Consider the following 57,671-nt stretch of genomic DNA (forward strand, 5'->3'; position numbering starts at 1 on the left):
CACCGGAATCCCGAATGTAACGCCAGCAACCGGGAATCACTTAGTAGTAAAAGTGTCCTCGACTATGATTGAAACGCCGAATACCGGCGATGCGGCACCAACAGGAGCCGGAATCATTGATCCATATACAGCGGGCAGCGATATCCCAGGAGTGGATGCGAGAGTTAACCGCTACGTAGGTATCTATGAAGTCGACAGCGAAGGTAAAGTTGTAAAGTTCAGCCTGATCGTGCTGGAATCCAAAGATATTAACAATGGAGCAGCCGTGCCGGAGTTTGAACCAACGCCAGTGCCACGTCCAGGTACTGAGCCGGGAACCACCGGAATCCCGAATGTAACGCCAGCAACCGGGAATCACTTAGTAGTAAAAGTGTCCTCGACTATGATTGAAACGCCGAATACCGGCGATGCGGTACCAACAGGAACCGGAATCATCGATCCATACACGGCGGGAAGCGATATCCCGGGAGTGGATGCGAAGGTCAACCGCTACGTTGGTATCTATGAAGTGGACAGCGAAGGCAAAGTCGTGAAGTTCAGCCTAATTGTGATCACAGACAAAGATGTGAAGTCAGGGTCTGGAGATCTGAACAATGATAAGAATAACTTGAGCATTGGTTATCAAGAGGGGGACAACGCAGAGCATGTGACCAAAACGCTGTACTTGCCTGCTAAAGGCGAGTCCGGGCACACAACGGTTACATGGACTTCCAGCCATCCTGAAGTGGTCAAACCGAACGGGCGTGTAAACCGGGCAGGAGCATACGATACGGATGTATACGTCACCTTGACCGCAACGATTACGGATGATCTCACAGGAGCTCAAACCACAAGAACCTTTATCGTTAAAGTCATTCGAATGTCGGATGAAGATGCTGTCCGTGAGGCGGCAAAAGACTTGAGTGCGGAGAAGGCATTTGCGTTCACAGAGGGAGATACGTGGGAATCCGTTACCAGTCAGTTTACGCTGCTGGGTCAAGGACTTTACGGCACCAACATCACCTGGACCTCGCTAGACACTGGAACGATCGGGGTCTCTCTTGAGAACGGGAAAGCCTATGGCTCCGTCAACCGACCGCAGAACAGCGATAAGAATGTACTTTTGACGGCTGTGATTAGAAAAGGGAATGCTTCCATTACTAAAACGTTCCTTATGGTTGTGAAAAATAAAACGGTCGGGAAGGAAGCGGATCAGACGAGACAGCCGACTGGAAGACAGGCGGAAGCGAGCGTCAACCCAAGCGGTACTTCCAGCCGTGACGAGTTCATGATCTTGCGGACAACCCTGAGTAATGGCTCCAGAATCGACACGGTTATCATCGACCCGTCGAAAGTAGAAGGTTTGACAGATGCTATCAATCCATCAGAAAAAGATGAGAGCAAACGTACAATTGCTATTCAGTTACAACATGCTCTGGTGGATAAGGCCGATGAATTCGCTATCGAAATTCCTTCACTGGCTGTAGCGGCTATAGCTGATAGAAACGCACTACTGGAGATTAGGACGGATGAAGGCAGTATCAAGCTGAGCGCTGCGGCATTAAAAGATTCAGCAGATAGAGGAACGGACTTATACTTCAGACTCGTTCCGATCAAAGATGCTCAGGAACAAAATGAAGCGAAGAATGCTCTCACAAGTAATAGTCTGGTGAATCAAAGCGCCGGAGGAAAGAGTATTCAAATTTTGAGCATTCCGAGAAAGATTGAAACGAATTTCTCAGGTTTTGCTACCAAGGTTGTCATTCCGCTTTATGGAATTACAATACCTGAACAGAATAAGCAGGCTTTCTTGGACGCTTTGAAAGTATTCGTTGAGCATACGGATGGAACGACCGAACTTCTGTCAGGTGTGGTCCAGTATGAAAATGGACAGCCGGTTGGGCTGGAAATTCAAATCAATCGATTTAGCCGCTTCCAGTTTGTCAATTTCACTTCAAATGAGACTTCAAATGGTAGCCCGAGTGGCGGCTCAGGTGGTGGCGGTACTGTAAAATTAAATGATTTTGCACCTTCCCCATCCCTTAACCCGGGCGGCACAGCTGGTACTACCAGTGTAATGGCTGATCATATCGGCAAAGGAAATCATTTGGTTGTTAAAGTGTCTTCCAGCACGATTACTGCCCCTAGAATCGGTGACGCGGCCCCTACAGGCGCAGGCGTGCTAGACCCTTACGTTGCGGGAAGCGATATTAAGGGAGCAGATGCGGAAGTCAATAAATACATTGCTGTTTATGAGGTGGACAGTAATAACAGAATCGTGAAATTCATGTTGTTGATTGTTAAGAAGGGTGATATTAAAGCCGTAAATGGCCTGATCGATCTATATATCAATGGTGTCATCCAAAAGGACACAGCCAAGCTTGAGGTTCGCGGGACTGCCAATAAGGATGTCACTACAATCGTTGTGGATAATGAGGCTATCATTCAAAAGCTTCAAGCAGAGAAGGCGGAAAGTACTTTGACTGTGCCTCCAGTTTCTGTAACCAATAACGTTGAAGTTGAGATCAATGGCCAGCTTCTAAAATTGATGTACGAGAAGTCAAACGTACTCCGTTTTGAAACAGAAAATGCAACGTATATTCTTCCAGTCACTGCAATCCATCTCAAGGGACTGCTGGATTCATTGGGAAGTCCGTCAGATATGGACAATGTGAAGTTCAGACTTGCCATTTCTATTGCAGATGCTACGACTGCTGCACAAATGAAAGAACAAGTTAAGAACGGCCAAGCGGACATGCTCATCACTCCAGTGAAGTTCGAAGTTGCTGGAAGTTATAACGGGAAAGTTGTGAACGTCGACGTATTTAACCGTTATATAACAAGACTTATCAAGCTTTCCAGCGGTATTAACCCAGATAACGTAACTACAGGTGTATATATCCGTGAAAACGGACAAATGGCACATATCCCAACCATGATCGAATCAATCAACGGGGTACCTTATGCCAAAATTCAAAGCCTATACAACGGTATCTTTACACTTGTGAACCACCCGCTGAAATTCAAGGATGTGGAGAGTCACTGGGCCAAAGCAGAGGTAAATGATCTGGCTTCCAGACTTGTGATATTTGGTACTGACAAAGAACATTTCACATCGGCTAGAGACATCACCCGTGCAGAATTTGCTGCTATTGTAGTACGGGCCTTAGGCTTGAAGCATGGGGATTCCAAAGGTAACCCGTTCAGCGATGTGAAGGATACAGCTTGGTATGCGGAGTCGATCCAGATTGCGCATGAGTTCGGTATTATTGATGGTTACAATGGCGGTGAATTTGGGCCGATGGATCCAATCACTCGTGAACAGGCCATGACCATGATTGCAAGAGCTATGACAATTACTGGCTTGAAAGTGGAATTTAAAGAGGGTGAAGTAGATACGCTGCTTGCCACATTTAAAGATTCGTCCCAATCCTCCGCATGGGCGAAGGAAAGCATCGCTGCTTCTGTAAAAGCAGGTATCGTTACAGGTAAGAGTGATACTACCGTTGCACCGAAGGATGCAATTACGAGAGCGGAAGTTGCCAAAATTGTAGCAAAGCTGCTGCAAAAATCTAGCTTAATCTAGTAATTGGATAAAAACGAGGCTGTCCCCAAGTTCTGGGAAGACCAAGCGATAAAAAGGCTGAGGGGGCAGTTTTCGTAAAATCAGGCTAGCCAGGAACTTCTGGCTGGCCTGATTTTATGTTAGTCCTAAGATGGTGGAGTAGCGTGTTTATTCAGGCATTCTACTGGTTAGTAGCTAAGTGTAAATTAAGCAAACCAATAACGTTAGGCGAAACACCTTCAGGTAGTATATCCTTATCGTCAAATAGGGAGAAGCTTGAAGATTTTTTGCGTAGACAGCCAGGATAGCTTACTGCTGTTCTGGTGTATGAAGATTCGCAATCGTTGGTAAGACCATCCCCTCTGTAAATACACAATTATTTTGGGTGTGTGTCGCTGCTGTTCCAGATTCAATCGCTGTTTGGTAAAACCAAATCTTATAATCGATTTTTTCCAGATAATTTTGCATTTCAGCTATTTTCTCAATCACAATCTTTTTGTGGTTTTCGAACACGTCAAGACGCTCAATTTAATGTAGCGTCTCCTTCCATAGACCATTCAATATACTGCCTGATCTTTTTCACGGGCATCCCGCTTTTTTTCAGACAGGTGATGACTCCTAGCCATTCAAAATCGCTATCTTTAGAATCACGATTCCCTACCTTATTCCGATCAACAAAGGGCAATAAGCCCTGCTTGTCATAATAGCGCAATGTATGTGCAGATATTCCTGTCATCTCGGCAACTTCACTAACTGTATATCCCAATCATTACGGCTGCTATATATTTCATCGCTTATTCACCTTTTCTAAAGTAGATTTGCAGCGGGTGCAAGAAGAACTCTAAGCTTGAGAGTATAGTGTAAGTCAAGCATCTGATAAGATACCTCGTTACATTCAAAATAAATAATCAAAAGAAAGTTAATTTCAGTAATTGGAGGGGTTCAAAGATGTGCGTATTCCGTATCATCTTGGCAGCTCATAACCGCACGTTACAGTAATCCTCTTTCGAACACGACCAGTCGAGCGTAATAGCTCTACTACCACTCTTGAAGTGAAGGAATAATGCGATTGCGAATTCATGATAGTCATTAGTTTATACTTTTAACTACAATTTGACATGAACTCTATTTTCATTGAAAATAGAGTTCATGTTGAATGTGATTTGACTTGGTTAGGAGTGGAAGGAATGCCTGAGAGTACGAAACAAAAGATTGGATTGCGCGAGCGGAAAAAAGCGAAGACGATGGCGAGTGTGCAGATGCATGCATTGAGGCTTTTTCAGGAGAAAGGTTATCATGCTACGACGGTTGAACAAATTGCGGAAGCCGCAGAAATTTCTCCGAGCACCTTTTTTCGTTATTTTGCAACCAAAGAGGATGTAGTGTTAACTGATAATTATGATCCTCTTCTTGTGGATGCTTTTGAAAATCAATCACTTGAGCTTAGTCCGCTAGAAGCTGTTCGGAATGCGATGATTTCGGGAATTACGGAGATTACGGATGAGGAATGGGAGACAACGCGCCAGCGTAATCAATTGATCATGGCGGTTCCGGAACTGCGTGCAGCAGCGATGAATAACTTAACACAGATGATGCTCTTATTAACTCAGATCGTTGCCAAGCGACTAGGACGCAGTTCAGATGATCCAGCGATCCGAACCTTTGGCGGGGTAATTGTCGGGGTCAATATATCCTTGATGGATTATAGTGCAGAAGTGACCCGATTGGAGTTCGCTAAATTATTGGAAGCGGCTTTGGAGGTCGTGGAGAAAGGCTTAATAATAGAATAAGACCGTGTCTACGATTCTTAATCGTAGGTGTAGGCTCCACAGAAGAAATCCCTTGTACATCAAGGGGTTTTTCTTTTTGCTGAAAAAGCTGAGGATAAAAAACGATTATACTATTTGTTACCTTGAGTTATGTTCCTGTATCATTGTTGTCGGGATACAAATATATATAAAGATTCCAATACATTCTATTATTTATAATTATTCTTTGCGGAACTTTGGTAAATCTGGGCTACCTGGAGGCTATACGAAATATTGTGGCGGGAGCGACGTCCAAATCTCTCCATCTTGTGTATTATGGAACTGACCTCGCTGGAATAACGATCGTTCTGCAGACGGTCATCAATATCATGCAAACTCAAGTCACAGTAAAAATTAAAAACGCTTCAATAACCAATATGCAAAAACATGATCTTCACCAACTTCACCTTCAAAAGGTAGAGCATATCGAAAGTTATCATAGCAGCGATATTGCCGGGCGGTTGTTGAACGGAGTAACGGATGCGCAAACAGGGGTAAACGATAAGCTGTTGGCGTTTATTACAAACGCGCTGCAGATTATGATGGCCATGGTGTATTTTCGCTGGCTCAGCTTGCCTTTAACGCTCGGGCTGGTTTCAAGAAGCGATTCAAGGCGCTGAAGAGGTACGAACCTATAAGCTGCAGCAACACTTTCAAGCTGTTGTAAAAGGAAGACTTCATCACTCATCGTCTAGGTCTAGTTCCGCTAGCCGATCGGATCATTGTCATGAATGAAGGTTGTTTGACTAATCAATAGAAACGAGAGGTTCCTAATGAATACGATCCTCATTATTGAAGACCAGGAAGATGTTAATCATATGCTGGCGGAGTCGCTGACTGCTGCAGGATACCGTGTTCAGTCTGCTTATACAGGCGCGGATGGATTGCGGGAAATTCACACCGGATTGTATGATCTGGTTCTGCTCGATATTATGCTTCCCTATAAAAGCGGAGATGAAATCCTGAAGGACATGCGCCAGTTCTCCGATGCCCCTGTCATTATCATTTCTGCGAAGGATCTGGTAGGTACGAAAATCGATCTCCTGAAGCTGGGCGCGGACGATTATATAACGAAACCATTTGATTTAGGGGAAGTGGCGGCACGTGTGGAGTCCAATTTACGCCGTTCAAGGCGGGAGCAATCGGGAAGCAGGGTACTGCGACACAAAGACCTGCTGTTGGATGAGAGTGCCAAACGCGTGACGGTGGGAGGTACAGAGGTCGAGCTAACTGCCAAAGAGTATATGATACTGGAGATGCTACTCAAGCATGGTGGTAAGGTGTTCACCAAAGCAAATTTGTACGAATCGGTCTGGCAGGACGAATACCTCGGAGATGACAATGCGGTGAAGACGCATATTAGCAATTTGAGGAGCAAGCTGAAAAAAGTGAGCCCGGAAGAGGAGTACATAGAAACGGTTTGGGGACTAGGATACAGGCTACATCACGGTTAACTTATCGGTTTCTTTACTTTTTCAATGTCAGCCTTAACCTTTTCTAAACTTGCGGTCGTTATACTGGGGGCAGAAAGGGCAGGTGAGTAGAATGAACTCGTACGTTGTGCAGACCCATCATCTGAGTAAAAACTACGGTGATTATACGGCGCTACGCCAAGTTTCCATCCGCTTAAAAGGAGGCCATATCTACGGTTTGATCGGACAAAACGGCGCTGGAAAAACGACGCTGATGCGTTTGCTGGCTGGCCTAGCCTTCCCTACAGAAGGCAGCATCGAGCTTTTTGGCCATAGCGGAGAGAACGCGCTTCAAGAGGAGCGGAAACGGCTGGGCTGCATGATTGAGCACCCTGGATTTGTTCCGTATATGACCGCCAAACAGAATCTGAAGCTGCATCGGGTGATGCGAGGTGTCCCTAACAAGGAGATTGAGGATGAGCTGCTGGAACTGGTTGGTCTGGCAGACACGGGCAGGAAGAAAGCAAGAGACTTCTCGCTTGGGATGAAGCAGCGGCTTGGGATTGCAATTGCCCTCTTGGGCAGCCCGGAAGTGCTCATTCTGGACGAACCGATTAACGGACTGGACCCGCTTGGTGTCATCGAAATTCGTAATTTGCTAAGGCAGCTCTGCGAAGAGCGGCAGATGGCTATTCTCATCTCCAGCCATAACCTGCCTGAGCTGTATCAGACTGCGACCAACTATATCATTATTCATAAGGGTGAGATTAAACAGACACTTACCCAGGAACAGCTTGATGAAAGATGTAGGCACCATATTCTTATCCGCTGTGACCAGCCGGAGAAGCTGGCAAGTGTGCTGGAGACGGAGCTTGGCACCTTGAACTATAAGGTTATGCCGGATCGGACGGTCAAACTCTATGATTTTCTAGATCAGCTGGAGCTGGTCGCCAAGGCCATCCATGAAAACGGCATTATTGTCACCAAGTTTAACGTTGAAGGTGAAACGCTCGAAAACTACTTCATCTCTTGTATAGGGGGTGAGCGTGATGCTTAATCTGATCCGGGCTGATGTGTTCAAGCTGATGAAATCACAGGCGGTCAAAGTTTTGATAGGTATATCAGCAGCAAGTGCGATCATTACGGCTGTAATGGCTTATCTTATTCCGCTTGGTAGAATTGACACCCGCATGACAGGTATCGAATTCATGTTCTCGGACATGAACATGATCTGTATTCTCGGAGCTGTGATCGCAGGTATGATCATATGTGGCGATTTTGAAAACAAGACAATTCACAACGCAATTTCTAGCGGCTCCCGCAGATACGCTATTATTGTCAGCAAAGCTGCTGCGCTAGCGATTGCCTTAATGTTGCTCTTGTTGCCCTATGCAATCGTTACGGTGGCTGGGCTGGGTACAGGGTACAAGTTCGACGTCGGTTCTGTGGGGATTGGCTTCCTGCATGTGCTGACGGCTGAAAGCGGCAGCGGAATCGGGATTGCAGAGATCGGGAAGCTGGCGGCAATTATGCTGACCTTGATTATTGTCTATATAGCACAGTTAAGCCTATGTGTGCCACTTGCTTTTTTTCTGAAAAAGCCTGTGTTCGTGGTTGCTATCTACTATGGTTTCTCTGTTCTGTGTGCACAACTGGCTGGAGGAAGTGAGAGTCCATCGGTGCTCAGCCGTATCTTTTCGCTCACCCCTTACGGGAACAAGCATGCGCTTATGGCGCTGGAGACAACCGCAGGTGATATGGTACGAACGATCGGTATCAGCCTAATTTTTATAACGTTAATGCTGACCGTCACCTATATGGCATTTAGAAAATCTGAAATCAAGTAAGGAGAGGCTGTGAAAATGTTGGCGATTGCATTGGGGGCTTTAATTGTAATGGTTCTGCTGCTGGGTGCGTATATTGTTTTTATTCAGCGGCAGCTGCGCAGCATCAATCGCCAACTGGGTAAGCGTCTGGCCGAGCATACACGGCAACCGGTCAGCCTGGACCTCTTGAGTAAGGAGCTTAATTCGCTAGCCATTCATATTAATCAATGCTTAAAGGCGGAGGAGAACCTCCGTCTTCAAGCCATTCGTGAGGAAAAGAACTTCAAGGAGCTTATAGCGAACATTTCCCATGATTTGCGGACACCACTGACCGCGGTTAAGGGCTATCAGCAACTGATGGCGAACGGTGATTTACCTTGTGATCAGCGGGAGAAGCTTCGTATTGCCCGGAAACATACCGAGGCATTGGGAGTGTTGATTGAGCTCTTTTTCGAATATGCCTATCTGTTGAATGCAGAACCAGAATGTCGAGCGGAAAAGGTGAATGTGGGTAACCTGATTGCTGAGGGCGTAGCGGCAGTGGTACCCTTGCTGGAGGAAAGGGGGCTGTCCGTTCAAATTGAGGAGACTCCGCCAAGGTTTGCCCTTGCTGACAGGGAAATGCTCGCCAGAATTGTGAATAATCTGATCCGTAATGGCTGTGAGCATGCCACAGGTCAGATCCAAATTAGCTTGAAGCCTTTCGAAAATAAGATTCTTCTCTCATTCAGTAATGCTGTGAATACTGGCGCTGCTCTTGATGTTATGCGGCTGTTCGATCGATTCTATACGGGTGATCATGCCAGAAACAGGGGAACAGGGTTAGGACTTGCTATTGTTAAACTTCTGGTGGAGTGGATGAATGGGAGTGTATCAGCTTCTCTACATAAGGGCCGCCTTGAGATTGTCGTTGAACTTCCGATTTATCATGAAAGTGACAGTGTAGACTGAGGAGGATTCGCAGCTAGAATAAATGCTTTAAAATTTCTTTCAAAAAAGTGTTGACAGGTGGTCTCAATTTTTATATGATATTAAAGTCGACTGAAGGAAATGATCTTCCTGATAAGACAAGCCCTTCGGGGCCTTAGCTCAGCTGGGAGAGCGCATCGCTGGCAGCGATGAGGTCAGGGGTTCGATCCCCCTAGGCTCCACCAAGAACATCATATGGACTCTTAGCTCAGTTGGTAGAGCAGTTGACTCTTAATCAATTGGTCCAGGGTTCGAGTCCCTGAGAGTCCATCACAGAAGAAACGGCAGAGATGCCGTTTTTTTGTTGTGTGGAAATTTGCAGATGAACTCCAATTAAAAAGAAGCTCAAGCATAGCTCATGCTTGAGCTTCTTTTTTTGTCTAAGGGAAGAGACTTTGTGGTACGGGAAAGAGGGGGAATCATCGATTGCCCCCTCTTTTAGTTAAGAATGTATGTTTGAGGAAGTTAGTTTTTGCGTAGCCGGACAACAAGTCCAATTAGGCCAATGGCTGCTATGAAGACTGTGACGATTGATAGTGGAAGGCCAGAAGGCGACATGCTTGAAGTGCTGGCGGAGAGTGCGTTTCCGCTTGAAGCTTCACCAGAGCCAGGCGAGGCTTCGGTTCGGGAAGAATTAGCCGAAGCTGATGATGTTGTGCTCGTACTTCCTGCGATGTGCAGGAGCGATGGAGTCAATTCAGGCGTTTTGCGATGAGGGGATGCCTGTTCCAGGTTATAGGCATATCCCAACAGTTTGGCGTCGCCAAACCGTGACCCGAGCAAACTGATGCCGACAGGGAATTTGTCTGCAAAGCCAGCGGGTACACTTACTACAGGACGGCCGGTGAAATTAGCCCATCCGCAATGTGTACCGAATTGCTCGGAATCGAGTAGTTCGGCAGGATTCTTATGAACTTTGGCAGGTGGGGCTGCAACTGTCGGGTATGCGAGTGCATCAAGCTTATATGAGGTGAATAGCTCAGTTACCCCTTGAGCAAATGTTTGACGGGCAGCAACTGCTGCTGCGAATCCTACCTTGTCTCGTGGCTTCTTGTCGTCCGCCATTAACCACTCTTTGGCAGTCTTCTCCATATTTGGGCTACCCGCAACGATATCGCCGAAATTAATCGCATTTTTCGGTTCAGTCCGTCCAGCTAGCCCTTTTGGCCAGGTTGCTTCTGTCTTTGCGAAATAACTTTCATGCCCGGTTGTTGCCCAGTAGGAAGCGTTCTGCGGGGCATACTTATTCCACCAGCTTCGGTTAAGCGGAATTTTAATGACTGTTGCACCTTGAGCCTCAAGTACTGAAATTTCCTTCTCCGTCGTCGCTAGAATGTTATCGGATTCAGGGCCTGGAGAATAATCGTAGCCTCCAAATGGGGCGATTACGTAACCGATGCGGGCCCCTTTAAGGGTAGAACTTTTCAACGAGTTCAGGTATGAAGCGGATTTGTAGCTGTTTGCTTTTGCGGTCCAGGGATCTTTAGGGTCTGTACCTGCTAGAACATCTAGTAGCATCGCTGCGTCTTCAACGGACAACGCTAGTGGTCCAATGGCATCTCCTAGCGGATTGTAATCAACTCCAGCCATGGAACCAAGCCCTACTGTGGGGCGGAATCCAACTAGATTGGTGAAGGAAGCAACATCGGTAATCGAACCGCAGGACTCGGTTCCAAGGCCAATTGCAGCAAGGCTTGCTGCGACTGCTGCACCGGTCCCCCCGCTGGAGCCGTTGATATTCTTTGTAGGATCATAAGGGTTATACGTCCTGCCTTTGACGGAGCTTACCGTATCCCAAAACATAGCGAATTCTGCCATATTTGTCTTGCCCAACACGATGGCTCCGGCATCTTTCAGTCTTTGGACAGCAGTAGCGTTGTACTTAGGCTGGTAGGTGGCAAGTGCTTGATTACCGTGACTAGTGGGCATATCGGCCGTATTGATGTTGTCCTTGACCAGTACCGGAATGCCGTGCAGTGGGCCGCGAATATGGCCGCTTGCCCGCTCCTTGTCCAGCTCGGCGGCTTCTTTTAAGGCATTCTTGTTAAGGGTAATAATTGCACCCAGACCAGGTTTATCCCCAATCTTTTTGTCGTAGGCTTTAATCCGATCCAAGTATTCCTGGACAGCCTCTACACTTGTAATCTTACCAGTCTTCAGGGCATCGGCCAGTTTTACGACACCCAATTCGGTTACATCCGTCTCGGATTGAGCATAGGCCATCAATGGATAGAGATTCAGACATAATATGATGCCGAGCATTACGCCTGTCAAAAGGTGCATAAGAGTCTTCGTGTGGCTTGGCGTACGTCTATGCCGGGTAGGTATGGATGTTTTCATAGTATGGCCCCCTCATGATGTCTTATATTATGTTACATATTAATACATAAAATTTTAAAAGGTCAATAAAAATTTACGAAAATAAGTGATTTTTCAGGATTTTGCGTAATAATATATTACATAAAAATTAAATATCAATAAAAAAACAATTTTATTTGATGATTAATCGGATTATATGTAATTATATATAACATTGAAATTGAATAAGAAATTGCCGTTTTGATTCTACTATTTAAAGCGGATTTCCAATATCGACAGAGGTAGATATAAGTAGTGGGGAATGGGTGGACGGACAATTTCTGATTTTTTTACGAAAAGTATTGACAGTGAAGATGATTTTTTGTATGATATAAAAGTCGACTGAAGGAAATGATCTTCCTAATAAGACAAGCACTGCGGGGCCTTAGCTCAGCTGGGAGAGCGCATCGCTGGCAGCGATGAGGTCAGGGGTTCGATCCCCCTAGGCTCCACCAAGAACATTATATGGACTCTTAGCTCAGTTGGTAGAGCAGTTGACTCTTAATCAATTGGTCCAGGGTTCGAGTCCCTGAGAGTCCATCACAGAAGAAACGGCAGAGATGCCGTTTTTTTGTTTTGTATGAACGAAAACAAAACAATCAAGTAATTGCATTGACAAATCTAACCATTAAAGACTATGATCTGAATGGAAAAATAATTATTCATTCATGGAGATTACAAAAGTGGAAGATAAAAAAACATTGATTTACGATTGTGGGAAAGAGATCTTTAGTAATAAGGGCTTTAAAGATACGAATGTCTCGGACATTACGAAAAGAGCGGGAATAGCCGTAGGGACCTTTTACAACTATTATCCCTCAAAAGAAAAGCTTTTTATGGATATTTTTCTTGAAGAAAATGTCAAACTCAAAGAAAACTGCATGCAATCTCTTGATATGAGTCTACATCCGCTGACAGTCATTCGGCAAATGATGGCACTCAATATGGAAGGGATGTTAGCTAACCCCATTCTAAAGGAATGGTATAACAAAAGTGTGTTTGGGAAAATCGAACAGGTTTATCGGGAAGAAACCGGAATTCAGGTGATGGACTTCCTGTATAATAGCTTTCTTGAGATTGTAACGCAGTGGCAAGCCGATGGCAAAATGCGAAGCGACATTGATAGCAAAATGATTATGATGGTTTTCGCTGCGATGATCAATGTGGACACCCACAAGGAAGAAATCGGGCTTGAGTACTTTCCACAGCTTCTAGACTATATGATGGAACTAATCATGAAAGGTTTAACGGACTGCCCATAACATACTAATGAGGCAGTTTTTTTTCACTAATGAAATGAATGAATTTAATATTATTCATTCACTAAACATGAATGAGAGGGGAATGTGGATGAGCAAGAGTGTAAGAAGAAAGGGGGCGATCAAAAAGTGGATTATTCCACTGATAATCCTAGGCGTGATAGGAGGTGTATTATTGGGGGGAATTCTCTCAAGCGCTCCGGGACGTCGTGAAGTTGAGAAGCTTACGATTGGTGTCATAGATTTTCAAAAGTTGCGTGATGGTACTTATGTGGGGAAATACATCGGTACAAAGGATCATTCCAGAGATACCAAGGTTCGGGCAACGATATCGGAGGGGCGGATTTCAGAAATCATCATACTTAAGGGTGCTTTGGATAAACAGGGGGCGCCAGCGAAACTGAATGGTGGTTTAAGCATTGGTGATTTGTTTGGGAAGGTGATGAAGTCGCAATCACTTCAGGTGGACGTTATTAGTGGTGCAACTCTGACCTCCAAAGTACATCTCAAGGCACTCGAAAATGCGCTGGAGCAGGCTCAGAGAAAATAATTCTTTTCAAGGAGGTACCACATGAGCATTATAGTCATTTCGTATTCATTCACTGGCAATAATGAAGCGTTAGCTAGCAATGTGGCGAAGGAGTTATCGGCTGAATATATTCGAATTTTAGAATCCAAGCCCCGGACGCTGGGTACGATTACGCTGGATATGATCTTTAGTAGGACACCGCTGGTACAACCGGCACCCGATCTATTAGGAAAATATGATTTGATTCTCTTTTTCGGACCTATTTGGATGGGGCAAGTGGCCACACCACTCCGCGCATATTTAAAGTACTTGAAAACAAATCGGTACAAGTATGGTTTCATTTCGATCAGTGGTGGAGCGGACGGTACAAACCCGAAGGTGTCAGGCGAGCTCAGAAAAAGAACAGGGACAGACCCTGCTGTACTTATCGACCTGCATATTGCAGACCTATTGCCGCCGGGCCCAATCCCTGCTCGTAAAGATACTTCCGCTTACCGGTTAGATGACGGGGATATTAAACAACTAAGCAGTACAATTGTGAAGAAGTTAATGGATGTGATTTAACTTGGGGGGGCTCCAGAGGTTAAAAACACTTTAAAGAAAACTCGCTATATTTTTATTAACCGTATAACCTGTATAATTGGATTAATATGGAACAAGTTATAATGGTAAGAAAGGAATATTGCCATGATCATTAGCAAACAGGAATTCCAAGTGAACGGGTTCCATTACACGATCCGCTCTGCAGTCAAGGAAGATGCGAAGTGTCTGTCCGATGTAAGGTTGCAGGTTGATGGAGAGACTGAACATATGGATCGAGTACCGGGAGAAGCTTTTATTGATGAAGCCGGATTTGAAAAAATCATTGAGACGGACACGGACCATCCGCGAAATATATGTTTGGTTGCGGAAGTGGCTGGCCAGATACACGGATTAGGCGGCAGAGATACCGTTTCTTTGTTATTTCGTAAAATAAGCTGCTTCCGGTCGAGTGCCAGAAGCAGCTTATTACATATTGGCTCCCGTGAGCAAATAAGTATTGATTTTTGTTATTATTCAGGATTATTATATAATGATTTTCATTTATAGAAGGCTAAAGGAATAGTGATTATACGAGGTGAGATCATGTTAACTAAAATATCACAATATTCTGGTAAACCTGAATTATATCGCCCAAGTACGGACAAGTTTTGGGATGATGAGCATATTTCAAAAGGCATGCTTGAGGCCCATCTCAATCCTGATTGGGATGCTGCAACTCGCAAGGCGGATTTTCTCGAACAATCGGTTAGTTGGATTTCAAGCATTGCTCCCCCAAAGCATTACTCGACCTTACTTGATTTAGGTTGTGGTCCTGGTTTGTATGCTGAGAGATTTCATAAGGCCGGGTATTCGGTAACAGGGATAGATTACTCCAAACGATCAATAGCTTATGCGCAGGAACAATCAACGCTTAGTCATTACAATATCCAGTATCATTATCAGGATTACTTAGACCTTGAGTATTCTGAAAGCTTTGATGTGATTACGCTTATTTATTGTGATTATGGTGTTATGTCTACCGAAGCCAGATTTCAGTTATTGGACAAAGTGTTTAAGGCATTAAAACCAAATGGTAAGTTTATTTTGGATGTATTCACTCCGGCCCAACATGAAGGCGAGAAGGAAAAGAAGGATTGGGAGTATAGTGGGGATGGCGGTTTTTGGAGTGATCAACCTCATCTTTGTTTGAACTCATTTTATCGTTATAACAAAGAGGATACAGTTCTGAACCAAACGATCGTCATTCATGAGAGCTCAATCCATTGCTACAATATATGGGATCATTATTTTACTGAAAATACGTTAATGGATGAGATGCGGCATATTGGGTTTAGCAAATATGAGCTGTATGGTGACGTAGCGGGGAAAGAATATTCGCCAGAAGGAAACATGATTTGTGCAGTATTAACTAAATAGGAATGTTGTTATCAGATGCGAGAGCCTCCACAGGTAATTGGGTTAGAAAAGGTATCTCCTTATTCCGATGAATTTACTTGATAAAAAAGATTGACAAGTGGAATAGTGTGTTTTAATATTGCTTTACGATATTCGATTATCGAATATTAATAATCATACTGATAACTGACCGGACAAACGGAGGTTTCATTTTCCTTAACTTAAGGGGAATGGAGCCTTTTTTTATGGGCAAGTGGGAGGAGAAGTTGTTGATGAAGTTACTTGGAAGAATTAGTGGATTAGGTTTGAGAAAAAAGTCGAGGTCTCTTGTTATGCTTGGGTTATCGCTCATAGTAGCATTGGCGGTAACGGGCTGTGGAAAATCGGAGGGTAGTTCCGCGGATACGATAACTATCGCCTCCAAGGGTTTTGGAGAATCGGACATTCTGGCTAGTGCCATTGCTCAACTCATTGAACAAGATACTAAACTTAACACCAAAATAGTTTCCTTGGGTCCAGTATGGGAAGCTCTTCAGCAAGGTGAGATCGATACTTATATAGAGTATTCAGGGACGGCTCTGATTAAGATTTTAAAGGAGAAGCCTGAAAATGATCCGCAAAAGGTCTACGATATTGTAAAAGAAAAGTTCAAGGAGAAGCACCAAGTCGAGGTGTTGGACCAGCTCGGATTTAATGACACTTACGGATTTGTAATGCGCAAAGAGGCTGCTGAGAAACTGAATATCAAGACGATTTCGGATTTAGCTGCTCAATCTAAGGATTTATTGTTTGGAACAAGCCAGGACTTTCTGCTGAGCGAAGATACATGGCCTGTAATCCAGAAGGTGTACAACCCACAGTTTAAAGAGATCAAAAACATACCGAACAGAGTGTTGGCCTATAAAGCCATCGAGCAAAATCTGATTGATGTGACCAATGCGTATACAACCGACAGTCAGATTCCGCTCAGTAACTTTGTTGTTCTGAAAGATGATAAGCAGGTGTTCGTACCTTACTATGCCATTCCTCTCATCCGCGGCGAAGTGCTGGAGAAACACCCTGAGTTGCGTGAAGTGATCAATAAGCTTGCAGGAAAACTTGATGATGACAAAATGCAGCGCTTGAATGGCGAGGTTGACGTGAAGCAGAGAACGCCGAAGGATGTAGCCAAGGAATGGCTGCAAAGCGAAGGATTGCTTAAATAATTTCAACACTACAGAAGAGAAGGGGATGTAGATTATGACTCCATTGGATCAAAAAACAGCTAACACTATTAAACGTGTACCATTTGTCATTACTGACGAGGAGCGTCAACTCCTTCCTCGCTTTGCCAATCGCCCACTAAGCGCTGCGCTTCCTCAGGAGAGTTCCAGTCTGACCCGCCGGTATCCTCCTTACCCTGAACGTTACACGTTCGAACCAAGTGAGCGTTGGGTGCGAGCCGTAGTAGGGGATGTGGCGGTAGTAGACAGCCGTTCGCAGATTCTAGTATGGGAGCCACGGCATAAGGTTCCTGAGTACGGTTTTCCTGTGAAACACGTTCGAACGGATCTCTTGACCCCTTCGGAGGGAGTGCCGGAGCCAGGGGGATTCTATCGACCGCGTACAACGGAGGTGAAGTGGTTTGATCTTCATTTAGGGGATAGACATATTCCTTTTGCGGCGTGGTCGTGGAACGAACCGGGGCTCGAAGGTTATCTCGGGGTTAACTGGTTTCTCGGTGTGCTGGACGGCTGGTTTGAGGAAGATCAACCGGTGATGACACATCCGCGTGACCCGCATAATCGGGTGGATGCGTTGCCGAGCAGCCGTCATGTTACTGTAAAGGTGAATGGCCGGGTGATTGCCGAAACGAATGATCCGGTGCTGGTCTATGAGACAGGTTTGCCGACCAGATATTATTTTCCGATAGAAGCTGTTGATTTCAATGCGCTGACGGAAACCGAAGATTGGAGCGAGTGCCCGTATAAAGGTTACTCTGATCGTTACTGGCGTTCGAACGAAGGGGAGGATTTGATCGCCTGGTCTTATTCCGATCCTCGTCCCGAGCTGTCGGTGATCGCTGGTCGTATCGCGTTCTACAATGAACGTGTCGAGCTTCTGGTAGATGGCGAAGCAGTGAATTGATAGTGCTTTGTATAGGAAGCCAATTATAAGAGAAGGAATCTGCCTCCACAGCGGAGCCAGGTTCCTTCTTTCTCGCTGTAGATAGCAAATCATTCTGTGGAAAATTGTCATTAAATTAGCTTTCTAAGCCGATGTTAACTTACAATAAAGTTATTTCAGCACCGCAATAAAGCGGTTATTTCCTAGCGCGTTACTTAAACTGACGCAAATCTTGCGAATTGTATTGACTATAAGGTGTGTGTTTGTTAATTTATTGATTAATAGAAAGTAATTATTGAATGGTGATAAAAAGGAGGAATTGGCATGGATAGAATTACAGCTGCTAGAGGTGGAGAGCTGCGGTGTAAGGGCTGGAGGCAGGAAGCGCTGCTAAGAATGCTCGAGAATGTACTTGAAAATGGCGAGAATCAGAAGGAACTTACGGTATATGCTGCACTTGCGAAGGCAGCACGGAATTGGGATTCCTATCATGCCATTGTTAATACTCTTAAATCCTTGGAAGAGGATGAGACCCTTGTTATCCAATCCGGAAAGCCTATCGGCATTATGCGTACACATAAGTATGCGCCCATTGTGGTCATGGCGAACTGTAATATCGTTGGCAGATGGGCTACGAGTGATAACTTCTATAAATATCAAGAGCAGGGCTTGATCGTGTGGGGCGGGCTAACCGCCGCAGCTTGGCAATATATCGGTTCGCAAGGCGTCATCCAAGGGACGTATGAGATTTTTCAATCGATCGCCAGAATGCATTTCGGCGGCAGCTTGGCGGGCAAGTTTATTCTAACCGCTGGCTTGGGCGGAATGGGCGGCGCACAACCACTGGCGGGTACGATGGCGGGTGCCGTTATTTTATGCGTGGAGGTATCTGAAGCCAGAATTGATAAACGCATTGAAGTCGGATATTTGCAGAAGAAGACAGCTAATCTGGACGAAGCGTTGCAGTGGGTTAAGGAAGCTTCTGAGAAGAAGGAGAGCCTGTCTGTAGGTTTGCTCGGCAATGCTGCCGAAATTTATCCAGAACTGATTCGCAGAGGAATACAGCCTGATGTGGTCACGGACCAGACCTCGGCGCATGATCTAATGTATGGCTACATACCTTCCGGTTATAATTTGGAAAAAGCTGCCGAGATGCGCAAATCTGCGCCCGATCAGCTCCAGGCTGATGCAAGGGCTTCGATCGCTGTTGAAGTTACAGCGATGCTGGAGTTCCAGCGCAGAGGAGCGATTGTCTTTGATAACGGAAATAATATCCGCTCACAAGCAGTGCAGAACGGCGTGGAAAATGCTTTTGATATCCCGGTATTTACGGAAGCCTTCCTTCGACCGTTGTTCTCGCGCGCCATTGGTCCTTTCCGCTGGGTAGCTTTGAGCGGGGACGCCGGCGATATTCAGAAGATTGATCAATATATATTGAAGCATTTCAGCGATAACGAGGTCGTAGTGAACTGGATTTCGCTGGCGAACAAGTATGTGCCGGTGGAAGGCTTGCCAGCGCGTATTGGCTGGTTCGGACACGGTGACCGGACGAAGCTGGCCTTGGCGGTGAACGAAATGGTTAAGACGGGCGAGCTTAGCGGTCCGATTGCTTTTTCACGTGACCATTTGGATGCCGGATCGATGACTCACCCGAATATCATGACCGAGAATATGAAGGACGGCAGTGATGCGATCTCGGATTGGCCGCTCCTGAATGCCATGATTAACTGTTCTTCGATGGCGGATCTCGTAGCGATCCATTCCGGCGGGGGCGGTTACAGTGGCTATATGACAAGCGCTGGTGTAACACTCGTAGCGGATGGAACGGCTGATGCAGATCTTCGTTTGAAGACAACGCTAGATAACGATACGGGACTTGGCGTTATGAGATATGCAGACGCAGGCTATGAGGAAGCATTAGATGAAGTAAGCAAAAAAGGAATACGTAGAATTGATACCACTGTGAAGGAGAATGAATCATGCGGGAATTAACAATAGCGGATGTACGTGCAGCAGTTAGAGGCGGAGCAGTATTTGCAGCTGGAGGTGGCGGCTGGGTTGACCACGGACTGGAGATTGGTGGTGCGGCAGTAGGTATTGCGAAGCCTAAGCTGGTATCGGTTGATGAGCTTCCAGATGATGCGATTATAATTACATGTACAGCCATTGGCGCACCCGCCGGAAATGAATGGGAGATGTGGGGCGTTGACTATATCAAAGCTGTTCAGCTCCTGATGGAGAACTTTGATGGCAAGGTGGTCGGTGTGATGACACCTCAGAACGGCATGTCCAGTACGATCAACGGCTGGTTGCCTGCTGCAGCGCTCGGCCTGGTGGTTGTGGATGCAACCGGTGATATTCGCGCGCATCCTACAGGTAAAATGGGCTCCATGGGTCTGGCTTCGCGCCTTGACTATCAGACCATTCAGGTAGTAGTTGGTGGCCGTAGAGACACCGGTTCTTACTTGGAGCTGGTTGTAAAAGGAACGCCTGCGAAGACGTCCAACATCCTGCGCACGGCTTCTGATATGTCTGGGGGCTTCATTGCTTCTGCACGTCATCCGATTCCGGCTTCTTATGTGAAAGAACATGCGGCGATTGGCGGGATTTCGATTGCACTTGACCTTGGCTACGCGATGATTGAGGCGGAGGCAAAAGGGCCGGAAGCGATTATGGAGACCGTCGTTCAGAAAACGAACGGTAAAATGATCGGCCGAGGCGTCGTGCTGAAGAAGGACGTTCATTATTCAGGCGCATTTGATATTGGTACCATTACGATGGCTGACGGCGCTGGCAGTGAATTGACGCTGCATGTCATGAATGAATACATGGCGGTAGATGATGCTAACGGGAACCGCTTAACGACTTACCCGGATGTCATTACAACCTTTGAGGTAGCTACGGGTCTGCCAATCAGTGTAGGCGGTGTGAAGGAAGGAATGGAAATTTCATTGCTCGCCATCGACAAGCAGCATGTTCCGCTTAGCTCCAGCGTGAAGGATCCTACCGTCTATCCGGAGGTAGAAAAAGCGCTTGGCATTCCGCTTGCGGAATACGGTCTGAAGGGCATCTAATATTTGATCCTTTATTACAACTGAGAAGGTGCTAGACTATGGACGGAAACATAGAAATGAACGTTACGGACACAGAAGGTCAATTGTCCGATTCTATAATTACGCTTGACGGACACAATCTCTCGATTCAGGAGCTTGAGCAGATTGCCAATAGCGGATGCCGGGTGGAAGTGTCTCCGGAGGCGCTGGAACGGGTTGAGGAAGCGCATGCTCTGATTCATGAGCTGGCTGCGGAAGGCATTCCGATTTATGGACTGAATCGTGGTGTTGGCAAGAATAAAGACCGTCAGATCACCGCCGATATGTATGAAGCATTCAATCGAAATCTGATTTACTCTCATTCATCTGGGGTGGGTCCTGCGGCTACAGAGCAGCAGGTAAGAGCGGTACTTGTCGCGCGCCTAAATACATTGCTGCTAGGTTGTACCGGTGTGCAGCCGGGGATTGTCCTGATGTACCGGGATATGCTTAATGCCGGTATCCATCCGATTCTTCCGGTACGCGGCTCAGTGGGGGCTGGAGATATATCTATTTTATCCCATATTGGTTTGACTATGATCGGCGAAGGGCAAGTAAGCTATCAAGGGAACACGGTCTCTGCCCAAGTCGCATTGGAAGCCAATGGGATTCTGCCGTTGAAGCTTGGACCAAAAGATGCGCTGGCGATTGTTAGCTCTAACGCCTTGTCGTCAGGCAGTGCGGCATTAACGGCAGCAGCGGCACTACGACTGCTGGACACGGCAGATGCCGTGTTCGCCTTGTCACTTGAGGCGCTGCAAGGTTGTACCAGCCCATTTGAGGAGGCATTATTCGAAGCTAGGCCACTGGAAGGAGCGGCGGAAAGTGCAGCGAATGTCCGAAATTATTTACACGGCGGCAAGTTGCTGCAAATGGATCAGCGGGAGAAGATTCAAGATCCATTAAGCTTTCGGAGTGCCTGTCATGTCCATGGCGCGGCTCGGGATGCGCTTGCGTATGCTTCCAAGCTTTTGTGCGTACAATTGAATAGCTCAGATGACAATCCTTGTGTTCTTTTAAAAGAAAGAAGAGTGGTGCCTTCATCTAATTTTGACGTGACCACCTGGACTGTTGCTTTTGAAATGCTGGCCATTGCACTTAGTCATGTATCCAAAATATCCTGCTATCGCTCGCTCAAATTGGGAACGTCGCGTTTCACTGGATTGGGGCGTTTTCTGGCTCCCAACGAAGGGACGATTGCTTTCGGCACGATGCAGAAGACCTTTACTTCACTGGATGCAGAAATCCGCTTGCTGTCTAATCCGGTCTCTGCGGACTACTTCTCTATTGCTGGAGACATGGAGGATCATGCGAACAATACCCCGCTGGTGATTCGTAAGACATCTGATATTATTGATCATTTATATTATATTCTTGGCATGGAAGCCATTCACGCCGCTCAGGCGATTGATTTACGTGATTCACACGCTACATTAGGTCAAGGATCAGCTGCGGTCTATGCACAGATTCGAAACGTGGTATCGCCTTTGACAGAGGATCGGCCACTAACCCCTGATATTAGTGCTGCATATGAATTAATGCGGGGCGGAATTCGATTGGAAGGGAGAAGTGATTCATGAGCTCACAATATGATCTTCTAGTTTACGGGAACCTCGTACTTCCTGATGGAGTGCTATATGATTCAGCGGTTGGGATCAAGGACGGGAAGATTGTCAGCATAGGTCAACAGGACCAAGAGGCCATCGCAGCAGACAAAGTGATTCACGCAGAGGGGAGTTTTGTGCTCCCCGGGGCTGTAGATGCGCACGTTCATTGTTATAGCTCTTTAGATGAAGGTTTTACCACAGCGAGTACATCCGCAGCAGCGGGTGGGGTTACTACGATTATAGAGATGCCTTACGATGCGACAGGCATGGTCTGTACGCTTGAGATGTTCGAGGAAAAAAGACTGCGGCTGGAGCGGGAATCCCTTGTAGATATCGCCATGCTGGTCACCATCCATAAAGAGGACGGCTACGAGCATATTCGCCAGCTGGCAGCAGCAGGAGCTTGTGGCTTCAAGGTGTCTATGTTTAACACGGATTCTTTCCGGTTTCCGCGGATAGATGATGGACAACTGCTGGATTCCTTTGCTGTCATTGCTGAGACGGGCTTGCCAGTAGGCGTTCATGCCGAGAACGATGAAATCGTAAGGCGCTACCTTGATAAATACCGCGATGACGGCAACGACCCTCGTTCGCATGGTTTGAGCAGACCGAAAGTCAGCGAATCCGTCGCTGCACTGACAGTAATGGAGCTAGCCTACGAGACCGGAGTCAAGCTGCATTTGTATCATTGTACGTATCCTCGTATTTTCCAGCTTGCTGAGTACTTCCGCTCACTTGGGGCTAAAATTACAGCAGAGACCTGTACGCATTATCTAACTCTTAGCGAAGATGACATGCCGCGCCTCGGGGCAAAGGGGAAAATCAATCCTCCTCTGCGTTCCAGATCAGATGTTGAAGGTCTCTGGGACTTGGCTGCCAAAGGCGCCATTGATATGATCACTTCCGATCATGCGCCATGGTTGCTTGAGCGCAAATCGGATGCGGACATTTTCAACAATTCATCGGGGGCTCCGGGCGTAGAGCATTTGCTTCCTGTCATTTATAGTGAAGGCGTGGCGAAGGGGCGGATATCGCTAACGGAGATGGTGCGACTGCTTAGTCAAAGACCTGCAGATGTATTTGGACTGGGGCATCGCAAAGGCAAATTGGCAGTTGGCTACGATGCCGATCTGGCGATTATTGATCCTTCTGTTGCCTGGACACTAGATGAGCGGGAGCTACATTCCAGTGCAGGCTGGAGTGCTTATGAAGGCATGCAAATGCAAGGGAAGCTAACCCATACCTTGGTCAGAGGGACTGTGGTGTACGAAACAGGAGCCGTTGTAGGCCAGCCTGGGTATGGTCAATTTGTGAGCGCAGAGCACCGGGCATAAATTCATTCTAGGGAGAAGGAATGGAACATGGAGATTCATGCAGGGATGGTACCTAACACATCCAGGTTGCAAAATAATATTGAGCAGCTATCCACGCTGATCAACCCGTCCAAGCCCGGCTGGACCCGCCGTCCATTCACGGAAGAGTATGATAGCGGGAGACGCTGGCTGACCGCGCAAATGCAGGACGCGGGACTGATCGTGGAGATTGATGCCGCCTCTAATTTGATCGGGGTTCTGCCTGGCAGCGATCCCAGCTTAGCTCCGATTATGATCGGTTCGCATACGGATACCGTGACGGGCGGCGGGCGTTTTGATGGCATTATCGGCGTGCTTGCCGGTATCGAAATTGCCCGTGTGCTGCAAGAATCGGGGCTGAAGCTGCGGCATACGCTGCAAATCGTTGATTTTACGGCGGAAGAACCGAGCGAGTTCGGCCTCTCAACCATTGGCAGCCGCGGTATGGTGGGGAATCTGACAGAGGCGATGCTGGAGCTGCGGGATGATACAGGTCTGCAGCTTGTTGATGCTATCAACCGGCAGGGCGGTGATGTCAGCCGTCTGCATGCTGAAGCCAGAAAACCGGGAGAGGTAGCACTGTATCTGGAGCTGCACATTGAGCAAGGCCCGGTGCTGGAGCAATCGGGGCATCGTCTGGGCGCGGTGCTGGGCATCGTAGGGATTCATCGCTATCGGGTCCAGATTACTGGCGCGCCTAATCATGCGGGAACGACCCCGATGACGCTGCGTAACGATGCGTTGGCAGGTTTTTGCGAGATCGGTTTGGCTTTTGAACGTCATTGTCTGCACTATGCGAAGGATGCGGTAGGTACAATTGGTAAAATGAACAATGAGCCTAATGCATCCAATGTTGTGCCAGGCTTGGTTAGATTTGATCTGGAGATCCGCTCGCTGGATCATAAAATCTCTGAGGCGGTATACTCAGCATTTGCTGCTGAAGCTGCCGAGATTGCAGCAAGACGCGGGTTGCAGCTATCCCTTGAGTCTTTATCGAAATCGGATGCCGTTATCGTCAAGGAAAAGGTGCTGGAGAAGGTGCTCTTAGCCTGTAATTCTGTGGCTCCTGCCACCTGTCTACCTAGTGGAGCAGGTCATGATGCCAACCAACTGGCAAGTATTGCACCGATCGGGATGATTTTTGTTCCGAGTAAGGATGGCAGAAGCCATTGTCCGGAGGAGTGGACGGAATTTCAGGACGTCGCTGCTGGAACACAGGCGTTAGGGCAAGCGTTGCTGCTATTTGATGAAGAAGATTTCAGTCGGTGGGAGGATGCTTAATCCCATATCTGTACAAATTAATAGCGAGCGTCTATGGAATTCCATTCAGGCTTTAGGTCAGATTGGCGCGGATGAACAGGGAGGCATTACCCGTCTTTCGCTCACCGATGAAGAATTGACCGGAAGACAATTTGTGATGTCTCTGATGGCGGATGCCGGGCTAGTGGTCCGGCAGGATGAAGCAGGCAATCTGATCGGGCTGCTGGCAGGTGAAGAACTGGATGCAGCAGTCATCGCTACAGGCTCGCATATTGATACAGTTATCCAGGGCGGGAGATTTGACGGGGCGCTGGGCGTACTGGCTGGAATAGAAGTGCTGCGTACCATTAAAGAGCAGGGCATCGGGCACGCTCGTTCTCTGGAGGTTATTTGTTTTACTGATGAAGAAGGCGTGCGCTTTGGCGCAGGCTATCTGGGAAGCCGGGCGATGAGCGGGGGCTGGGATAATCATTGGTTGGAACTGACGGACGCCAAGGGGATCTCTTTAAAGCGAGCCATGGAAAATGCGGGTGTGAATCCCGATGCCGCAGCATTAGCCAGTCGCAGCCGCCAATCGCTCCAGGCTTATGTCGAACTGCATATTGAGCAAGGTCGTGTACTGGAGGCGCTGGGGACTTCTGTTGGAATAGCTACTGCGATTTATGGACATAGCTGGCTTGAAGTAACGGTTCGCGGGCGTGCGGATCATGCAGGAACGACTCCCATGAAGCTGCGGCAAGATCCGTTGACGGCTACTGCGGCGCAACTGCTTGCCATCGAGCAGATAGCTGTTGAGCACGGTGGAGTGGCAACGGTAGGCACATTAAAGCTTGCGCCAGGAGCAATTAATGTTATCCCTGGAGAGGTCGTATACAGTGTCGACCTGCGGCATGAAGAAGCTGAGAAGTTGCTTCGGATGGAGCGGGCGATTAGAGGGGCGTTAGCTAGCACAGCTGAAGAAAAAGGATTGAGTCTTTCGATGATATCCACAGACAGTGCTCCGCCCGTTCGTTCCTCCCAGATGATTATGGATACCTTGGCAGAGAGCTGCAGAGTTAATGGGTTGCCTGAGCATTATATGGTCTGCGGCGCAGGCCATGATGCGGTTGCCATGAATGAGCTTACGGAAATCGGTTTGATTCTGGTCCGCTCACGCGATGGTATCAGCCATCATCCATTGGAATGGAGCAGTCCCGAGGATTGTGCGGACGGCGCCAATGTGCTGCTGCATGCTCTGATACAACTTTCTATATAAGTCGAACAAAAGAAAGTAACAAAAAGCGAGGAGGAACGAAGGGGGAAGTTTGGAACTGTAGGAGCGACAGCGCCCGCCTTTGTCTGCGGATTTCTACCGCGAACAGCGGTAATAAACCAAGAAATCTGCAGACAACAGCGGCCGGAAGTCCAAACATTCCACCGTAGTGACGACTGAGCTTTACGTTTGGAACTTAAGTTCGTCTTATATAAAGAAACAAAAAATAATTCCGATTGACATAATGGTATATATCGCTTAATAATAATGGTAATTAATTATTGCTATATGATAAATTAGGCGAAAGGAGCTGGATTACGGGTGAATGTTTTCCGTGAAGCTTACGAGTATGTGATAACCAATAGTGACCGGTTTCTGGAAGCGGCCAAGGTGCATTTGAGCATAAGCGTTTACGCGCTTCTTATAGCGATCGTCATCTGTGTACCTCTCGGTATTTTGTGTGCCAAGAAGCAATGGTTAACCGATCCGATCATGGGCCTTTTCAATTCCTTGCGAGTCATCCCAAGCTTGGCGGTATTAGTTATTATTCTACCGATCATGGGAACAGGCTTTGCACCCGCACTCGTCGCCTTGACGATACTTGCTTGCCCTCCAATTCTTATTAATACATATATGGGCTTTCGGGGGATCGAGCCGTCGATCATTGAAGCAGCATCGGGCCTCGGAATGGGTGAGAGAATGATTATGCGTAAGATCGAGCTGCCGCTTGCGGCTCCATTACTGCTGTCCGGAATTAAGACTTCGGCGGTAGAGGTCATTGCCAGTGCCACGCTCGCTGCGTTCATCGGTGGCGGTGGACTTGGCACGTTCATCATTAATGGTCTGGGGATGTACAAATTTTCCTTGCTGCTTGTCGGCGCACTTCCGGTAGCCTTTTTAGCCATTCTATCGGAGATCGGGTTTTCGGGAATCGAAAGATTAGTCACCAAATATCAGCGTTAATGTGAGAGGAGTATTCCTTTGAAAAGAAAACTATGGGCTTTGGCTGGTTTGCTGGTAAGTGTAGTTCTGGTAATTAGCGCGTGCTCCTCCAATTCCGGCAAGACTGTTGTGAAAGTAGGCTCCAAGAACTTTACCGAATCCCTGGTATTAGGTGAAATGTACGCACTGGCTCTTGAGGATGCTGGCTACAAGGTAGATCGGAAGCTTAATCTCGGTGGTACACTGGTTGCTCATGAAGCGCTTAAAAAAGGTGATATCGACTTTTACCCTGAGTACACAGGAACCGGATTGATCAACGTTCTGGAATTACCTCCGAAATCGGATGCCAAAACGGTGTACGATGAAGTAGCCAAAGGGTACAAAGACAAATTCAATCTGATCTGGCTCGAACCGACCAACGCCAATGATTCCCAAGGTCTGGTTACCTCTAAGAAAATTGCTGAGAAATATAATCTCTACAAAATCTCCGATCTAGTGAAGTATGCACCTGAGCTTAACATGGCAGCCGTGCCGGAATTCGAAGAGCGTGAAGATGGACTGAAAGGTCTGAATGCTACTTACGGTAAACTGAATTTCAAGAGCATGAAGCTGTTTGACTACGGTATCAAATACCGTGTTGTGCTGGACGGCGAAGCCGATGTGACTGTAGGCTTTACTACGGATGGTGATTTGACCAACAAAGATCTCGTGCTGCTGGAGGATGACAAGAAATTCTGGCCTCCATACTTCGTTGCCCCTGTAATCCGTGGTGAGCTTAACGACAAGGACCCGGAAATCGCGAAAGTGTTGAATACAATCTCCGCGAAGCTGGATAACGAAACTGTACAAAAGCTGAACGCTCAAGTCGATATTGAGAAAAAAGAATATGCAGATGTAGCCAAGTCCTTCCTGGAAGAACAAGGCTTGATTAAGAAGTAAGAATTGAAACAGTGGGGTTTCTCCAGCACGGGGAAACCCCCTTCCTACAGGAGTTGATCAGCGATGAAAGAGGCAATTGTTTTCGAGCAAGTATCCAAAACATTTCCGAAGGCCCCGAAGCCTTCTGTTAACGAAACGAGTCTAAGCATTCCCCAAGGTTCCTTTGTTACGATTCTGGGCGCATCGGGCAGCGGGAAAACAACCTTACTGAAGATGGTGAACCGCATTATTGAGCCGACCGCAGGTACCATTTCTGTGTTTGGCCAAGATATTCGAAGCTTACCTGTAACAGAGCTGCGTCGGAGCATCGGTTATGTGATCCAGCAGGTGGGGCTGTTCCCGCATCTGACCATTGAGCAGAACATTGCCACTGTGCCGGATATTCTGGGCTGGGAGCGGCAGAAGACAGCTGAGCGAATTGATTATTTAATGAAGCTTGTTCATCTTCCGGAAAATTATAAAAAGCTCTATCCCCGCCAATTGTCAGGTGGACAGCAGCAGCGGGTGGGTATCGCGAGAGCGATGGCTGGAGACCCGGCCATTTTGCTAATGGATGAGCCTTTTGGCGCCATTGACGCCATTACAAGAAAGAAGCTACAGGACGATTTTAAGCAGATTCAACAAGAGCTTGGCAAGACCGTACTGTTTGTTACACATGATGTGGAAGAGGCGATGAAGCTGGGCGATCAAATGATCGTCATGAATGAAGGCTCCATTCAGCAGTATGATACCCCGCTGGCGATTATGTCGAACCCTAGCAATTCCTTTGTGTCGAGCTTGATTCAAGCAGATGACTTATTCCAGCAGCTCCACCTGATCCGGGCTGAGGATCGAATGATCGCCTTGAATGACACTGTACCGGATAGCGCTCCTACCATTCAGGGTAGTGAGAGTCTAAAGACCGCGCTTCAGTCTCTTTTGCAGCACAATGCCCCTTATGTCGTGGTTGAAAATGATAAGGGTGAGCGAATAGGTCAGATTACGCTAGAGCAGTTGAATCTGCAGAATGGCAGGTGATTGGAATGCTGGACTATTTTTCCCGCCATTATGATGATTTGTTGATTTCTTTATGGGAGCATATCGTACTTACGTTTGTTTCTTTGCTGATCGCGATGCTTATTGCGCTACCGCTGGGCTACTGGCTAGCCAGAAGACGGAGAATTGCAGTACCTGTGTTGTCTGTGCTAAGTATTATTTATGCGATTCCCAGCTTGGGCATGTTCGCCTTGCTGATCCCGTTCGTGGGACTGGGTGCGAAGCCGGCCATCATTGCACTAGTTGTGTACAGCCAGCTAATTCTGGTCCGCAATGTCATCTCAGGATTTCAAGGCATTGATCCTTCTATTATTGAGGTGGCCAAAGGTATGGGGTACAGCGCGTGGAGACAATTTGTCCGGATTGAACTGCCGCTTGCCTTGCCGGTTATTCTGGGCGGGGTGCGAATTGCGTCGGTATCCGTAATAGGGATTACAACCATCGCGGCCTGGATTAATGCCGGAGGGCTGGGCGGGGTACTGTTCGAAGGTTTGTATCAAAACTCCATTCCCAAGATGGTGTGGGGCACGCTACTAGTATCTTTGCTGGCGTTATCAACGAATATGGTGCTGTTGCGACTTGAGAAAACCACCCTGCGCAGGTCACGCGGGGAACAGAGAGTATGATATACTGGTTCAGAGTTTTATAACTACGATCGTTTTATTTTGAGGTGTAATAATGAATGGTACTCAGACGCTGGAACGTGCTATAGATATCCTGTTTGTCCTTGCTGATTCCGGTTCTACGCTTACGGTAAGCGAGATTGCGGAGAAGGTAGGCATTCCGGAGAGCACGGCATATCGTTTTATTCAATCGTTAATTAAGAGTGGCTTTGTGGAGCGCAAGGGGAGGAGCAAGATCGGCCTGGGGCTTCGGATTTTTGATTTAGCCAGAGGATTGACTCAGCAGATCGAGAAGGAGCTTCTGGTCATCGCTAGACCAATCATGGAGGAGCTCACGGCTCTAACGAATGAAACCTCGGTCTTATTCGTCCGCTCCGGTTCCAAAGCCATCTGTCTTGAGAATGTAACCAGTCCAAGATTAATCAGAATGTCTATTGAAAATGGTCGGGTGTTGCCGCTGAATTCAGGCGCTTCGGGAAAAACACTGCTTGCATATGAGAACGATAAGATTATCGAAGACATGTGCAAGCTTTTTGAGGCAGATTCCACGCAGTCTACGCTGTTGCAAGAACTGCATAACATAAGGGACGCAGGCTATTGTTTTACCCTGGGTGAGGTAGATGCGGATGCGTTTGCTATTGCGGCACCTGTGCTTGACCCGCAGCAGCGAATTGTTGCCAGTCTGTCAGCTGCAGGACCGATTCATCGGCTTGGGGAAGACGAAATTCCGCTATTCATTGGGCACGTGAAGGAAGCGGCGTCTCGTATTTCGTGCAAGCTTGGTGGGCTGGGGTAAGTATTTTTATTAAATTGTATAAAGAGTGAGAGTAGCGGAGTGTAAGATGAGCCGCTTTTTTGCGTTGCCCAGGACTAAGTTCAGGTAACCTTTCTTCATTTTCCAACGTCTTGATTACTAAGGGGGAATGACCGTGAAGCGATTAATTGGAACTTTGTCTGCACTACTTCTGTTATCAGGATGTGCTCATCCTTCATTAGCTCAAGTTGATAAGACCAATGAACCTGAGGTAGTCCAAGTATCATCTCAAAGCTGGTCCTTTGACAAGATCATTACGTTTAATAAAACGATCTATGTGGGGACTGAAATAAAAGTAGCCTCTACCGATATTGAGGAAAGTATAGGGGAAATTAAAACTTACTCGGATAAGGAATCGGAGTCCAGTAAGGATGAGTTTTCAAATCACTATCCTGTTGGAACAAAGCTATACAAGATAAAGGATTTATCTACCCAAACTGCTATTGCGGTTGAAATTAATGAAGATATGTTTGTGTTGGCGCAAATAGAAAAGGAATAATAAGGCGAATTTATAAGAGGTCAGTTCAGGAATCGATGGGCAAACGTGAGCAGCGTACAGAGATTAAGACGGATATGGTTAGCCGTGCTGCTAACACGACTCCCAGTGCAATAGCCGCTTTTAAGGACGGTAGGCTCTAACAATCAGGAAACGTCAAAATAGACCGCATACCTTTGCGAGAGGAGGCGGTCTATTTGCGTTCAATGGACAGCAACGCTAATGAGTTCGATTATGTTAAATTGGAAAGACCCATGCCAAGGCGATTTTTGTCACAGTTTGTCATTTTGCTGTCATTGGGTAGAGATATACTTTTCATTGGCCGGAGTAATGAACCAATATAAAAACTCTGTAGTCATTGAGGGGGTATATCTTGAAGAACAAATTAATCAGAAAGTTAGTATCATACGTAGTTATTGTATGCCTATTACTTTCACCGTTTGGTATGACGTTTGGTGCCACGGTAACGGCATCAGCATCAGCGGCATCGGACATCAAAGGCCATTGGGCGGGAGATCAAATTTCCGCATGGATTGACAAAGGTCTTGTCACCGGATATGAAGATGGTAGCTTTAAACCAGAAAAAAGAATTACAAGAGCAGAATTTATAGTTCTCGTCAATCGTGCGTTTGGATTTACAGAACAAGCTGAGATTGCATTTCGGGATGTAACGTCAAATAACTGGGCCTATGCTGATTTAGCGAAAGCTGTAAAAGCAGGATATATTACAGGCTACGACGATGGAACCATTGGGGCGGGCAATCCGATCAGTCGACAAGAGGCTGCCGTGATTGTAAGCCGACTGTTGAAATTAAATGCGACAGATAACGAATCCGCGGCAGCATTTCTGGATGCAAGTGACTTTGCAAGCTGGAGCAAGGATGCCATTGGCGCAGTAGTAGCCGAGCAGATTATGACCGGCTATGATGCAGATCATAGTTTTAAACCGAAGGCCTTCATAACTCGTGCAGAAACGGTAGTTACTCTGGATCGCGCACTGATGTCGCAAGCAATCGTTTACAACAAGGCAGGTACTTACGGTCCTACTACAGGAATAGAAACTGTCAATAAAAACGTAGTTGTGAATGTAACTGGAGTAACGCTGCGAAACATGGTTATTAACGGAAACTTATTATTGGGTGAAGGTATTGGCTCCGGCGATGCTTTCTTGGAAAACGTCAAAGTAACAGGGACAGTCACTGTCAAAGGTGGCGGAGAGAATAGTATTCATTTCAACAATTCTGTACTCGTTGATATTGTAATTGATAAACAATCGGGGACAGGGATTGTGCGGATTGTATCGGAAGGAACGACAACGGTAGCATTAGTAGCAGTCAATTCTCCGGCAATCATTAAGGGGACAGGTTTTGAAAATGTTAACCTAAATACTGCCATTCCGGCAGGTTCAAAAGTAACCTTACAAGGTTCATTTAATACAGTAAATGTTAGCTCGCAACAAATTCAAGTTGATTTCCCGGAAGGTACCATTAAGAATCTGAATGTAAAATCAACTGCAACAGGAACGTCAATCAACCTTAACCAAGGTACGACCATCAATTCACTTGTCTTAGATGCAGTAGTGAAAATACTTGGTCAAGGCACAATCATAATCGCAACTATTAATACAGTTGGCTCGACGTTCGAGAATCCGCTGGTAACAACAGCACCAACAACACCAGCAACGTCAACAACACCAGCAACACCAACAACACCAGAAACGCCAGCGCCAACAGAAACGCCAGCGCCAGCGCCAGCAGAAACGCCAGCACCAACAGAAACGCCAGCGCCAACAGTAACACCAGCACCAACAGTAACACCGACACCAACAGAAACGCCAGCACCAACAGAAACGCCAGCACCAACAGAAACGCCAGCACCAACAGAAACGCCAGCACCAACAGAAACGCCAGCGCCAACAGAAACGCCAGCGCCAACAGTAACGCCAGCACCAACAGAAACGCCAGCGCCAACAGTAACACCGACCCCGACGCCAACACCGCATGCGCCATCTGCCGCAGGTGTTTCGATTAGTGGAACAGCGATCGTAGGGCAAGCTCTGACGGGAAGCTACACATACGCAGATGAAGATGGGGATATTGAAGCAGGTACCATCTATCAATGGTACCGTGCGGATAATGCGGAAATGTCTATCAATCGAACCTTGATTGGAGGAGCTACAAGCTTAACGTATATATTGCAAAGTGAAGATGCTGGCAAGTATATTTCATTTGCAGTAACACCGAAAAATGAAGTAACGCCTACAACAGGTTTAACAGTGGAAAGTGCAGCGACTGCATTAATTATAGCGGCTCCAGCAGCACCAACTGCAACGAATGTTTCCATTAGCGGAACCTTGATCGAAGGGCAAACCTTGACGGGCATTTACACCTATGAGGATGTAAATGGGGACTTGGAAGACGGGACAACCTATCAATGGTACCGTTCAGATGATATAGACTTCACAATCAATCATACTTTGATTGAAGGGGCGACAAGCTTAACGTATGAATTACAAGGCGAAGATGTAGGTAAGTATATTTCATTTGAAGTAGTAGTGAAGAATGAAGCAGCACCTACAACCGGAGTGGCAGTAGAGATTGCTGCAGCAACCAGTATTCTGGGCTTGCCTACGATTTCTATGGATGGCTCTCTTTCTAACTACATGCCAATCCTCACCATAGGACAACTATTAAACGGAGATAACATCACTGTTTATGACACAGACGGTACGACAGTTCTCGCTTCTGGTATCTCAGCCGGTGCAACTATGACGATTGCACTAGATGCCTTAACACCAGGAGCACATGTAATCACAGTGAAGTCAACAAATCAAGCTGGAACGGTCAGCGTCTACTCGAAAGAGCTAGACTATGACGTGAATGATATTGTGATAACGCCGCAAAATCAATTGTCCGAAGGTGCCGGGCATATCGCAGTCTTGGCAGCAAGCGGTCAAGTGTGGACATGGGGTGCCAATTGGAGTGGACAAATTGGTGATGGAACGATGACAGTCCATCCAGCCAAGTATGCTGTTTCAGGCTTGCCAAGTAATATAATTGCCGTGCAAGGTGGTTTTGATCATACGCTTGCTCTGACTTCTGAAGGTCAAATCTGGCAATGGGGTAGAGGTGCTTCTATCTTCCCCTCTATCGTCAATGGAATTGATCATGTAATCGCCATTTCAGCGGAAGGTGGTACGCTTTCCTTGGCATTGAAGAGTGATGGAACGGTTTGGACTTGGGATTCAGGCAGTAGACCTGTCCAAGTAGCAGGCTTAAATCATGTGATTGAGATACAAGGCAGATATAGCGCTTCTTACGCTTTGAAATCAGATGGTACTGTTTGGGCTTGGGGTTATAACGATAATGGACAACTCGGCGACGGTACAACTATTACCAGAAATAAGCCTGTTCAAGTAATCGGGTTATCGAATATCATTTCCATCAAGATGGGGAATCAGCATGGATTGGCATTAACCGATTCGGGAGATGTGTATAGTTGGGGATTTAATCAGATGGGTCAAGTAGGGAACGGAACGAACAATAATCAATTAGTTCCTGTTCAAATCACCGGTCTATCCGATATTACCCTAATAAGTGCAGGAGATTATAATTCTTTTGCTAAGGATGCGGACGGTAATATTTACTCTTGGGGATACAATGGGAATGGGCAGCTAGGGTTTGGTAATTACGTTTATACCAACATCCCAGCAATCATTAATGGATTGACCAATGTTCTAGCCATCACAGGCGGTGGCGGCAATACTTCTATTGCTCTAAAAGAGGATGGTACCGTTTGGACATGGGGAGATGGTAATAATGGTATGCTTGGTAATGGATTAGATGCTAGTCGAACCACCCCAGGAATGGTTGCTGATTTTAACTTACTATTTGCACCATGATAGTGACGGAGTTTCTTATGTTTACAGAAGAATAGGAGGATTGCTAGTTTATTGTGATGAAGCATGTAGGGGATTTTACTTATGAGAGCAATAGAATAAGAGCCTGACACCTTGGAATACTGATAATTAGGATTTTCATTCGACCGTTCCTTGAGGATGGGCGATGTTGTAATGAATCTTGATAGATCCATCCTCGTGGACTTCTATCTTTTGAATTACTTGACAGAGCAAATGTTTTAGAACTTGCTCGTCGTCAATATCAAGTTGTGCGAACAACGCAATTAGCTTCTGAAAGGCACGGAATTGCTCTTCCGTGTCTTTTTGTGTTTTGAGGACAGATTCCAATTCCGCTTTGCGTTTGGCAAGGGCTAGCTTGTTTAGCTCTTGATTAATGCGGATTGTTTTAGACCCCATCCAGTGCCGAATGAATCATATTTAGCAATCAGCGAAATGTTAACCTGTGTTTGTCTTATGGGATAATTTCTTGAAAGTTGTGTACGTATAGCCTATAGTCTTGGGAAATCATAATTATAACTAAATTCGCCATTGTGAAAATTTGAGGTATATTCTATAATTTAGATATCTTATACAAGGGAGAGATGCAGTATGAAAAGTCTATTCGTATATCTTCAAGAGGGAACAAAACAAAACTGAACTACGGAAGTTACATTTATACGATAAGATATTGATGTGCTTCCGTGGCTCTCATAACATGGAGGTATAACGAGTTGAATAAAAATAATTGGGAATCTTTTTTTGATGCACATGCTCCTCAATACATGAATAATGGGTTTACCGAGAACACAGTTTCGGAAGTTGATTTTGTGACTGAAGAATTGAAACTTCCGGAAGGAAGCTACATTCTTGATGTAGGTTGTGGCACAGGAAGACATTCCATCGAACTAGCAAAGCGTGGATATAAGGTAACAGGAGTGGATATATCATCAGGTATGCTTTTGGAAGCGAAGAAGATGGCAACTGAAGCGAATGTGAATGTTGAATGGGTTCATTGTGATGCTGTGAAATACACCCCAACAAAGACATTTGATGCGGTTATCTGCCTTTGCGAGGGGGCATTTGGTTTAGTTGGCAGAGATGAGGAGCCAGTCGAACATGATTTGGCGATTCTTAAAAATATCTCTGACGGGTTGAAGCCAAAGGGTCGATTTATTCTTTCAACCTTGAATGCATACTCAAAAATTCGCAACCTTACCCAAGAGAACGTTGATTCCGGAAGGTTTAATCCTGTAACCATGGTAGAACATTATATTGATGAATGGGATTTGCCCGAAGGAAAGAAACAGGTTGAGGTTAAGGAGAGAAGATACCTCCCGTTTGAATTGAAACAGATGTTTACTCAGGTGGGACTAAAGGTTGAGAACATTTGGGGCGGAACGGCAGGTAATTGGAAGCGTCAAAATATTAGCTTAGATGATATTGAAGTAATGGTTATAGCTACAAAAGAATAAATTAGAATGGGATTGCTCTTATAGGGCAATCCCTTTATTGTTTTTTCGAAGATAAGAAGAACACTATTCCTTTGGACGCATATATGTTTGTTGTCACTGTCTACTAAGCACATGTGGAGATGCGGAAACATATTACTTTTTCTTGGGGATGAACTTGGGACAAGAATCTTTACCAAGTATCATGATTGAACTGAATAAATCATACTCCAATATGGAGGGAGCGTACTCAATAAGCTTTCTTTCTGCATCTGGATACTGTAACATAAACGATCTCTATCACTGGTTAAGGGGTCAGGGGCTCGATCCCCCTTAGCCCATCCAAGGTCAGAAGAAGGGATTTTGAATATTTAACTATGAAGAGATAGAATATGCAGAAGGGACAACATGATTCGATGGAGTTGGGAAGTATCATCGACATTTGTGGCTATATAAACCGAACAAAAGAAAGTAACAAAAAGCGAGAAGGAAAGAAGGGGGATGTTTGGAACTGTGGGAGCGTTAGAGACCGCCTAAAAGCTTTCCACAGGAAAGCTGGCAGGAAGCATAAACTCTCCGGATTTCAACTGTAAACAGCGGCCGGAAGTCCAAACATTCCACCGTAGTGACGACCGAGTCTTACGTTTAGATCTTAAGTTTGTCTTGTATACCTTGTCCGCGCTCTATACTTCATATTTTTTTAGGAGGCTTCCAGTGTCACCGAGAAATGTAGAAAAAGATCAACAATTAAGAGAAGTGAGACGGGAGCATATTCTGGATTGTTCCCTTCAGGTGATTGCAAAACGGGGGATTGATTCCGCTAGTGTGAAAGATATCGCCAAGGAGGCCGGACTTAGCGTCGGCAACGTCTACAACTATTTTGAATCGAAGGAAGATATATTCAATGCAGTGCTGCAGCGGGGACAGATCGATTATGGCCGTCAAATATCCAACCAAGCTGCACTGGTTCAGGATGCACGGGAAAAGCTCCATCTCATCTGTGAGAGCTGGATCGCAACGCCTGAGAACTGGGCGTTTACGATCATGCTGCAAAGCATTCGGACAAACGAAACGGTTAACCCGGAGCTGCGAGAAGCAGCTACACGCAGATTCACCAAGAATCTGGAGCCGATGGCCGAGATTATGCGTCAGGGGCAGCACGCAGGTGTCATTATTGAGGGTGATCCGAAAGAGCTTGCGTTCTATTTTGTCAGCTTGATTCAAGGCTTGACGCTGCAATTAGCGCCCGGCTATGAAATTCCGGTAAAGATTCAAGCTGCAAATATCGTAACCTTATTTAGTGTGCCTAAGAAATGACAAAAAATAGTTTGACAAGTGATTTAAGTCGTTGCTAATATAACAGGTAACAAAACGAATACATATTCAGTTTGTGGATGAACAATTGAATATTGTCCAATCGACCAGACAACCGGAGATTGACGGGACAATACTGCCTGCAGGAATGCAGCAGAATGTACCGTGGCATCTCTTTTTTTATGTTTAATACCTAGTAATCATGTGAGATAAGTTTAATTAAAATTAAATCAATGGATGGGGGAATGAGAGATGAAATTATTCAAGATATGGGCTTTGATTCTATTGATAGCGGTGCTTACGGTGGGTTGCGCCAATACGGAAAAAAGCGCAGGAGTAGCCAAAGAGGCCAAAGATACCAATAACTATGAGGGATTGACCGTGAAGCTGGGCGTTCAGGGCAGTGGAGGGCTTTGGGGAAAAGCGCGGGAGGAGAAATGGTTCGAGGACGAGTTCGGGAAGCTTGGCGTGAAGGTCGAATGGGCAGAGTTCCAGAGCGGACCTCCCATGACGGAAGCCATTGCTTCCAATCATTTGGATTTTGCCGGGCTTGGTAACATGCCGATCATCGCCGCCCAGGCAGCGGATATTCCGTTCAAGGTCATTTCGCAATTGCTCGAAGGAAAGAACAATGTTGCGATCATTACTCCGACTAACAGCGCGCTTAAAACGATTGATGACTTAAAAGGTAAGAAAATAGCCGTGGCAAAAGGGAGTAATGCTTATAACTTCCTCTATCGCGGTCTAGACGAAGCTGGCATTAAAGACACTGATGTAGAGATTATTCAGCTTCAGCCGGATGAAGCACAGCCAGCATTCGAGTCGGGCGGCGTAGACGCATGGGCTACCTGGGACCCGTATATTACGCTTAATACGTTGACGGGCAAAGCTAAAGTGTTGACGGACGGCGAGCAATTGGGTGTATTGTCCCCGTCTTTCCAGATCGTGCGTAAAGAATTTGCTGAGAAATATCCGGAGCTCGTCACACTTTACTTGAAGGTGTTCGAGAAAACCCGGCTATGGGAAGAGCAGAACTTGGACGAAGCGTTGAACCGTTATGCAACAGAACGGAAGGTACCGGTTGAGGTGATCAAAGGAACACAGGTGCGGTCCAAAATAATCAATATCCCTGTAAGTGATGAGATCATTGCCGAGCAGCAGAAAACGGCTGACTTTCAGTACGAAATTGGAAATATCCGCAAAAAGATTAACGTATCCGAGGTATTTGATAATCAATACGTGAAAGAAGCGTTGAAATAAAGGGCGTATAGACGAGTTAAACGACAGATAACAACCAATAAGTTAGATGAATGAAACAAATAAAGCAAACGAAACAATCGGAACGAGGCGGTACTCATGGAGAATGCGGCAGCTACGCCGCTCGTAAAGGATAAAACGGGGACACCTAGGAGATTAAAGCGGCGGCGATCCATACAGATTACAAATGTAGCGCTGGGGATCTTGCTGCCAGTTGCAATTGTAGTGATCTGGGAGATTGCGGCTGGTATGGGAAAGTTGAATCCGATTTTATTACCTGCTCCTAGTAAAATAGTAAAGGAATTCGTCAGTCTGACGTCTTCCGGTGAGCTGGTACACCATCTCGGGATCTCGGCATGGCGGGCACTGCTTGGCTTCTTGCTTGGCGGGGGGTTGGGGTTAGCGGCTGGCATTTGGGTAGGTTTCTCCTACAAAACAGAGCGGCTACTCGATCCGCTGCTGCAAATGTTGCGTACACTGCCTCATCTCGCGATTGCGCCGTTGTTCATTCTATGGTTCGGCTTTGGTGAAACGTCGAAGATACTGCTGATTGCCAAAGGGACGTTTTTTCCACTCTATGTCAATACGTTTCTTGGTATTCGTTCGGTAGACAGCAAGCTGTTCGAAGTCGGCCGGGTCCTTCAATTCAGCAAATGGAACATGATCACGAAGCTGGTCGTTCCCGCTGCCATGCCGAACATTTTGCTTGGCGTAAGGCTATCGGTCGGGGTTGCCTGGCTGGTGCTCGTGGTTGCGGAGATGATGGGCTCTAGCTCTGGCATTGGCTTTCTGATCAATGATGCTAGATCATTCTCGTTGACCTCTGTCGTGTTCGTCGGAATTATTGTGTTTGCTGTTGTTGGCAAGCTGACGGATTCGCTGGTGAAGCTGCTGGAGCGCCGGTTACTGCGTTGGCAGAATAACTATAAGGGAGACAAGGGGCTATGAGTGGGCAAGTATTGGATGAGAAAAGGTCACACCCATCCGAAGAAGGTTGGCTTCGAGCGATTCCAAGGCCTCTCCACGGCTGGCTTGTGCCGGTTGCAATTGCAATCGTCTGGGAGGCAGTCGGACAGCTCGGTCTTGTGCCTGCATCTATGCTGCCCACACCGAGTGCCATTGTGAAACAGTTTGTGGAACTGATCGCCAGCGGCGAACTCTATAAGCATATGAGCATTAGCCTTTATCGGGCAATGATCGGTTTTTTGCTGGGCGCTGGGACGGGAATGCTGTTTGGTCTATTGACCGGTCTGAATAAAATCGCCGAAAAGACGCTTGATCCATCGCTGCAGATGATGTGGACCATTCCACTGCTGTCGCTAATTCCGCTGTTTATATTGTGGTTTGGCATTGGCGAGTTTTCTAAAATATTAATCATCTCACTGGGCGCCTTTTTTCCTGTTTACGTCAATACGTTTCTCGGTATCCGTAATGTAGATTTGAAGCTGTTTGAAGTCGCACGTATCCTACAATATTCGCGGTTGCAGTTGATTACGAAGCTGATCATCCCATCGGCGCTGCCGAATATTTTACTCGGTATCAGGTTGTCGCTTGGCATTGCCTGGCTGGTGCTTGTCGTCGCGGAGATGATGGGCACAAGCGCTGGCATCGGCTATATGATCCAGGACGCAAGAGCGTATATGCGAACGGATGCCGTATTTGTCGGCATTATCATCTTCGCCTTAATTGGGAAGATATCGGATTCAGGTGTCCGGCTGCTGGAGAAGCGCTGGCTTCGCTGGCGTGACACGTTCAAAGGGTGATTCATACCAAGGCAGGAGGGAGTTACGATGGGAACAAGAGATGAGCAGCTTCATCTGGGTGCCTTCATCTATTATAGCGGCCATCATCATTACGGCTGGCGGCATCCGGAATCCGGGGCGGAAGGGCTGTTTGACTTCAAGTTTTATAAAAGATTGGCGCAAACGGCTGAACGAGGGAAGTTCGATATGATGTTTCTGGCCGATCTGCTCTATGTTCGCGGCGTCGAGGATGCAGCTTCCGGCATGCTGGAGCCGGTTCAACTGCTCGCAGCCTTATCGACGGTAACGGAGAAGCTCGGATTGACGGCGACCGTATCGACAACGTACAACGAGCCTTATAATGTCGCAAGGAAATTTGCATCGCTCGACCATCTAAGCGAAGGGCGTGCGGGTTGGAACATCGTAACATCGCAGCTGGATGTTGAAGCTTACAACTATGGCAAGGACAAACACCCGGAGCATGGTCTCCGCTATGAGATGGCACGAGAATTTGTCGAGGTCGTCACCCGGCTTTGGGATACTTGGGAGGATCAGGCGCTGGTCATCGACCGGGAGGCAGGGGTTTTCGCCGACGGAGCGAAGGTAAAGGAAGTTGAATACAAGGGACAGTGGTATTCGACAAAAGGGGTGCTCAATGTTCCCCGCCCTCCGCAAGGGTATCCTGTGCTAATCCAGGCGGGTTCTTCCGCTCCGGGGCAGGATTTCGCGGCTGCGTTCGGAGAAGTGATCTTTACTGCGCAACAATCGCTGGAAGCGGCGCAGGCATTCTATGCCAGTGTCAAAGGGAGGCTTGAGGACAATGGCAGGCAGCCGGATAGCATCAAGATCATGCCGGGCCTCTCACCAATCATAGGGGCAACGGAAGCGGAAGCGCAGCAGAAATACAAGGAGCTTCAAGATTTGATCCCGTCCAATATAATTGTCAGTGCACTGTCCGCTACACTTAATTTCGACCTCTCCGGTTACCCAATTGAAGGGGAGCTGCCGGACATTCCTAACCCTGTCGAAGCGACCAACGGGATGAAAAGTCGCGTACAGCTCATTATGGACATGGCGCGCAAGGAGCGCCTTTCGATTCAGGATTTAGGAGGGCGTCTGATCGGTGCCCGGGGGCATATGCAGTTTGTAGGCACTTATGAGCAGTTGGCTGACTTTATGCAGCATTGGTTTCAGGAGTACGGCTGCGATGGCTTCAACATTATGCCGCCGGTGCTGCCGGGCAACCTTGATGAATTCGTTGATCATGTTGTGCCGATTCTCCAGCAGCGGGGGTTGTTCCGGAGGGAATATACCGGTAGCACACTACGCGAGCATCTCGGGCTGGAGCGGCCGGGTCTCCGCCATTTCCAAGCAGGCCATGAACGGGCGGCTGCATCCGCTGCAACGGCTACAACTTAAGAAACGATCCGCCTTGGCGTGGTGGCAGCTACCCGGACACCCTTCCACCAATACTGGCTCGCTTGCCAAGGTTATTGTGGTCGTGAAGATCGGCTAGCTGGGAAGTTCCTTTGGTAGCCAGTTGAATAATAAGGGCAGAACTTCATTGCTGAGTTCTGCCTCTATTATTTATCCGCTACTCGCAAATTTGGGTTCTAAAATATCACTAACCAGCAATGTCAATTCGTCAATGGGCATTGCTTTATTTTGTTTAAACCAATATACCAGAATACCAACCAGGCCAGATGAAATAAAGGCTAATGAGTATTCGGTGTCAGTTTGGCTAAGGTGCAGAACAGTACCGATTTCATTTAAATAATCATACAACTTTTGATTCAGAATATGGATTAAGTATATTGGACGTTTTCGATTTTATATTCAAAATGTTCATATTTAATATTTTGAATATTTAACTATAAAGAGATAGAATAGAATGATCAACTTGATTTGTTGTCGTTTATGATGGTACATGGGATTGAACTAAAGAAAAAACGAAAAGGGGAGAAGGAGTGGAGGGGAAGATTGGAACTGTAGGAGCGCTAGCGATCGCATTTGTCTCCAGATTTCAACCGCGACCGAAAGTCCAAGCTTCACCGGAGCGACGCCGATCCTTATGTTAATAGCTTAAGTTCAATATATAAGAGTAGACAACAAATACGTACTAGGAGGAAACAAGTAGTGGAAATTGGTATAAGCACCTTTGTCGAGACAACGCCTGATGTACATACTGGTAAGACCATGAGTCATGCTGAACGCATACGTGAAGTAGTGGAGGAAATCGTGCTGGCAGATCAAGTAGGATTGGATGTGTATGGTGTTGGTGAACATCATCGTCCTGATTTTGCTGCCTCAGCACCTGCTGTGGTCATGGCTGCGGCAGCATCTTTGACCTCTAGAATCCGGCTCACGAGTGCGGTTATGATTCTTTCGTCTTCTGATCCGGTGCGTGTATTTCAGGATTTTGCCACGCTTGATGCAGTATCCAACGGCCGTGCAGAGATCATGGTAGGGCGTGGATCGTTTATGGAATCATTCCCGCTATTCGGATACGATGTGAAAGATTATGAGGAACTCTTCGATGAGAAGCTGGATCTATTGCTGCAAATTCAGCAATCAGAGAAAGTCACTTGGAGCGGTAAACATAGAGCGGCAATAGATAATCTGGGGATCTATCCGCGCCCGGTGCAGGATCGCTTGCCGGTATGGATTGGCAGTGCGGGCAGTCCGGAGTCTGCCATTCGCGCCGGGGCCATGGGTTTACCTTTTGCACTCGCTATCATTGGGAATGTAAATCCTTCACAATATGCAGCGCATGTAAAGCTTTATAAAGAAGCGGCTGCCAAGGCAGGCCATGACGTCTCACAGTTGCCGATTGCCACCCACTCTCATGGATTTATTGCAGAGACTAATGAGAAAGCGCTAGAACAGTTTTTCCCTTCGACACATGCCCGGACGAATTTTAGAGCAGTGGAAAAAGGGCTGCCTCCCTATCATCGTGCAGATTATGATGCAGCGTGCAAGTTTGACGGGGCCTTATATGTAGGCGATCCGGAGACCGTTGCGAACAAAATCATTTATCTGCGCAAAGAAGTGGGTATTACGAGATTCCTGCTACATGTCCCACATGGTACAATGCCGCATGCAGAGGTGATGGAGGCCATTAGATTGCTCGGAACCGAAGTGGCGCCTCGTGTACGTGATGAAATTTCTCGTTGGGAGCAAGAGAAACGTTAATTTACCCAAACAAAAAAACAAAAAAACGGCAGAGATGCCGTTTTTTTGTTTTTTATTGATCCGTAGCTTTAAATCAGTAAACTCGGTTATGCAATTTATTGAAGAAGTCAGTATTTAGTGACTCTCCTCGAATATTCTTCCCTTCTCATTCCAACGAATCTCATGTGACAGTTTGGCAGCCATTCCCTTCATGAAATTTTGCATGACAGGGCTGACCAGCTTGTTCTTCTCCCGAATCATATAGAAGCGTCGACGGTACGTCCAATCTGGAACAGGCAGCTGATCCATGTCTTGTCTACACAGCCGGGGATAGAAGGCAACCAGCAGTGTGTACCCTTCTCTGTTCAGCACACACGGATTTTCATATGAGTTCTGCCGGTAGAATATTAACAGTCTCAGACATCCATGGCTATGGCGGGCTTCTGGAGAAGCTGCTTGAGCGTGCAGACTATCGCCCGGGGCATGACCGTCTCTTTTTGCTAGGGGATTATGTGAATAAGGGTCCTGATTCCGAAGGCACTCTGGCGCTCATTGAGTCGCTGTGCAAGGGGGGAGCTGTGGCATTAACGGGTAACAATGAGCTGAGATGGCTTAATAACAATGTCGCACCACGATGGTCTCCTTTTCTAAGAACACTTCCGCTTTGGTGCAAATATGAAGGATATCTCTTCGTCCATGCAGGCATCCGCCCCGGGGTCCCGCTGGAACAGTAGACAGCAGAGGATTTCACCGAAATCCGTGAGCCCTTTTTCTCAGGGAAACTGACGGTACAGAGACGGTAGTCTTTGGCCACACACCAGCTTTTCGACTGGGAGCACCAAGGGGAGAGGTTTAGCTCGGAGAGCGTAGAATGGGCATTGATACTGGAGCAGGACATGGAGAGAGCTTGACGCTTGTAGATTTAAGTGGAGGGATAACGTATAGCATAGTCGTAACCCCTGGCAAAAGTACCATTAGGATGTCACTATTGCCCTATGAATTTTGATGGTATGATAGATAGCGAGGTGAATTTATAATGACTAATGAGACACCAATCGAGGAAGAGAACAACAAGCAACCGGAAATGTCCGAAGAGGATTGGACTGAACTTCTGAAGGCAGTCCATCATAACAGCCTCGTAGCATTACGAATGAAATTCCAGGATGTTGAAGGACAAGTATTGAACATGGAAGCTTACGGTCCAGTTTTTGTGTACAATGTGAAGGATGAGTCCGGTAATGGATATTCATGCGGCTTTTTCCTGCGGGAATTGGTTGCGAGATTCCAGTCGGGCAATAAACCTGAAGTGTGGTTGGCTTCGTTCTACTATGAAATGATGAAGATTCCCGGGGGCAAGGCGCTTCCTAAACCGCCTGAGAGCGAAGAGGAAGCTAAAGCAGTCATCGATAATGTGCTGGTTCCGCATTGCATCGCGGCTGTGCAGGAAGAATTTGCACCCCAGCAAGTTCATGCAGGCCTGGCTTGGAATCAGGAGCACGGACCTATGTTCGAAACCGGATTTCCAGAGATCACGGAAGGCAGCAACGTGTGTGCAATTCCGCTTCATTTATTGCTAACCCATTTGCAACTGAACCGTGACCCTGCCGAACTGCTGGTTCAAGGCTTGTATCATATCCGTAAAGAACATGGATTGGACTAAAATTGAATCAACATAGGAAAGACATCGGAAAAACGGCAGAGATGCCGTTTTTTTGTATTTTAGAATAGGGATTTTGTTAAACTTTAATCAATTTAATTTTATACTGCCTCTCTTTTAACGTTCCTATTACATTCAGTTGATATAATAACGTGAATTTTTAATTGGGAGAGGGGTCAACTAACTTGAAGATAAGGAATCAGCGCTGGATGGCAGTCGTCCTTGTGGCGGCGATGGTCGTTCAATCATTGTGGTCTTTCGCAGGGACAGGCCATGCAGCAACAGGCCCGATAAATACCAATAATCTGGCGAAGAATCTAGTCATTAGCCAGTTTTATGGAGGCAAGAAAGACGATATCGCCGACCTATATACCAACGATTTTGTAGAATTATTCAATCCTACAGCAGACGCTGTTTCGCTAAACGGTTGGTCCATCCAATATGCTGATGATAAGAAAAAAAGCTGGAAGGCAGCAATATTAGGTTCCCCAACGGCTAAAATCCCAGCGTACGGTTATTATCTTGTTGCGCTTGGTAGCAATGGGAATGTTGGAAGCCCATTGCCTCAGCCGGATGCTGTGGAGGATTCTTTTAAAATAGGAAATAATAGCGGTAAGCTGGCACTCTTGAATACTACCCAAATCTTGACTTCCAATGACCCAATGAAGGACACGTTAAAAGACAAGGTCATTGATTTTGTCGGATACGATCCTGTCGTGGATGCCTCCTTGGGCAGTCCGGCGGCGCAAACGGGCAAGCAGTCGACGATACAGCGTTTAGTATTCGATCCGCTTGATCCGGAGAAAAGCACGACTTCAGCCGCAACTCCAAATCGGGGGAATAACTGGGATACTCGTTATAATAGTAAGGACTTTGAAAAAACAAAAGAAAGTAAGCCACGCAACTCCAGTAGTACGGCTGCGTATGCGATTCTGGAGAACGATCAGAACGTGCAAATGAAATCAGGATCAACCGTTGATCCGGCTCATAACAAAATTATTCTCACCGCTTTTAATGGTATTGTGAAGCAGGGGCCATGGGCTTCTGAGGACTTCACTGTGACCGGACTTCCTGCAGGATTGTCTGCGACGGCTAGTGCCAGCGGTGAGGAGATCGAGATTACGATTACTGGTGATGGAACGGCACACATTGTCGCTGATTCCAATCTTGCCTTTGAAATTAACCCTGGAGCTTGGAATCAATCCAACAAACCAACTACCCCAGTGAGCGTGTACCAAAAGAACAACACCGCGACATTGGTTAAATTCACACCGTCCAACAAAATTGCGGCGGTTCCAGCGTCATCTTCGATTAAGATGAGTGGTGCGAAGGATCTGAATGCCCGCCTACAACTGAATCTTACAGCAGGTATTCCGGCCAACGGGACGCTGAACTCCGATGCTTACAGTATGACAGGACTTCCTGCTGGGGACTGGAAGATCGTGGCGGAGGGGCAAAGCAGTGACAACACGATTACCTTCTCCATTTCGGGGACTTCTACCATTCCTGTGCTGGATACTGCGCAACTTAAGGTGATTGTGAAGCCGGAGGCTATGCAGGATAGTGACTGGTTAGCTTCTGATCCGATTAGCATCTCTCTACTTCGTTACAGCTCGCCGGTTCGTTCTGATGAGGCACGCAAGCAGGAAGTAGAACAAAGCATTGTAGAGGACAATACTAGTTTCAATGATGCAGTGACCAAAGAATATAAGTATGGAAGTAGTGCGATGGGAGCGAACGAATACACGTTCTTGCGCGGTACGCATTCGTTGTTCAAATCCGATCTTGCGTCAGGGCTGATTCCATCTCCTGCTTCGATCATTGCCGGGTGGAAAGACAAGGATATTCTAACCTACACGCAAGGCGATGCGCATATTCAGAATGTCGGTACTTTTAATGATAGCAAAGATCTAATGGTGTTCAGTCTGAACGACGTGGACTCTGCCGGAATTGGAAGCTTCTATGATGATTTAATCCGTTTTGTAACAAGTACTTATGTCGTAAAATACGATAAAGACAGCTCGGGTATCGCGAATTTGCAGGATGCTGATTTCCGCGACGTCTCCAAAACCTTCCTGGATACTTACAAAGATACACTAATTGAGATTAATAACGATAACAGAAAGAAAGCAACCAAGCTGACGAAAAGTAATGTCACTGCATATACCCAAGGTGTTATGGATAAAGTCTCCAAAGTGTCCTATCCCGAGGCGCTGCAAAAATTGCTGGGCAAACGGGCACTGAATGGGAGATTAAATATTGACGGCAATCCCGATAAGTTTGAACTAGCAAGTGAGGCTGAAGTGGCTTCACTAAAAGCGGATTGGGAAAATTACAAAGTCCAGGTCAGAGGCAGTTTCCCGAATCTTAGCGATGATCAGTTTAATGCTTATTTTACAATTAAGGATATTGTTCGGCGCATTCACCAAGGCATTGGCAGCATAGGGGTAGAACGTTACAATGTGCTGATCGAAGGCCCTAGTAATGCCAACACGGACGATATCTTGCTTGATGTAAAAGAGCAGACACGGGATGCTTACATCTCTAAAGATGCATATATCAAGACTGCAGTAGATACAGATGTTTATCTTGGCGTACTTGAAGCTTCGAATCGTTCATTCCTGATCCGGGAAGTCTCGCCGTTTAAGGGAGATTACACTGATAAGCCATTCAAAAATAAAGATGAACTAGAGCAATATCTGATTGACGCAGCTAAGGCTTATGCTTATGCGGATTCTCGTCAGGACAAGGTGTCCGATGAACTGAATTACAAGTTTGAAGAGCGTTTTGTAACGAATATTCTGCCAGTTTGGAACGACCTGGAGAATTTTATTCTTAATGCGGCTGAGGACTATTCGCATCAGGTGGTAGCGGACTTTGCACTGGTGCAAGGCGACATGCTGGCCGGAAAATTAATTGATGTTTCCACGCTGGACAAGTTGACTTTAGACACAGGTACGTTGTCTCCATCGTTCGATGCTGGAATTACCGAGTACAGCGTGACTGTCCCTCATTCGGTTGAATCGTTGAATATCACAGCAAAGGCTAGCGATGCAAAGGCGAGTCTGACAGCACAAGGCGAACCGTATACTAATGAAACAGCTCATACAATGAAGTTGTCTGCTGGGAAGAATGATATTCCTTTCACTGTGACTGCACGTAATGGCTCTACTAAGACTTATACTGTGACCGTGATTCGGGAAGCAGCGGAAGAAGACAGCAGCAGCGCTGATTTGAGCGACCTGAAGTTGTCCAGTGGAACCCTGAATCCTGTGTTCGACGGTGCTTTGACTCACTACACATCACAGGTGGACAATGAGGTATTGGGTATTACCGTAACCGCAAGCGTATATGATAGTGCTGCTACATTCACTGTGAATGGTACTGCAGGAACGAGTGGTCAAGCTAGTGGCTTGATCAACCTGAACGTGGGCAGCAATGAGCTCACTATTGTAGTGACAGCGAAGGATGGCTCCAGCAAGACTTATACTGTGGACGTGATCAGAAAAGCTGTGGAAGAAGCAAACAGCAACGCTGATTTGAGCAGTCTGGCCTTGTCGAGCGGTACGCTGAATCCGGTCTTTGCACCTGACGTAACCAGTTATGCGACTCAAGTTGACTACAAAGTATCAGGCATTTCGGTAACAGCGAATGTCTATGATAGTGCGGCTTCCATCACTGTGAAGGGTACTCCGACAGTTAGCGGACAAGCTAGCGGAGTTATTGATCTAAAGGTTGGAAGCAACATTATTCCGATCGAAGTGACAGCACAAAGTGGTTTCAAAAAGGCATACACTGTGATTGTGACCCGTGCCGCAGAGAGCATCCCTGATCCTACGGATCCTACAGGTCCGACAACACCGGATCCAGGAACACCGGATCCAGGAACACCAGGTCCTGGAACGCCGGATCCTGGAACACCAGGTCCTGCAGCGCCTTCGACCCCATCGACTCCGTCAGGTGGGACGAATAATGGAAATACTCCGGTTCATTCCGGAAGCATTGCCGTGAACGGTGGCGTGCTGACTTTGAATGGAGCAACGATCAGTGTGCCAGCGGGATCGATCGAGAGTGGAATCGAGATTACTGTTTCTAAAGTAACTTCATCCTCGAATTTGTCCACCGATGACACATTGAAACTATTGGGTGATGTTTATGAGATTACGAAGAATAAGGCTGGCGATTTTGGCCAACCGGTTACGATTACTCTGACTTTCGACCCGTCGAAGGTGAACTTCAATACATCGGTTGTAGGTTTGTACTGGCTGAATGAGCAAAGTAAGAAATGGGTACAACTGGACAACCTGAAAGTGGATCAAGCTAACGGAACAGTGTCCGGAACGGTTACTCATTTTACGAAATTTGCTGTTCTGGTATCCGACAAAGTAGAATCTTCGATTCCGAAGGTAGAAAAAGATTTTGCCGATATCCACGGACATTGGGCAGAGATCAGCATCAAGGAATTGGTGTCCCTCGGTGGGCTTAACGGTTACCCGGATGATACCTTTAGACCTGACAACAAGATTACAAGAGCGGAATTCGTGACGATGATCGTTAAGACCTTTAACCTTCAGGCTGCGAATGGAAAAGAGTTTGCCGACACTAAGACGCATTGGGCTCACGATACCATTGCAACAGCGGCAGCACTTGGCATCGTTAACGGTTATAGCGAAGATGCCTTCGGCCCGGATGAGTGGGTGACCCGCGAGCAAGTTGCGGCAATTGTTGTTCGAGCTGCTCAACTGGCTTTAGTTGACAAGAACATCAGCTTCTCTGATAGCTCCAAGATTTCCGCTTGGGCGCTTCCCGCGCTTAAGACAGCAATTGATCAAGGGCTAATTAACGGGTATACCGACGGTACAGTGAAACCGACCGGGAACACTACCCGTGCAGAAGCGGCCACAATCCTTCTGAGAGCACTCCAGTTAAAGAAATAAAGCATAGCTAAAAAGGCTGTTTCCCGGCAGGTAATACCTGTCTGGGGAGCAGCTTTTTTTTGTTTTAAATTGGATATTTTTAAAATGTTTGTTTCATTTTTATGAAACCTTCCAAATGCTAGTTGTGTTAAGTTAATTAGGGATTTTTTCAGTTTTTTAAAGAATAAATTAGTAAAGGAGACGTTATAGTGATGGTAAAGAGAATTACTGATCTCCAGAATCTGAAGAATCGGTTAGACAGAAAGTGGTCGCTCATTTACTGTCAAAGGGCTATAAAGAAGATGATTTTAATATCGATGTTAAATATTATAAAACGGGAGAAGACAAGTTCGGAGGTCCATACGCTATTAATGTAGTTTTTAACGATGAACCGAACGTAAGATATAGTTATAGGTATAATTATAAATCAGATAACAAGGAAATAACTCAAAACGGTATTTCGCCTATGAAAGGCAAGGATGATAAGAACTTTAAGTATGCTGAGTAATATCAAAATTTGAGCGAATCCCTATGGGGAGGACCCTTGTGCTAACGGGCAGAGTACGTTAATAAAGGAATAGAATATACTCCTCACGAATAATCAGATATCCCTTTAACGAAGGACAATGGATGAGGAGTGATCTTGTGAAGCTATATAAAAAAATTGATTATAGGTTGAGCAAGAAGGATACACCGTTAGTGGTGATCGATCGGATCGGACAAGCTTTCTGTGATGCTGCATTTGATCCACAGGACATCAAATTTTTCGTTGACGGCTTTACGCATGGCCTATCTGGAATCGACAGGCTGCTTGAACATAACCCAACACTCGTTCCTTTTCATCATACGGCCGAGACATCGCTGGGCCATGAGAAGAGACTGACCAACCTTCCCGCACGTTGGGACGGGGCAAATCCGGACGCTAGCAACGCCTCGCTTCGGATGCAAGAAGTTTTTGATATCGTAAGTGGGATTCCGCGCCGCTATCGATTGAATAAGGCGACTTTTGTGTTCGATCATCTTACAATGCTTAGCCGGAACCCTGATTCAGCTAAAGAGGAACCAGTCCCATTCATCGCAAAAGGGGATGTTTGTTATACCAGGTTGTTTGCACCCAGGATAACAGGATGGAGTGACTACCCTTCGCCGTGCATTAGGCTTCAGAGCGATTGGTGGATTTCAGGAAGAAGAAATTTTCTGGATGCGATTGTGGAGCTTGGAGATATCACGGACAGTGCTCCGCAGCTGGAGCTGAATGAAAGCGAACGTCGCCTTTTGGAGACTATCGGAGAGATTTACCACGAGCGAGTATTTTGCGCTCCCTCTACTGAGGAGGAGGCTGCAGCCGTTTTTGAGAACATGATTGCAGGCGAGCGGATCGTGCAATCATGCTACGAAGCAGGGAATCTGGTCGGAGTCCAATTTCCATATCAACTGAAGGCACTTAGGAGTGAGGACTTCTTCTCTGAACCGTTATCGGTCAAAAAAGCGATCAACCACTTTTTTAAAAAGCGCGGCTTCATCTACAATACCAAATACAGCGGCAGTGGCGTCTTTACGATTACAAAAGTAACCAAGCATAACCATCTCGTGAAGCTCACCTTCACTCGCGGCCAATTCGACGTGAACGTCTCGTGCGTAGGTAGTATAGAAGGCCCACTGTGGAAACATGAATTCGTACTTCCTGCCTCTGTCGATTACATGAGGCCTCACGGAGTTACCCGGCAAATTGACGTGGATCACCAGATCGGCAACATCGCTGCTGCTTATGATGCTGTAGAGAAGCGGATCGTCGAGGCGATCGATGATCTGTACGGCGCAGGGCCAGCATGGCTAACTTATTTATAAGTCTACGAGTCCGAAGTAAGGAGAGTTATTTCAATAACTCATGGGAACAAAGTTGCAAACATGGAAAGATGATCTCTACAAACAACGTAAAAAGAAGAAATCTGGGTACAACAGCGACAGTCAGGACTTCTTACTCGTCCAAGGCTGCCGCTGTTTCTTTTCATGAAGTCAGTTTTATATCATTAAATACTTTACTTTAGCTTTACTTAATGGAAGCCTCATAAATAGCATGAATGGACTTGGACAGCAGGGCGTTGAATGCCTCGTCTGTCTGCCCGGCACCTAATCCTTCGGATAAACCGCGAGAGAAGCTGGCGATTAGTCCGTGATGGCGGGCCAGCCTTTCGTTGGCTTCAGATTGGCTGTAGCCGCCTGACAGAGCCACTACGCGCAACACATGTGAATCATTTATAAGATCCCGATAGAAATTATCTTCTGTCGGGATGGAGAGCTTAAGCATAATTTTCACGTCAGAGCCAAGGTTAGATAAGTGTGCGGTAAGTTCTTCTTTTAACAGTTTCTCTGAAGCTTCTTTATCTGCACTGTAGATATCAACTTCAGGTTCGATAATCGGAATAAGCCCGCTATCAAGGATTTGATTGGCGATGGTAAACTGCTGTTCAACCACTTGTTTGATTCCAGCGGGATTCGCTTCCTTAATCACCGAGCGCATTTTGGTGCCGAAAATATTTCGTTCGACTGCCCGCTTCAGAAGCTCGTCCAAGCCAGCAATAGGCTTCATAAGCTGAACTCCGTCTTTCTGCTCAGCAAGTCCTTTATCGATCTTTAAAAAGGGTACAATGCCTTTCTGTTCCCACAGATAATCGGCGGTATATTGTCCGTCAATGAAACGGTCCATTGTGTTCTCGAATAAGATCGCGCCCAGAATATACTGTGCATCAAAAGCCGGGCTCTTAATAATGCGTGTTCTCATCTCATGGACTAATGCATACATTTGTTCTTCGTTCGAATAGCGGTCTTCTTTAACACCGTATTGCAGTAGCGCTTTTGGCGTACTTCCGCCGCTTTGGTCTAAGGCCGCAATAAATCCCTGTCCCGAGTGAATTCGCTCCAGTTGCTTCGTATTCGTATTCATGAATGTTCCCCTTCCCTTTCGTGGATTGTGGCAATCATGTATGCTTTTATTATAGCACTTATAATAGAAGGTATACATTTTTAGAGATACCAGAGCAGCTTGCTCGAATATTCTACACATAAAGGAAAGATGGATATTATGAAAGTAGATTTAGGCAACGATAGTATAGAGGTTCATGTGCAGTATGGAAAAAGAAAGAAGCTTAAGATCCAGATAGATACGATTGGTCTCGTTACCGTTAAAGCGCCCAGAGCGACAAGTGAAGAAATGATTAAAAGCGCTGTGGCACAACACGGGGCATGGATATTGGAGAAGAAACAGAAGATTGCTAAGGCTATGGCGGCCCCTAAACCAAGAGAGTATAAAGAACAAGGCAAGTTTCTGCATCTTGGAAAAGAGTATGACCTTCATGAACTCATAGATACGAGTGAGGGAAGTGAAGAGGAGCTTAAAACGAACCTCAAAAAGTTCTATTTTTCAAGCTGCAAGAAGATCGTTGGGGAGCGAATCCAAATTTATCAGACCCAATTAAGGGTAAAACCGAAGACCATTGATATCGTGGAGTCTAAAACGAAGTGGGGCAGCTGCAGCTCTGATAAAAAACTCACCTTCAACTACCGTCTGGCTATGGCTCCGCTTGAAGTGATAGATTATGTAATCATCCATGAACTATGCCATCTGCTGCATATGAATCATGACCGGTCTTTTTGGCGACGGGTTGGGAGTATCATGCCGGATTATAAAGAAAAGGAAGAGTACTTGGCAAGATATGGACATGCAATGACACTTTGAAATAATCGTGTACAGACGCCCCTTTTTATGATATCCTTATGTGTTACGTTTTAAAATGAAAATTACGTTTGATTTATATATGTACGTAAATTAAGGAGACAAAATGACATTTAAAGACTTGAACATTATCGGCCCGATCTTAGAGGGTTTGAGCAGAGCGAACTACACTTCCCCAACACCTATACAAGAACAGGCGATTCCAGCCGTGCTGGCCGGTAGAGATCTACTTGGTTGCGCGCAAACAGGAACAGGGAAAACGGCAGCATTTTCTGTGCCGATCATTCAATTACTATGCGAAAAGCCGAATGCTCCCAAGCAGGTACGCCGTATTCGTTCCTTGATTTTAACGCCTACCAGAGAACTGGCTATCCAGATTTCGGACAACATCAAGGCGTATAGCCGGTACACCGACATTCGTTGTGCTGCTATTGTGGGTGGCGTTTCCCAGAAAGTGCAGGAGCGGGCGCTGAACCAAGGCGCAGATATTATTATCGCAACGCCAGGTAGACTTATTGATCTAATCAATCAAAAGCGTATTGACTTGCAATATGTGCAAATATTGGTGCTTGATGAAGCTGACCGGATGCTAGATATGGGCTTTATCCATGATGTGAAGCGAATTATCTCCAAAATGCCGAGCAAGAAACAAACCCTTTTCTTCTCTGCGACTATGCCTCCGGAAATCACTAAAATGGTGAAATCGATACTGGTCGATCCTGTGAAAGTAGAAATCACCCCGGTATCCTCTACTGCAGAGCGCATTGAGCAATCGGTGTATTTACTCGAGAATGGTAAGAAACAGAACTTGTTGAACCATATTCTACAGGATAAATCGATTGTTTCAGCGTTGGTATTTACTCGTACTAAACGCGGTGCGGACCGTGTTACACGTGATTTGTCGAAAGTGAATATTACTGCACAGGCCATCCATGGCAACAAGTCTCAGACGGATCGTCAAAAGGCATTGAATAATTTCAAAAGCGGAGTTACACGCGTGCTGGTGGCGACGGATATCGCAGCAAGAGGTATTGATGTTGAAGAGCTCTCGCATGTAATCAACTTCAATCTTCCTAATATTCCTGAAACGTATGTTCACCGTATCGGTCGTACGGGCAGAGCAGGGAATAGCGGAATGGCTATTTCTTTCTGTGAGATGGATGAAGTTCCGTTCCTTAGAGATATTGAGAAATTGATCAAGAAGTCGATTCCTGAAGTGAAGGATCATCCTTATCCGATGACGAGTGTGCCACCGCAGTCTTTTACAACTAGCAAAGCTTCGGGAGCAGCCAACAAACCGGCCAAGTCCAAGGCGAACCCGGCACGCAAGCCTAAATCCGAGTGGTTTAAAAAGAGTGGCAATGCCAGCCACGATAAAACGGGTGGCAGTAAAGCTAGTGGCGGTAGAGCCAGCAGCGATAGAGCTAGCTACAACAAACCAAGCGGCAGTAAACCAAACGGCAATAGAACAAACAGTAATACAACAAACAGCAATAGAGTAAGTAAAGTTCACTAAGGTGAACTCTAACGGATAAACATAGCTCAATAGAACAGCGGTAGCCTAGGACTCTTGTTTCACGTCCAAGGCTACCGCTGTTTTTTATTGGGTCAAATGTTAATTTTCAGGACCAAAGAGTCGATACTCATTTTATGACTATTCATTGGCCTTCAATTGTTTAGAATGCTGTGATAATGTTGCTTGCCAATTGTAATAGTGTAGTATAATTACCAATGTTGTACTGTTTCATTTTCATTTCAAATTTTATGGAATAGAAGGAGAAGAAATATGATTGAAGAACGGGTAGAAACCTTTGCGTCCTATGATATTGAAATTGTAGCAGTGGAGCAAATATCACTGCCTCTGACACAGAAAGGGAAGCAGCGAATTCTGGTTGCATCTAGCTATGCAGATTATTTAATGAGAAATGACGAGTGAGATTTATGGTGGGATTAAAGATTTCTATTAGGGTTTGAAGCCTTTTAAATTAAATCCACACTAAATTAGTGCGAATAGTTGAAATATAAATAAAATAGATTTATAATCAGTTAATCATCAGTGAGTAACGATATGAGAGATTAACTGTTTATAAAGTGAGAGGATGTTATGAATGTCATCATTTGAATGGACATCTTTACAACTCGAGCATGAACTGCTCTCTACAATTTCATTGGTGGGGGAGCCTGTGGGCGCGAGCACACTGGTTCACACAGTAGGCAAGAAATATGAGCTCAGTCAGGCAACAATCGGCCGCAAGCTAATGGAATTAGATATGAAAGGTTATGTTCAGCTAGAGGGAAGAAAAGGTCGTATTCTCACAGAGAAGGGTGCAAATCGGCTCTCTCAACTGGAGAAGAGGATTCATCAGGAGACCCTCAATTCCCGTCTGCTGGAAGTGCTCAATGTGTCCGGGCAAAAGGCCATGATTAATGTGCTGGTCGCCAGAAGGGCACTTGAACGCGAAATTGCAAGCCTCGCTGCGCAGCGAGCCACACCAGATCATATCGAGCTTTTACGAAATTCCATACAGGAGCAGCTTGAAGTGTTATCTGAGAATCAAATTCCTTATGAAGGAGATCGGGAGTTCCATCATTTACTCGCATTAATTGCGCGCAACGACATCTTGATGCATGCGGTTCAGCTAGTATGGGATCGAAGCCGCGAACTGCCTGCTACAGCTTTCATTCGTAATTCTGTCGGCAGCAAGCTCGTTGTAGACCATCAAAGAATCGTCGACGCGATTGCAGAGGGCTCGCCTGAGAAGGCGGAGCAAGCGATGGTTGATCATATCAATCAAATGATTGAGGATGTAAAACGTTATTACCAATTGAAGCAGGATTCACAATCGCTATAGTGGCTTTGCGAAGCAAAACTTAAGCATGTAAGCTGAACAAAAGGAAGTAACGAAAAGCGAAGAGGAACGAAGGGGGAAGATTGGAACTGTAGGAGCGAAGCGCTCGCCTTTGTCGCCAGATTTCAACCGCTAGAAGCGGTTTATAAAAAGGAAATCTGGGGACAACAGCGACCGGAAGTCCAAACATTCCACTGTAGTGACGACCGAACTTTACGTTTGCTTCTTAAGTTCGTCTTCTATAGATGCTTACGAAGTAGTTTTGCTTCGCAAAACTTAGGTAGATGCTTACGAAGTAGTTTTGCTTCGCAAAACTTAGGTAGATGCTTACGAAGTAGTTTTGCTTCGCAAAACTTTAAGGAGGAAGAGAAAGTGGAACAAGGCTACCGGCTGGGCATAGATATCGGAGGCACATTTACGGATGCGATGGTCGCGGATGCAGACGGTCGCGTGGTCGCCTCGCTAAAGACGCCTTCCATACCGGATGCCCCGGAACAAGCTATTTTTAATGCGTTGGAGCAACTG

The 57,671-nt window shown here is 46.3% G+C and carries 51 protein-coding genes and 4 tRNA genes (1 of these 55 running past the window's edge); 48 read left to right on the plus strand and 7 right to left on the minus strand.

Annotation, left to right across the window (positions count from 1 at the left end):
* Positions 1-3,565, plus strand: a 3,565-nt coding sequence (locus tag ACFVRY_RS15635) for an immunoglobulin-like domain-containing protein (RefSeq protein ID WP_387501137.1), incomplete at its 5' end; no start/stop codon positions are given.
* Positions 3,566-3,853: 288 nt separating this feature from the next.
* Here ACFVRY_RS15635 and ACFVRY_RS15640 read toward each other — a convergent pair.
* Together ACFVRY_RS15640 and ACFVRY_RS15645 are read right to left on the minus strand one after the other, a co-directional pair.
* Positions 3,854-4,033: a MerR family transcriptional regulator gene (locus tag ACFVRY_RS15640; RefSeq protein WP_387501138.1), complete on the minus strand. Its 180-nt coding sequence runs from the start codon at positions 4,031-4,033 to the stop codon at positions 3,854-3,856.
* Between the two features lie 34 nt (positions 4,034-4,067).
* The gene (locus ACFVRY_RS15645) at positions 4,068-4,310 is read right to left on the minus strand and encodes a MerR family transcriptional regulator (RefSeq protein WP_387501139.1); all 243 of its coding nucleotides are present in this window, start codon (positions 4,308-4,310) and stop codon (positions 4,068-4,070) included.
* Between the two features lie 421 nt (positions 4,311-4,731).
* Between ACFVRY_RS15645 and ACFVRY_RS15650 the strand changes: the two genes are divergently transcribed.
* From ACFVRY_RS15650 to ACFVRY_RS15685, 8 genes are all read left to right on the plus strand, one after another.
* Entirely contained in the window at positions 4,732-5,334 is a 603-nt protein-coding gene (locus ACFVRY_RS15650; protein ID WP_387501140.1) for an acyl-CoA-like ligand-binding transcription factor, read from the plus strand.
* A 347-nt stretch (positions 5,335-5,681) separates the two neighbouring features.
* Positions 5,682-5,972: a 6TM ABC transporter family protein gene (locus ACFVRY_RS15655; protein ID WP_387501141.1), complete on the plus strand. Its 291-nt coding sequence runs from the start codon at positions 5,682-5,684 to the stop codon at positions 5,970-5,972.
* 153 nt (positions 5,973-6,125) lie between these two features.
* Positions 6,126-6,806 (plus strand): response regulator transcription factor, encoded by a 681-nt coding sequence (locus ACFVRY_RS15660; RefSeq protein ID WP_387501143.1) that lies wholly within the window; start codon positions 6,126-6,128, stop codon positions 6,804-6,806.
* A 91-nt stretch (positions 6,807-6,897) separates the two neighbouring features.
* Positions 6,898-7,821 (plus strand): ABC transporter ATP-binding protein, encoded by a 924-nt coding sequence (locus ACFVRY_RS15665; protein WP_387501400.1) that lies wholly within the window; start codon positions 6,898-6,900, stop codon positions 7,819-7,821.
* Positions 7,814-8,611: an ABC transporter permease gene (locus ACFVRY_RS15670; RefSeq protein ID WP_387501144.1), complete on the plus strand. Its 798-nt coding sequence runs from the start codon at positions 7,814-7,816 to the stop codon at positions 8,609-8,611. Before ACFVRY_RS15665 ends, ACFVRY_RS15670 begins: the two co-directional genes overlap by 8 nt.
* A 15-nt stretch (positions 8,612-8,626) precedes the next feature.
* Positions 8,627-9,541, plus strand: a complete 915-nt coding sequence (locus tag ACFVRY_RS15675; RefSeq protein WP_387501145.1) for an ATP-binding protein — start codon at positions 8,627-8,629, stop codon at positions 9,539-9,541.
* Positions 9,542-9,668: 127 nt separating this feature from the next.
* A tRNA-Ala gene (locus tag ACFVRY_RS15680) sits at positions 9,669-9,744 on the plus strand.
* A gap of 12 nt (positions 9,745-9,756) precedes the next feature.
* Positions 9,757-9,829, plus strand: a tRNA-Lys gene (locus tag ACFVRY_RS15685).
* 195 nt (positions 9,830-10,024) lie between these two features.
* Here ACFVRY_RS15685 and ACFVRY_RS15690 read toward each other — a convergent pair.
* Positions 10,025-11,899, minus strand: coding sequence for an amidase (locus tag ACFVRY_RS15690; RefSeq protein ID WP_387501146.1), 1,875 nt, complete (start codon positions 11,897-11,899; stop codon positions 10,025-10,027).
* A gap of 397 nt (positions 11,900-12,296) precedes the next feature.
* Between ACFVRY_RS15690 and ACFVRY_RS15695 the strand changes: the two genes are divergently transcribed.
* The 22 genes from ACFVRY_RS15695 (at position 12,297) to ACFVRY_RS15800 (ending at position 35,062) form a co-directional block, all read left to right on the plus strand.
* Positions 12,297-12,372: transfer RNA gene (locus ACFVRY_RS15695), tRNA-Ala, on the plus strand.
* A 12-nt stretch (positions 12,373-12,384) separates the two neighbouring features.
* Positions 12,385-12,457: transfer RNA gene (locus ACFVRY_RS15700), tRNA-Lys, on the plus strand.
* Between the two features lie 143 nt (positions 12,458-12,600).
* The gene (locus ACFVRY_RS15705) at positions 12,601-13,179 is read left to right on the plus strand and encodes a TetR/AcrR family transcriptional regulator (RefSeq protein ID WP_387501147.1); all 579 of its coding nucleotides are present in this window, start codon (positions 12,601-12,603) and stop codon (positions 13,177-13,179) included.
* 88 nt (positions 13,180-13,267) lie between these two features.
* Positions 13,268-13,726: an FMN-binding protein gene (locus ACFVRY_RS15710; RefSeq protein WP_387501148.1), complete on the plus strand. Its 459-nt coding sequence runs from the start codon at positions 13,268-13,270 to the stop codon at positions 13,724-13,726.
* 21 nt (positions 13,727-13,747) lie between these two features.
* Entirely contained in the window at positions 13,748-14,269 is a 522-nt protein-coding gene (locus ACFVRY_RS15715; RefSeq protein ID WP_387501149.1) for a flavodoxin family protein, read from the plus strand.
* A gap of 123 nt (positions 14,270-14,392) precedes the next feature.
* Entirely contained in the window at positions 14,393-14,794 is a 402-nt protein-coding gene (locus ACFVRY_RS15720) for a hypothetical protein (RefSeq protein ID WP_387501150.1), read from the plus strand.
* Positions 14,795-14,830: 36 nt separating this feature from the next.
* Positions 14,831-15,664: a class I SAM-dependent methyltransferase gene (locus ACFVRY_RS15725; protein WP_387501151.1), complete on the plus strand. Its 834-nt coding sequence runs from the start codon at positions 14,831-14,833 to the stop codon at positions 15,662-15,664.
* Positions 15,665-15,915: 251 nt separating this feature from the next.
* On the plus strand, positions 15,916-16,848 hold the full coding sequence (locus ACFVRY_RS15730) for an ABC transporter substrate-binding protein (protein WP_387501401.1): 933 nt from the start codon (positions 15,916-15,918) through the stop codon (positions 16,846-16,848).
* 34 nt (positions 16,849-16,882) lie between these two features.
* Positions 16,883-17,770 (plus strand): DUF427 domain-containing protein, encoded by an 888-nt coding sequence (locus tag ACFVRY_RS15735; protein WP_387501152.1) that lies wholly within the window; start codon positions 16,883-16,885, stop codon positions 17,768-17,770.
* A gap of 303 nt (positions 17,771-18,073) precedes the next feature.
* Positions 18,074-19,741 (plus strand): thiourocanate hydratase, encoded by a 1,668-nt coding sequence (locus ACFVRY_RS15740; RefSeq protein ID WP_387501153.1) that lies wholly within the window; start codon positions 18,074-18,076, stop codon positions 19,739-19,741.
* On the plus strand, positions 19,729-20,823 hold the full coding sequence (locus ACFVRY_RS15745) for a thiohydantoin desulfurase (protein ID WP_066372651.1): 1,095 nt from the start codon (positions 19,729-19,731) through the stop codon (positions 20,821-20,823). Before ACFVRY_RS15740 ends, ACFVRY_RS15745 begins: the two co-directional genes overlap by 13 nt.
* 38 nt (positions 20,824-20,861) lie before the next feature.
* Entirely contained in the window at positions 20,862-22,421 is a 1,560-nt protein-coding gene (locus tag ACFVRY_RS15750; protein ID WP_387501154.1) for an HAL/PAL/TAL family ammonia-lyase, read from the plus strand.
* Positions 22,418-23,782 (plus strand): dihydroorotase, encoded by a 1,365-nt coding sequence (locus tag ACFVRY_RS15755; RefSeq protein ID WP_387501155.1) that lies wholly within the window; start codon positions 22,418-22,420, stop codon positions 23,780-23,782. The genes ACFVRY_RS15750 and ACFVRY_RS15755 overlap by 4 nt, the downstream gene beginning before the upstream one ends.
* Positions 23,783-23,809: 27 nt before the next feature.
* A complete protein-coding gene (locus tag ACFVRY_RS15760) occupies positions 23,810-25,081 on the plus strand; it encodes a Zn-dependent hydrolase (RefSeq protein WP_387501157.1) in 1,272 nt (423 codons plus the stop codon).
* Positions 25,074-26,315, plus strand: coding sequence for a Zn-dependent hydrolase (locus ACFVRY_RS15765; protein WP_387501158.1), 1,242 nt, complete (start codon positions 25,074-25,076; stop codon positions 26,313-26,315). The genes ACFVRY_RS15760 and ACFVRY_RS15765 overlap by 8 nt, the downstream gene beginning before the upstream one ends.
* Positions 26,316-26,633: 318 nt before the next feature.
* Positions 26,634-27,275, plus strand: a complete 642-nt coding sequence (locus tag ACFVRY_RS15770; RefSeq protein WP_387501159.1) for an ABC transporter permease — start codon at positions 26,634-26,636, stop codon at positions 27,273-27,275.
* Positions 27,276-27,293: 18 nt separating this feature from the next.
* Positions 27,294-28,193: a glycine betaine ABC transporter substrate-binding protein gene (locus ACFVRY_RS15775; protein ID WP_387501161.1), complete on the plus strand. Its 900-nt coding sequence runs from the start codon at positions 27,294-27,296 to the stop codon at positions 28,191-28,193.
* Positions 28,194-28,256: 63 nt separating this feature from the next.
* Positions 28,257-29,210, plus strand: a complete 954-nt coding sequence (locus ACFVRY_RS15780) for an ABC transporter ATP-binding protein (RefSeq protein WP_387501162.1) — start codon at positions 28,257-28,259, stop codon at positions 29,208-29,210.
* 5 nt (positions 29,211-29,215) lie between these two features.
* Positions 29,216-29,854, plus strand: coding sequence for an ABC transporter permease (locus tag ACFVRY_RS15785; protein ID WP_387501163.1), 639 nt, complete (start codon positions 29,216-29,218; stop codon positions 29,852-29,854).
* 52 nt (positions 29,855-29,906) lie between these two features.
* On the plus strand, positions 29,907-30,647 hold the full coding sequence (locus tag ACFVRY_RS15790) for an IclR family transcriptional regulator (protein ID WP_387501164.1): 741 nt from the start codon (positions 29,907-29,909) through the stop codon (positions 30,645-30,647).
* A gap of 133 nt (positions 30,648-30,780) precedes the next feature.
* Complete coding sequence (locus ACFVRY_RS15795) at positions 30,781-31,164, plus strand: putative periplasmic lipoprotein (protein WP_387501165.1); 384 nt, start codon at positions 30,781-30,783, stop codon at positions 31,162-31,164.
* A 442-nt stretch (positions 31,165-31,606) separates the two neighbouring features.
* Positions 31,607-35,062, plus strand: a complete 3,456-nt coding sequence (locus tag ACFVRY_RS15800; protein ID WP_387501167.1) for an RCC1 domain-containing protein — start codon at positions 31,607-31,609, stop codon at positions 35,060-35,062.
* Between the two features lie 135 nt (positions 35,063-35,197).
* Here ACFVRY_RS15800 and ACFVRY_RS15805 read toward each other — a convergent pair whose 3' ends face one another.
* Positions 35,198-35,476, minus strand: a complete 279-nt coding sequence (locus tag ACFVRY_RS15805; protein WP_387501168.1) for a hypothetical protein — start codon at positions 35,474-35,476, stop codon at positions 35,198-35,200.
* 314 nt (positions 35,477-35,790) lie between these two features.
* Between ACFVRY_RS15805 and ACFVRY_RS15810 the strand changes: the two genes are divergently transcribed.
* From ACFVRY_RS15810 to ACFVRY_RS15835, 6 genes are all read left to right on the plus strand, one after another.
* Positions 35,791-36,531 carry a class I SAM-dependent methyltransferase gene (locus ACFVRY_RS15810; RefSeq protein ID WP_387501170.1) on the plus strand — a complete coding sequence of 247 codons (741 nt, stop codon included), beginning with the start codon at positions 35,791-35,793 and terminating at the stop codon, positions 36,529-36,531.
* Between the two features lie 690 nt (positions 36,532-37,221).
* Positions 37,222-37,824 carry a TetR/AcrR family transcriptional regulator gene (locus tag ACFVRY_RS15815; RefSeq protein WP_387501171.1) on the plus strand — a complete coding sequence of 201 codons (603 nt, stop codon included), beginning with the start codon at positions 37,222-37,224 and terminating at the stop codon, positions 37,822-37,824.
* 249 nt (positions 37,825-38,073) lie between these two features.
* Positions 38,074-39,081: an aliphatic sulfonate ABC transporter substrate-binding protein gene (locus ACFVRY_RS15820; protein WP_387501172.1), complete on the plus strand. Its 1,008-nt coding sequence runs from the start codon at positions 38,074-38,076 to the stop codon at positions 39,079-39,081.
* 96 nt (positions 39,082-39,177) lie between these two features.
* Positions 39,178-40,026, plus strand: coding sequence for an ABC transporter permease (locus ACFVRY_RS15825; protein WP_387501173.1), 849 nt, complete (start codon positions 39,178-39,180; stop codon positions 40,024-40,026).
* Positions 40,023-40,841 carry an ABC transporter permease gene (locus tag ACFVRY_RS15830; RefSeq protein ID WP_387501174.1) on the plus strand — a complete coding sequence of 273 codons (819 nt, stop codon included), beginning with the start codon at positions 40,023-40,025 and terminating at the stop codon, positions 40,839-40,841. Before ACFVRY_RS15825 ends, ACFVRY_RS15830 begins: the two co-directional genes overlap by 4 nt.
* Positions 40,842-40,868: 27 nt before the next feature.
* Positions 40,869-42,239 (plus strand): LLM class flavin-dependent oxidoreductase, encoded by a 1,371-nt coding sequence (locus ACFVRY_RS15835; RefSeq protein WP_387501176.1) that lies wholly within the window; start codon positions 40,869-40,871, stop codon positions 42,237-42,239.
* 168 nt (positions 42,240-42,407) lie between these two features.
* On the opposite strand, the gene ACFVRY_RS15840 is transcribed toward ACFVRY_RS15835, so the two are convergent.
* Positions 42,408-42,635, minus strand: coding sequence for a TetR-like C-terminal domain-containing protein (locus ACFVRY_RS15840; RefSeq protein ID WP_387501402.1), 228 nt, complete (start codon positions 42,633-42,635; stop codon positions 42,408-42,410).
* A gap of 321 nt (positions 42,636-42,956) precedes the next feature.
* Here ACFVRY_RS15840 and ACFVRY_RS15845 point away from each other — a divergent pair, with 321 nt between their 5' ends.
* A complete protein-coding gene (locus ACFVRY_RS15845; RefSeq protein ID WP_387501177.1) occupies positions 42,957-44,012 on the plus strand; it encodes an LLM class flavin-dependent oxidoreductase in 1,056 nt (351 codons plus the stop codon).
* 114 nt (positions 44,013-44,126) lie between these two features.
* On the opposite strand, the gene ACFVRY_RS15850 is transcribed toward ACFVRY_RS15845, so the two are convergent.
* The gene (locus tag ACFVRY_RS15850) at positions 44,127-44,363 is read right to left on the minus strand and encodes a hypothetical protein (protein WP_387501178.1); all 237 of its coding nucleotides are present in this window, start codon (positions 44,361-44,363) and stop codon (positions 44,127-44,129) included.
* A 14-nt stretch (positions 44,364-44,377) separates the two neighbouring features.
* Between ACFVRY_RS15850 and ACFVRY_RS15855 the strand changes: the two genes are divergently transcribed.
* From ACFVRY_RS15855 to ACFVRY_RS15875, 5 genes are all read left to right on the plus strand, one after another.
* Complete coding sequence (locus ACFVRY_RS15855) at positions 44,378-44,725, plus strand: metallophosphoesterase (RefSeq protein WP_387501179.1); 348 nt, start codon at positions 44,378-44,380, stop codon at positions 44,723-44,725.
* Positions 44,726-45,027: 302 nt separating this feature from the next.
* Positions 45,028-45,651: a hypothetical protein gene (locus tag ACFVRY_RS15860; protein ID WP_066372548.1), complete on the plus strand. Its 624-nt coding sequence runs from the start codon at positions 45,028-45,030 to the stop codon at positions 45,649-45,651.
* A gap of 182 nt (positions 45,652-45,833) precedes the next feature.
* Positions 45,834-50,585, plus strand: a complete 4,752-nt coding sequence (locus tag ACFVRY_RS15865) for a cadherin-like beta sandwich domain-containing protein (RefSeq protein ID WP_387501180.1) — start codon at positions 45,834-45,836, stop codon at positions 50,583-50,585.
* Between the two features lie 244 nt (positions 50,586-50,829).
* Complete coding sequence (locus ACFVRY_RS15870; RefSeq protein WP_387501182.1) at positions 50,830-51,072, plus strand: hypothetical protein; 243 nt, start codon at positions 50,830-50,832, stop codon at positions 51,070-51,072.
* Positions 51,073-51,209: 137 nt separating this feature from the next.
* Complete coding sequence (locus ACFVRY_RS15875) at positions 51,210-52,412, plus strand: hypothetical protein (RefSeq protein ID WP_387501183.1); 1,203 nt, start codon at positions 51,210-51,212, stop codon at positions 52,410-52,412.
* Positions 52,413-52,614: 202 nt separating this feature from the next.
* Here ACFVRY_RS15875 and ACFVRY_RS15880 read toward each other — a convergent pair whose 3' ends face one another.
* On the minus strand, positions 52,615-53,508 hold the full coding sequence (locus ACFVRY_RS15880; protein ID WP_387501184.1) for a fructose bisphosphate aldolase: 894 nt from the start codon (positions 53,506-53,508) through the stop codon (positions 52,615-52,617).
* A 138-nt stretch (positions 53,509-53,646) separates the two neighbouring features.
* Here ACFVRY_RS15880 and ACFVRY_RS15885 point away from each other — a divergent pair, with 138 nt between their 5' ends.
* The 5 genes from ACFVRY_RS15885 to ACFVRY_RS15905 form a co-directional block, all read left to right on the plus strand.
* Entirely contained in the window at positions 53,647-54,300 is a 654-nt protein-coding gene (locus ACFVRY_RS15885; protein WP_387501404.1) for a M48 family metallopeptidase, read from the plus strand.
* A 103-nt stretch (positions 54,301-54,403) separates the two neighbouring features.
* Positions 54,404-55,813, plus strand: a complete 1,410-nt coding sequence (locus ACFVRY_RS15890; RefSeq protein WP_387501185.1) for a DEAD/DEAH box helicase — start codon at positions 54,404-54,406, stop codon at positions 55,811-55,813.
* A 270-nt stretch (positions 55,814-56,083) separates the two neighbouring features.
* The gene (locus ACFVRY_RS15895; protein WP_387501186.1) at positions 56,084-56,233 is read left to right on the plus strand and encodes a hypothetical protein; all 150 of its coding nucleotides are present in this window, start codon (positions 56,084-56,086) and stop codon (positions 56,231-56,233) included.
* A gap of 172 nt (positions 56,234-56,405) precedes the next feature.
* On the plus strand, positions 56,406-57,149 hold the full coding sequence (locus tag ACFVRY_RS15900) for an FCD domain-containing protein (protein WP_387501187.1): 744 nt from the start codon (positions 56,406-56,408) through the stop codon (positions 57,147-57,149).
* A 369-nt stretch (positions 57,150-57,518) separates the two neighbouring features.
* Positions 57,519-57,671, plus strand: the beginning of a protein-coding gene (locus tag ACFVRY_RS15905; RefSeq protein ID WP_387501188.1) for a hydantoinase/oxoprolinase family protein. 1,890 nt of this gene lie beyond the right edge of the window; the window shows 153 of its 2,043 coding nt (coding positions 1-153); it begins with the start codon at positions 57,519-57,521; its stop codon lies beyond the right edge, outside the window.

The organism is Paenibacillus sp. NPDC057934 (assembly GCF_042887565.1).
In the GTDB taxonomy this organism is placed as follows: Bacteria; Bacillota; Bacilli; order Paenibacillales; family Paenibacillaceae; genus Paenibacillus_AQ.

Bases quoted from the DNA above. Each gene is read 5' to 3' on its own strand.
- ACFVRY_RS15750 (WP_387501154.1), top strand. From the start codon at position 20,862: ATGGACGGAAACATAGAAATGAACGTTACGGACACAGAAGGTCAATTG.
- ACFVRY_RS15690 (WP_387501146.1), bottom strand. From the start codon at position 11,899: ATGAAAACATCCATACCTACCCGGCATAGACGTACGCCAAGCCACACG.
- ACFVRY_RS15675 (WP_387501145.1), top strand. From the start codon at position 8,627: ATGTTGGCGATTGCATTGGGGGCTTTAATTGTAATGGTTCTGCTGCTG.
- ACFVRY_RS15790 (WP_387501164.1), top strand. From the start codon at position 29,907: ATGAATGGTACTCAGACGCTGGAACGTGCTATAGATATCCTGTTTGTC.
- ACFVRY_RS15855 (WP_387501179.1), top strand. From the start codon at position 44,378: ATGAGTTCTGCCGGTAGAATATTAACAGTCTCAGACATCCATGGCTAT.
- ACFVRY_RS15765 (WP_387501158.1), top strand. From the start codon at position 25,074: ATGCTTAATCCCATATCTGTACAAATTAATAGCGAGCGTCTATGGAAT.
- ACFVRY_RS15860 (WP_066372548.1), top strand. From the start codon at position 45,028: ATGACTAATGAGACACCAATCGAGGAAGAGAACAACAAGCAACCGGAA.
- ACFVRY_RS15830 (WP_387501174.1), top strand. From the start codon at position 40,023: ATGAGTGGGCAAGTATTGGATGAGAAAAGGTCACACCCATCCGAAGAA.
- ACFVRY_RS15820 (WP_387501172.1), top strand. From the start codon at position 38,074: ATGAAATTATTCAAGATATGGGCTTTGATTCTATTGATAGCGGTGCTT.
- ACFVRY_RS15800 (WP_387501167.1), top strand. From the start codon at position 31,607: ATGACGTTTGGTGCCACGGTAACGGCATCAGCATCAGCGGCATCGGAC.
- ACFVRY_RS15660 (WP_387501143.1), top strand. From the start codon at position 6,126: ATGAATACGATCCTCATTATTGAAGACCAGGAAGATGTTAATCATATG.
- ACFVRY_RS15715 (WP_387501149.1), top strand. From the start codon at position 13,748: ATGAGCATTATAGTCATTTCGTATTCATTCACTGGCAATAATGAAGCG.
- ACFVRY_RS15890 (WP_387501185.1), top strand. From the start codon at position 54,404: ATGACATTTAAAGACTTGAACATTATCGGCCCGATCTTAGAGGGTTTG.
- ACFVRY_RS15670 (WP_387501144.1), top strand. From the start codon at position 7,814: ATGCTTAATCTGATCCGGGCTGATGTGTTCAAGCTGATGAAATCACAG.
- ACFVRY_RS15720 (WP_387501150.1), top strand. From the start codon at position 14,393: ATGATCATTAGCAAACAGGAATTCCAAGTGAACGGGTTCCATTACACG.
- ACFVRY_RS15805 (WP_387501168.1), bottom strand. From the start codon at position 35,476: ATGGGGTCTAAAACAATCCGCATTAATCAAGAGCTAAACAAGCTAGCC.
- ACFVRY_RS15760 (WP_387501157.1), top strand. From the start codon at position 23,810: ATGGAGATTCATGCAGGGATGGTACCTAACACATCCAGGTTGCAAAAT.
- ACFVRY_RS15665 (WP_387501400.1), top strand. From the start codon at position 6,898: ATGAACTCGTACGTTGTGCAGACCCATCATCTGAGTAAAAACTACGGT.
- ACFVRY_RS15650 (WP_387501140.1), top strand. From the start codon at position 4,732: ATGCCTGAGAGTACGAAACAAAAGATTGGATTGCGCGAGCGGAAAAAA.
- ACFVRY_RS15900 (WP_387501187.1), top strand. From the start codon at position 56,406: ATGTCATCATTTGAATGGACATCTTTACAACTCGAGCATGAACTGCTC.
- ACFVRY_RS15745 (WP_066372651.1), top strand. From the start codon at position 19,729: ATGCGGGAATTAACAATAGCGGATGTACGTGCAGCAGTTAGAGGCGGA.
- ACFVRY_RS15785 (WP_387501163.1), top strand. From the start codon at position 29,216: ATGCTGGACTATTTTTCCCGCCATTATGATGATTTGTTGATTTCTTTA.
- ACFVRY_RS15730 (WP_387501401.1), top strand. From the start codon at position 15,916: ATGAAGTTACTTGGAAGAATTAGTGGATTAGGTTTGAGAAAAAAGTCG.
- ACFVRY_RS15880 (WP_387501184.1), bottom strand. From the start codon at position 53,508: ATGAATACGAATACGAAGCAACTGGAGCGAATTCACTCGGGACAGGGA.
- ACFVRY_RS15780 (WP_387501162.1), top strand. From the start codon at position 28,257: ATGAAAGAGGCAATTGTTTTCGAGCAAGTATCCAAAACATTTCCGAAG.
- ACFVRY_RS15895 (WP_387501186.1), top strand. From the start codon at position 56,084: ATGATTGAAGAACGGGTAGAAACCTTTGCGTCCTATGATATTGAAATT.
- ACFVRY_RS15835 (WP_387501176.1), top strand. From the start codon at position 40,869: ATGGGAACAAGAGATGAGCAGCTTCATCTGGGTGCCTTCATCTATTAT.
- ACFVRY_RS15710 (WP_387501148.1), top strand. From the start codon at position 13,268: ATGAGCAAGAGTGTAAGAAGAAAGGGGGCGATCAAAAAGTGGATTATT.
- ACFVRY_RS15755 (WP_387501155.1), top strand. From the start codon at position 22,418: ATGAGCTCACAATATGATCTTCTAGTTTACGGGAACCTCGTACTTCCT.
- ACFVRY_RS15885 (WP_387501404.1), top strand. From the start codon at position 53,647: ATGAAAGTAGATTTAGGCAACGATAGTATAGAGGTTCATGTGCAGTAT.
- ACFVRY_RS15735 (WP_387501152.1), top strand. From the start codon at position 16,883: ATGACTCCATTGGATCAAAAAACAGCTAACACTATTAAACGTGTACCA.
- ACFVRY_RS15655 (WP_387501141.1), top strand. From the start codon at position 5,682: ATGCAAACTCAAGTCACAGTAAAAATTAAAAACGCTTCAATAACCAAT.
- ACFVRY_RS15825 (WP_387501173.1), top strand. From the start codon at position 39,178: ATGGAGAATGCGGCAGCTACGCCGCTCGTAAAGGATAAAACGGGGACA.
- ACFVRY_RS15725 (WP_387501151.1), top strand. From the start codon at position 14,831: ATGTTAACTAAAATATCACAATATTCTGGTAAACCTGAATTATATCGC.
- ACFVRY_RS15740 (WP_387501153.1), top strand. From the start codon at position 18,074: ATGGATAGAATTACAGCTGCTAGAGGTGGAGAGCTGCGGTGTAAGGGC.